The 56,282-nt window shown below is 71.7% G+C and carries 50 protein-coding genes and 1 riboswitch (1 of these 51 running past the window's edge); of the genes, 23 read left to right on the top strand and 27 right to left on the bottom strand.

What is annotated here, in order from left to right; all coding sequences use genetic code 11:
* Both ACIRBY_RS10155 and ACIRBY_RS10150 read left to right on the top strand, forming a co-directional pair.
* Positions 1–48: the 3' portion of a rhomboid family intramembrane serine protease gene (locus ACIRBY_RS10155; protein WP_403898744.1), read on the top strand. The gene continues 687 nt to the left of window position 1, outside the view; only the last 48 of its 735 coding nucleotides appear in the window; its start codon lies beyond the left edge, outside the window; the stop codon is at positions 46–48.
* Positions 45–326 (top strand): Lrp/AsnC family transcriptional regulator, encoded by a 282-nt coding sequence (locus tag ACIRBY_RS10150; RefSeq protein ID WP_007263678.1) that lies wholly within the window; start codon positions 45–47, stop codon positions 324–326. The genes ACIRBY_RS10155 and ACIRBY_RS10150 overlap by 4 nt, the downstream gene beginning before the upstream one ends.
* Positions 327–372: 46 nt before the next feature.
* Here the strand turns inward: ACIRBY_RS10150 and ACIRBY_RS10145 are convergent, their stop codons facing one another.
* From ACIRBY_RS10145 to ACIRBY_RS10120, 6 genes are all read right to left on the bottom strand, one after another.
* Positions 373–1,767 carry an aminotransferase class V-fold PLP-dependent enzyme gene (locus ACIRBY_RS10145; RefSeq protein ID WP_403898740.1) on the bottom strand — a complete coding sequence of 465 codons (1,395 nt, stop codon included), beginning with the start codon at positions 1,765–1,767 and terminating at the stop codon, positions 373–375.
* Positions 1,768–1,998: 231 nt separating this feature from the next.
* Positions 1,999–2,115: riboswitch (SAM riboswitch) on the bottom strand.
* A gap of 89 nt (positions 2,116–2,204) precedes the next feature.
* A complete protein-coding gene (gene trpD / locus ACIRBY_RS10140; RefSeq protein WP_042813637.1) occupies positions 2,205–3,269 on the bottom strand; it encodes an anthranilate phosphoribosyltransferase in 1,065 nt (354 codons plus the stop codon).
* Between the two features lie 169 nt (positions 3,270–3,438).
* On the bottom strand, positions 3,439–5,064 hold the full coding sequence (locus tag ACIRBY_RS10135) for a cytochrome bc complex cytochrome b subunit (protein WP_403898736.1): 1,626 nt from the start codon (positions 5,062–5,064) through the stop codon (positions 3,439–3,441).
* Entirely contained in the window at positions 5,061–6,119 is a 1,059-nt protein-coding gene (locus tag ACIRBY_RS10130) for a Rieske 2Fe-2S domain-containing protein (protein ID WP_403898733.1), read from the bottom strand. The genes ACIRBY_RS10135 and ACIRBY_RS10130 overlap by 4 nt, the downstream gene beginning before the upstream one ends.
* On the bottom strand, positions 6,116–6,925 hold the full coding sequence (locus ACIRBY_RS10125; protein ID WP_403898730.1) for a c-type cytochrome: 810 nt from the start codon (positions 6,923–6,925) through the stop codon (positions 6,116–6,118). The genes ACIRBY_RS10130 and ACIRBY_RS10125 overlap by 4 nt, the downstream gene beginning before the upstream one ends.
* A gap of 75 nt (positions 6,926–7,000) precedes the next feature.
* On the bottom strand, positions 7,001–7,621 hold the full coding sequence (locus ACIRBY_RS10120; RefSeq protein WP_366452687.1) for a heme-copper oxidase subunit III: 621 nt from the start codon (positions 7,619–7,621) through the stop codon (positions 7,001–7,003).
* A 200-nt stretch (positions 7,622–7,821) separates the two neighbouring features.
* Between ACIRBY_RS10120 and ACIRBY_RS10115 the strand changes: the two genes are divergently transcribed.
* Positions 7,822–8,223, top strand: a complete 402-nt coding sequence (locus ACIRBY_RS10115) for a hypothetical protein (protein WP_385523674.1) — start codon at positions 7,822–7,824, stop codon at positions 8,221–8,223.
* Positions 8,224–8,313: 90 nt separating this feature from the next.
* On the opposite strand, the gene ACIRBY_RS10110 is transcribed toward ACIRBY_RS10115, so the two are convergent.
* The 4 genes from ACIRBY_RS10110 to coxB all read right to left on the bottom strand — a co-directional run bounded on the left by ACIRBY_RS10110 (position 8,314) and on the right by coxB (position 12,769).
* Positions 8,314–9,561, bottom strand: coding sequence for an Ig-like domain-containing protein (locus tag ACIRBY_RS10110; protein WP_403898726.1), 1,248 nt, complete (start codon positions 9,559–9,561; stop codon positions 8,314–8,316).
* A 117-nt stretch (positions 9,562–9,678) separates the two neighbouring features.
* The gene (locus ACIRBY_RS10105) at positions 9,679–10,077 is read right to left on the bottom strand and encodes a cytochrome c oxidase subunit 4 (RefSeq protein WP_344153779.1); all 399 of its coding nucleotides are present in this window, start codon (positions 10,075–10,077) and stop codon (positions 9,679–9,681) included.
* Positions 10,074–11,801: a cytochrome c oxidase subunit I gene (gene ctaD / locus ACIRBY_RS10100; protein ID WP_366452690.1), complete on the bottom strand. Its 1,728-nt coding sequence runs from the start codon at positions 11,799–11,801 to the stop codon at positions 10,074–10,076. The genes ACIRBY_RS10105 and ctaD overlap by 4 nt, the downstream gene beginning before the upstream one ends.
* Positions 11,798–12,769, bottom strand: a complete 972-nt coding sequence (coxB, locus tag ACIRBY_RS10095) for a cytochrome c oxidase subunit II (protein ID WP_366452691.1) — start codon at positions 12,767–12,769, stop codon at positions 11,798–11,800. Before coxB ends, ctaD begins: the two co-directional genes overlap by 4 nt.
* Positions 12,770–13,128: 359 nt before the next feature.
* Here coxB and ACIRBY_RS10090 point away from each other — a divergent pair, with 359 nt between their 5' ends.
* Positions 13,129–14,511, top strand: a complete 1,383-nt coding sequence (locus tag ACIRBY_RS10090; RefSeq protein WP_403898721.1) for a cysteine desulfurase/sulfurtransferase TusA family protein — start codon at positions 13,129–13,131, stop codon at positions 14,509–14,511.
* A gap of 67 nt (positions 14,512–14,578) precedes the next feature.
* Here ACIRBY_RS10090 and ACIRBY_RS10085 read toward each other — a convergent pair whose 3' ends face one another.
* A complete protein-coding gene (locus ACIRBY_RS10085; RefSeq protein WP_390685659.1) occupies positions 14,579–15,556 on the bottom strand; it encodes a carbohydrate kinase family protein in 978 nt (325 codons plus the stop codon).
* A 131-nt stretch (positions 15,557–15,687) separates the two neighbouring features.
* On the opposite strand from ACIRBY_RS10085, the gene ACIRBY_RS10080 reads away from it, so the two are divergent.
* The gene (locus tag ACIRBY_RS10080) at positions 15,688–15,903 is read left to right on the top strand and encodes a hypothetical protein (protein WP_403898718.1); all 216 of its coding nucleotides are present in this window, start codon (positions 15,688–15,690) and stop codon (positions 15,901–15,903) included.
* Between the two features lie 99 nt (positions 15,904–16,002).
* Positions 16,003–17,472 carry a hypothetical protein gene (locus tag ACIRBY_RS10075; RefSeq protein WP_403898715.1) on the top strand — a complete coding sequence of 490 codons (1,470 nt, stop codon included), beginning with the start codon at positions 16,003–16,005 and terminating at the stop codon, positions 17,470–17,472.
* A gap of 125 nt (positions 17,473–17,597) precedes the next feature.
* Here ACIRBY_RS10075 and ACIRBY_RS10070 read toward each other — a convergent pair whose 3' ends face one another.
* The gene (locus ACIRBY_RS10070; protein WP_030029080.1) at positions 17,598–17,954 is read right to left on the bottom strand and encodes an iron-sulfur cluster assembly accessory protein; all 357 of its coding nucleotides are present in this window, start codon (positions 17,952–17,954) and stop codon (positions 17,598–17,600) included.
* 335 nt (positions 17,955–18,289) lie between these two features.
* Here ACIRBY_RS10070 and nadA point away from each other — a divergent pair, with 335 nt between their 5' ends.
* Positions 18,290–19,477: a quinolinate synthase NadA gene (gene nadA / locus ACIRBY_RS10065; protein ID WP_403898711.1), complete on the top strand. Its 1,188-nt coding sequence runs from the start codon at positions 18,290–18,292 to the stop codon at positions 19,475–19,477.
* A gap of 62 nt (positions 19,478–19,539) precedes the next feature.
* Here nadA and ACIRBY_RS10060 read toward each other — a convergent pair whose 3' ends face one another.
* From ACIRBY_RS10060 to ACIRBY_RS10050, 3 genes are all read right to left on the bottom strand, one after another.
* The gene (locus ACIRBY_RS10060; RefSeq protein WP_403898708.1) at positions 19,540–22,656 is read right to left on the bottom strand and encodes an efflux RND transporter permease subunit; all 3,117 of its coding nucleotides are present in this window, start codon (positions 22,654–22,656) and stop codon (positions 19,540–19,542) included.
* 158 nt (positions 22,657–22,814) lie between these two features.
* A complete protein-coding gene (locus ACIRBY_RS10055; RefSeq protein WP_403898705.1) occupies positions 22,815–23,537 on the bottom strand; it encodes a response regulator in 723 nt (240 codons plus the stop codon).
* A 33-nt stretch (positions 23,538–23,570) separates the two neighbouring features.
* A complete protein-coding gene (locus ACIRBY_RS10050; RefSeq protein ID WP_403898702.1) occupies positions 23,571–24,392 on the bottom strand; it encodes an adenosylcobinamide-GDP ribazoletransferase in 822 nt (273 codons plus the stop codon).
* 70 nt (positions 24,393–24,462) lie between these two features.
* Between ACIRBY_RS10050 and ACIRBY_RS10045 the strand changes: the two genes are divergently transcribed.
* Positions 24,463–25,272: a hypothetical protein gene (locus tag ACIRBY_RS10045; protein WP_403898700.1), complete on the top strand. Its 810-nt coding sequence runs from the start codon at positions 24,463–24,465 to the stop codon at positions 25,270–25,272.
* Positions 25,273–25,347: 75 nt separating this feature from the next.
* On the opposite strand, the gene ACIRBY_RS10040 is transcribed toward ACIRBY_RS10045, so the two are convergent.
* Entirely contained in the window at positions 25,348–25,626 is a 279-nt protein-coding gene (locus ACIRBY_RS10040) for a hypothetical protein (RefSeq protein ID WP_403898698.1), read from the bottom strand.
* A 47-nt stretch (positions 25,627–25,673) separates the two neighbouring features.
* A complete protein-coding gene (locus ACIRBY_RS10035) occupies positions 25,674–26,468 on the bottom strand; it encodes a PspA/IM30 family protein (protein WP_403898695.1) in 795 nt (264 codons plus the stop codon).
* A gap of 261 nt (positions 26,469–26,729) precedes the next feature.
* On the opposite strand from ACIRBY_RS10035, the gene ACIRBY_RS10030 reads away from it, so the two are divergent.
* Positions 26,730–27,329, top strand: coding sequence for a DUF3043 domain-containing protein (locus tag ACIRBY_RS10030; protein WP_403898693.1), 600 nt, complete (start codon positions 26,730–26,732; stop codon positions 27,327–27,329).
* Positions 27,330–27,391: 62 nt separating this feature from the next.
* On the top strand, positions 27,392–28,150 hold the full coding sequence (locus ACIRBY_RS10025) for a class I SAM-dependent methyltransferase (protein WP_403899568.1): 759 nt from the start codon (positions 27,392–27,394) through the stop codon (positions 28,148–28,150).
* Positions 28,151–28,196: 46 nt separating this feature from the next.
* On the opposite strand, the gene ACIRBY_RS10020 is transcribed toward ACIRBY_RS10025, so the two are convergent.
* Entirely contained in the window at positions 28,197–28,406 is a 210-nt protein-coding gene (locus tag ACIRBY_RS10020; RefSeq protein WP_366452704.1) for a hypothetical protein, read from the bottom strand.
* Between the two features lie 93 nt (positions 28,407–28,499).
* On the opposite strand from ACIRBY_RS10020, the gene ACIRBY_RS10015 reads away from it, so the two are divergent.
* The 5 genes from ACIRBY_RS10015 to ACIRBY_RS09995 all read left to right on the top strand — a co-directional run bounded on the left by ACIRBY_RS10015 (position 28,500) and on the right by ACIRBY_RS09995 (position 34,808).
* On the top strand, positions 28,500–29,714 hold the full coding sequence (locus tag ACIRBY_RS10015) for a bifunctional adenosylcobinamide kinase/adenosylcobinamide-phosphate guanylyltransferase (protein ID WP_403898691.1): 1,215 nt from the start codon (positions 28,500–28,502) through the stop codon (positions 29,712–29,714).
* Positions 29,715–29,768: 54 nt separating this feature from the next.
* Complete coding sequence (gene cobT / locus ACIRBY_RS10010; RefSeq protein WP_403898689.1) at positions 29,769–30,848, top strand: nicotinate-nucleotide--dimethylbenzimidazole phosphoribosyltransferase; 1,080 nt, start codon at positions 29,769–29,771, stop codon at positions 30,846–30,848.
* Positions 30,849–30,929: 81 nt separating this feature from the next.
* Complete coding sequence (locus ACIRBY_RS10005) at positions 30,930–32,816, top strand: phosphatidylglycerol lysyltransferase domain-containing protein (RefSeq protein WP_403898687.1); 1,887 nt, start codon at positions 30,930–30,932, stop codon at positions 32,814–32,816.
* Positions 32,813–33,547 carry a hypothetical protein gene (locus ACIRBY_RS10000; protein ID WP_403898685.1) on the top strand — a complete coding sequence of 245 codons (735 nt, stop codon included), beginning with the start codon at positions 32,813–32,815 and terminating at the stop codon, positions 33,545–33,547. Before ACIRBY_RS10005 ends, ACIRBY_RS10000 begins: the two co-directional genes overlap by 4 nt.
* 85 nt (positions 33,548–33,632) lie before the next feature.
* Complete coding sequence (locus ACIRBY_RS09995; RefSeq protein WP_403899565.1) at positions 33,633–34,808, top strand: sensor histidine kinase; 1,176 nt, start codon at positions 33,633–33,635, stop codon at positions 34,806–34,808.
* Between the two features lie 50 nt (positions 34,809–34,858).
* Here the strand turns inward: ACIRBY_RS09995 and ACIRBY_RS09990 are convergent, their stop codons facing one another.
* The 6 genes from ACIRBY_RS09990 to ACIRBY_RS09965 form a co-directional block, all read right to left on the bottom strand.
* On the bottom strand, positions 34,859–35,284 hold the full coding sequence (locus ACIRBY_RS09990) for a hypothetical protein (protein WP_403898682.1): 426 nt from the start codon (positions 35,282–35,284) through the stop codon (positions 34,859–34,861).
* An 87-nt stretch (positions 35,285–35,371) separates the two neighbouring features.
* On the bottom strand, positions 35,372–36,184 hold the full coding sequence (locus tag ACIRBY_RS09985) for an endo alpha-1,4 polygalactosaminidase (RefSeq protein ID WP_403898680.1): 813 nt from the start codon (positions 36,182–36,184) through the stop codon (positions 35,372–35,374).
* Positions 36,181–36,861, bottom strand: coding sequence for a spherulation-specific family 4 protein (locus tag ACIRBY_RS09980; RefSeq protein ID WP_403898677.1), 681 nt, complete (start codon positions 36,859–36,861; stop codon positions 36,181–36,183). Before ACIRBY_RS09980 ends, ACIRBY_RS09985 begins: the two co-directional genes overlap by 4 nt.
* Positions 36,858–38,483: a hypothetical protein gene (locus tag ACIRBY_RS09975; protein WP_403898674.1), complete on the bottom strand. Its 1,626-nt coding sequence runs from the start codon at positions 38,481–38,483 to the stop codon at positions 36,858–36,860. The genes ACIRBY_RS09980 and ACIRBY_RS09975 overlap by 4 nt, the downstream gene beginning before the upstream one ends.
* Positions 38,480–40,021 carry a GT4 family glycosyltransferase PelF gene (pelF, locus tag ACIRBY_RS09970; RefSeq protein WP_403898671.1) on the bottom strand — a complete coding sequence of 514 codons (1,542 nt, stop codon included), beginning with the start codon at positions 40,019–40,021 and terminating at the stop codon, positions 38,480–38,482. The genes ACIRBY_RS09975 and pelF overlap by 4 nt, the downstream gene beginning before the upstream one ends.
* A gap of 111 nt (positions 40,022–40,132) precedes the next feature.
* Positions 40,133–42,160: a hypothetical protein gene (locus ACIRBY_RS09965; RefSeq protein ID WP_403898669.1), complete on the bottom strand. Its 2,028-nt coding sequence runs from the start codon at positions 42,158–42,160 to the stop codon at positions 40,133–40,135.
* 357 nt (positions 42,161–42,517) lie between these two features.
* Here ACIRBY_RS09965 and ACIRBY_RS09960 point away from each other — a divergent pair, with 357 nt between their 5' ends.
* The 6 genes from ACIRBY_RS09960 to ACIRBY_RS09935 all read left to right on the top strand — a co-directional run bounded on the left by ACIRBY_RS09960 (position 42,518) and on the right by ACIRBY_RS09935 (position 52,021).
* On the top strand, positions 42,518–44,047 hold the full coding sequence (locus ACIRBY_RS09960; RefSeq protein ID WP_403898666.1) for a leucyl aminopeptidase: 1,530 nt from the start codon (positions 42,518–42,520) through the stop codon (positions 44,045–44,047).
* A 339-nt stretch (positions 44,048–44,386) separates the two neighbouring features.
* A complete protein-coding gene (gene lpdA, locus ACIRBY_RS09955) occupies positions 44,387–45,775 on the top strand; it encodes a dihydrolipoyl dehydrogenase (protein WP_045950452.1) in 1,389 nt (462 codons plus the stop codon).
* A gap of 57 nt (positions 45,776–45,832) precedes the next feature.
* Positions 45,833–47,608, top strand: coding sequence for a 2-oxoglutarate dehydrogenase, E2 component, dihydrolipoamide succinyltransferase (sucB, locus tag ACIRBY_RS09950; protein ID WP_403898663.1), 1,776 nt, complete (start codon positions 45,833–45,835; stop codon positions 47,606–47,608).
* Between the two features lie 188 nt (positions 47,609–47,796).
* On the top strand, positions 47,797–48,423 hold the full coding sequence (locus ACIRBY_RS09945) for a GntR family transcriptional regulator (protein WP_045951851.1): 627 nt from the start codon (positions 47,797–47,799) through the stop codon (positions 48,421–48,423).
* 270 nt (positions 48,424–48,693) lie between these two features.
* On the top strand, positions 48,694–51,375 hold the full coding sequence (gene aceE / locus ACIRBY_RS09940) for a pyruvate dehydrogenase (acetyl-transferring), homodimeric type (RefSeq protein WP_403898660.1): 2,682 nt from the start codon (positions 48,694–48,696) through the stop codon (positions 51,373–51,375).
* 127 nt (positions 51,376–51,502) lie between these two features.
* The gene (locus tag ACIRBY_RS09935; RefSeq protein WP_403899562.1) at positions 51,503–52,021 is read left to right on the top strand and encodes a DUF4240 domain-containing protein; all 519 of its coding nucleotides are present in this window, start codon (positions 51,503–51,505) and stop codon (positions 52,019–52,021) included.
* Positions 52,022–52,084: 63 nt separating this feature from the next.
* Here the strand turns inward: ACIRBY_RS09935 and ACIRBY_RS09930 are convergent, their stop codons facing one another.
* Positions 52,085–52,855 carry an SDR family NAD(P)-dependent oxidoreductase gene (locus ACIRBY_RS09930; RefSeq protein ID WP_403898657.1) on the bottom strand — a complete coding sequence of 257 codons (771 nt, stop codon included), beginning with the start codon at positions 52,853–52,855 and terminating at the stop codon, positions 52,085–52,087.
* An 87-nt stretch (positions 52,856–52,942) separates the two neighbouring features.
* On the opposite strand from ACIRBY_RS09930, the gene ACIRBY_RS09925 reads away from it, so the two are divergent.
* A complete protein-coding gene (locus ACIRBY_RS09925) occupies positions 52,943–53,596 on the top strand; it encodes a TetR family transcriptional regulator (protein ID WP_403898654.1) in 654 nt (217 codons plus the stop codon).
* Between the two features lie 45 nt (positions 53,597–53,641).
* Here the strand turns inward: ACIRBY_RS09925 and ACIRBY_RS09920 are convergent, their stop codons facing one another.
* Both ACIRBY_RS09920 and glnA read right to left on the bottom strand, forming a co-directional pair.
* Positions 53,642–53,902 carry a hypothetical protein gene (locus tag ACIRBY_RS09920; RefSeq protein ID WP_403898651.1) on the bottom strand — a complete coding sequence of 87 codons (261 nt, stop codon included), beginning with the start codon at positions 53,900–53,902 and terminating at the stop codon, positions 53,642–53,644.
* Positions 53,903–54,076: 174 nt separating this feature from the next.
* Positions 54,077–55,486, bottom strand: a complete 1,410-nt coding sequence (gene glnA, locus ACIRBY_RS09915) for a type I glutamate--ammonia ligase (protein ID WP_366452721.1) — start codon at positions 55,484–55,486, stop codon at positions 54,077–54,079.
* A 186-nt stretch (positions 55,487–55,672) separates the two neighbouring features.
* Between glnA and ACIRBY_RS09910 the strand changes: the two genes are divergently transcribed.
* Positions 55,673–56,140, top strand: a complete 468-nt coding sequence (locus ACIRBY_RS09910; RefSeq protein WP_403898649.1) for an RDD family protein — start codon at positions 55,673–55,675, stop codon at positions 56,138–56,140.
* Positions 56,141–56,282: the final 142 nt, after the last annotated feature.

Genomic DNA, 56,282 nt, shown 5'->3' with positions numbered 1-56,282 from the left:
AGAGTGAGGCGACCAGTGACTGCCGGCGAGGGAGACAGCCAACCGTGATCACCGCGATCGTGCTCATCAAGACCAGCGTGGACCGGATCCCCGAGATCGCCGAGTCCATCGCCCAGCTGGACAGCGTCAGCGAGGTCTACTCCGTCACCGGTACGTACGACCTGATCGCGCTGGTCCGCGTGGCCCGCCACGAGAACCTGGCGGACATCATCCCCGGCCGGATCTCCAAGATCCCCGGCGTCGAGGCCACCGACACCCACGTCGCGTTCCGCACGTACTCCCAGCACGACCTGGAAGCCGCCTTCGCCATCGGGCTCGACGCGTAGCACCGGCGGGGCTGCCCGTCAGCCCCGCGGGCGGCCGTCGCCCCGCCTACACGGCGGGAACGCAGCGGCCGTCCTCCGTGCGGTACTGCCACTTCGCGCCGGAGGTCACCAGCTCCTTGACCGCCCGCACGAAGCGGTCGACGTGCTCGTCCGGGGTCCCCGCGCCGAAGCTCACCCGGATCGCGTTCAGCGAACGCTCGCCCGGCGCCGCCTCCGGCGCCCCGCACTCGCCCGGCTCCTGCGGCTCGCCGCCCAGCAGCGTCCGCACCAGCGGGTGGGCGCAGAACAGCCCGTCCCGGACCCCGATCCCGTACTCCGCGGACAGCGCCGCCGCGAAGTGCGAGCTGTTCCAGCCGTCGACCACGAACGAGATGACGCCGACGCGCGGGGCGTCGTCCCCGAACAGGGACAGCACCCGCACCGCCGGGACCCCGGCCAGCCCCTCGCGGACCTTCGCGATGAGGTGCCGCTCACGGGCGACGAGGTCCTCGAACCCGGCCTCCTCCAGCGCGCGGCAGGCGGAGGCGATGGAGTAGACGCCGATCACGTTCGGGGAGCCGGCCTCGTGCCGGGCGGCGGTGGTGTGCCACTCGACGTCGACGCCGCCGTCCTCGCGGCGGGCCACCGTACGGGAGGCGCCGCCGCCGGCCAGGTACGGCTCGGCCTCCCGGAGCCAGTCCGCGCGGCCCGCGAGGACGCCCGAGCCGAAGGGCGCGTACAGCTTGTGCCCGGAGAAGGCCACCCAGTCCACGTCCAGCTCCCGCACCGAGACCGGGTGGTGGGGCGCCAGCTGGGCGGCGTCCAGCACGATCCGCGCGCCGTGGGCGTGCGCGGCGGCGGCCAGCTCCCTGACCGGCCACAGCTCGCCGGTGACGTTGGACGCACCGGTCACGCAGACCAGCGCCGGGCCGTAGGGGTCGCGGTCGGCGAGCGCCCGCTCCAGGGTCGCGACGGCCTCGCCCGGGGTGCGCGGGGCGTCGAGGTAGGTGACCTGCGCGTCGCACCAGGGCAGCAGCGAGGCGTGGTGCTCGGTCTCGAAGACGAAGACCTGGCAGTCGGCCGGGAGGACGGCGGCCAGCAGGTTCAGGGAGTCGGTGGTGGACCGGGTGAAGACCACCTGGTCGGCGGGGCGGCAGTCGAGGAACGCGGCGACGGTGGCCCGGCTCTGCTCGAAGAGGTCGGTGGACAGCTGCGAGAGGTACCCCGCGCCGCGGTGGACGCTGCCGTAGTAGGGGGCGTACGCGGCGACGTCGTCCCAGACCCGCTGGAGCGCGGGGGCGCTCGCCGCGTAGTCCAGGGCCGCGTAGGTGACCTCGCCGCCGGTGACGAGCGGGACGGTGACGTCCCGGCCGAGCACGGGCAGCGGCTCGGCACAGGCGGGGCCCTCGGCGGTGGCGGCGGCAACGGCGGCGGCGGTGGCGGTGTTCAGGGACGCGGACATGGCGGTATCTCCCGGCAGGCAGGGCTGAATGGCTTCGGTGTGCCCGTACGCGGGTACGGCGGCGCGCGGTGGCGGCAGCGGCCGTAGGGGGTACGGGAAGGACCTCGGACCGGTCGGGGGTACGCGGAAGGGACCCTGGTCCGAGGGATGAAGAAGGGGCGGAGTCGCCCTATCGCATTCGCTTGCTCACGGAAAACGCTCCTCGAGAGACCAGGACCCCTGGTGTCGAGGGATCCGCGCTTGCCGTAGACCTCGCTGCCTACGACCTGGTCATCACCCGGGGCACCCCGCCACGGAAGGAGGGTTGCCGGACAGCGAGCCGGGGCCTTGACGCTGTCACTCGTGACCTTGGGGAGCATCCTGCCACAGGGACCCCCGAACGCAAGACCCCGGTCCACGATGTGGACCGGGGTCGTGGCCGGAAGCACCCGGCCGGGTCAGGCGTTGCTGGCCGCCACCCACCGCTCCAGGGCGGCCCGGGCGGCGCCCGAGTCGATGGACTCGGCCGCGCGGGCGATGCCCGCCGACAGCTGCTCCTCCAGCGAGCCCGTACCCGGGTCCACGGCCACCAGGGCCGACGCCGAGTTCAGCAGGACGGCGTCGCGCACCGGGCCGGTCTCCCCCGCCAGCAGGCGGCGGGCCACGTCGGCGTTGTACGACGGGTCGCCGCCGCGCAGGGCGGAGATGTCGATGGTCGCGATGCCCACGTCGCGCGGGTCGAAGGCGTGCTCGGTGATCCGGCCCTCGCGGACCCACCACACCCGGGAGGTCCCGGTGGTGGTCAGCTCGTCCAGGCCGTCGTCGCCGCGGAAGACGAGGGCCGAGGTGTTCCGCTCGGCGAGCACGCCCGCCATGATCGGGGCCAGCCGGGGGTCGGCGACGCCCACGGCCTGCGCCGTGACCCGGGCGGGGTTGGTGAGCGGGCCGAGGCCGTTGAACGCCGTGCGCACCCCGAGGTCGCGGCGGGCGGAGGCCGCGTACCGCAGGGCGGGGTGGAAGACCACCGCGGCGCAGAAGGTGATGCCGGCCTCCTCGGCGACCTGCGCCACCCGCTCCGGGGTCAGGCGCAGGTTGACGCCGAGCTTCTCCAGCACGTCGGAGGAGCCGCTGGCGGAGGACGCGGCCCGGTTGCCGTGCTTGACCACCTTCGCGCCCGCGCCGGCCGCCACGATGGCGGACATGGTCGAGATGTTGACGGTCTTGGCGCCGTCGCCGCCGGTGCCGACGATGTCGACGGTCCGCCCGGGCACCTCGATCAGGTTGGCGTGGGCGTACATCGTGCGGACCAGCCCCGTGTACTCCTGCACGGTCTCGCCCTTGGCCCGCAGGGCCACCGCGAAGCCCGCGATCTGCGCGTCGGTGGCCTCGCCGCGCATGATCCGCTCCATCGCCCAGGCGGTGTCGTCGGTGGCGAGGTCGCGGCCGCAGAGCAGCGCCTCCAGGATGCCCGGCCAGCTGCGGGCCGCCACGCTGTCGCCGCCTGCCGGGGTCGCAACGTTCATGGTCAGCTCCTGCTGCTCGTCGGGGATCGCACGTCGGATGGGAAGGATCTCAGCCTATCCAGCCCCGGAGACGGCAAAGAGCCCCCGTCCAGACACTGGACGGGGGCTCCTGCCGTGGCGACACCAGGATCGGCCCGGGGGCCGGTCCCTCAAGCGGTCGTGCCGGAGATCAGTGGTGGCCGTGGCCGGACTGGATCTCCTTGTACTCCTCGGCGGTGGGCTTCGAGATCTGGTTGCCCTCCGCGTAGAGGCCCTTGCTGAGCTTCGCGCGCAGCTTCTCGGTGCGGGTCACCTTGCGCTCGACACCGTTCTCGTCGACCGTCGGGCCGAGCTCGATCGGCTTGTACTGCTCGTGCGAGGTGAGCGTGTGCAGCTTGCCCTGCGGGAGCGGCTCGTGGACCTCGATGAACTCACCGTGCGGCAGGCGCTTGATGATGCCGGTCTCGCGACCGTGCAGCACCTTGTCGTGGTCCCGGCGCTGGAGGCCGAGGCAGATCCGCTTGGTGGCGATGAAGGCCAGGACCGGGACGACGAAGAAGCCGATCCGGACGAACCAGGTGATCGAGTTGATCGACAGGTGGAAGTACTGGGCGAACATGTCGTTGCCGCCGCCGATGAGGAGCACGATGTACTCCGCGATCCAGGCGACACCGAAGGCCGTACGGGTCGGGACGTTGCGCGGGCGGTCCAGGATGTGGTGCTCGCGCTTGTCGCCGGTGATCCAGGACTCGATGAACGGCCAGACGGCGATCGCGCCGAGGACCAGCGGGAAGAGCAGCAGCGGGATGAACACGCCCAGGACGAGCGTGTGGCCCCACAGGTTGATCTCCCAGCCGGGCATGGCACGGATCAGGCCTTCCGGCATACCCATGTACCAGTCGGGCTGCGCACCGGTGGACACGTGGTCCGGGCGGTACGGGCCGAGCGCCCAGATCGGGTTGATCGAGGCGAGGGCCGCGATGGCCGCGATGACACCGAAGACCAGGAAGAAGAAGCCTCCGGCCTTGGCCATGTAGACCGGCAGCAGCGGCATGCCGACGACGTTGTTGTTCGTCTTGCCGGGACCCGCGAACTGGGTGTGCTTGTGGTAGAAGACCAGGATCAGGTGGGCCACCAGCAGGCCCATCATGATGCCGGGCAGCAGCAGGATGTGGATCGAGTAGAACCGCGCGACGAAGTCGCCGCCGGGGAACTCGCCGCCGAAGAGGAAGAACGACAGGTACGTGCCGACGATCGGCACGGACAGGATCGCGCCCTCCATGAAGCGGACACCGGTGCCCGAGAGCAGGTCGTCCGGCAGGGAGTAACCGGTGAAGCCGGTGAACATGCCGAGGACCAGCAGCAGGAAGCCGAAGATCCAGTTGATCTCGCGCGGCTTGCGGAACGCGCCGGTGAAGAAGACGCGCATCATGTGCACGACCATGCCGGCGACGAAGATCAGCGCGGACCAGTGGTGGATCTGCCGGATGAGCAGACCGCCGCGGACGTCGAAGCTGATGTCCAGCGTCGAGGCGAAGGCCTCGGACATCTGGACGCCCTGCATCGGCACGTACGAGCCGTGGTACACGACCTCGTTCATGCTCGGGTGGAAGAACAGCGTCAGGTACACACCCGTGAGGATGATGATGACGAAGCTGTAGAGGCAGATCTCACCCAGCATGAAGGACCAGTGGTCCGGGAAGATCTTGCGCATGTTCGCCTTGGCGAGGCTGTAGATGCCCAGGCGGCCGTCCGCCCAGTCGGCTACGCGCTCGCCGCGCGGCGCTTTGCGCTCGGTGGTGGTGGCAGTGCTCATCCGCGCTCCCAGAATGCAGGACCGACGGGCTCTTCGAAGTCGCCGAGCGCTTCGAGGAAGCCTTCGTCATTCACGCCGATCCGCAGCTGCGGAAGCGCGTGACCGGCCGGGCCGAAGATGACACGGGCGCCGTCGGAGAGGTCGAAGGTGGACTGGTGGCACGGGCAGAGCACGTGGTGCGTCTGCTGCTCGTACAGGCTGATCGGGCAGCCGACGTGGGTGCAGATCTTCGAGTAGGCCACGATGCCCTCGTGGGACCACTCCAGCTCCTGCTTGTCCTTGATGTCCTCCGGCTTGATCCGGACGAGCATCAGGGCGGCCTTGGCGATCTGGACCTGGAAGTCGTGCTGCTCCTCCTCCAGGCCCTCCGGCATGGCGAAGGTGAGGGAGCCGACCAGGACGTCCTCGGGGCGCAGCGGCTCCATGGTGTTCTGGTTGATGATCAGCTTGCCCTTGGCCCAGACGGTCTTGCGCAGCTTCTTCTCGGGCAGCGGGCCCAGGTCGCGCAGCAGCATCACGCCGGAGAGCGGCACCAGGGCCAGCGCGCCGAGCATGGTGTTGCGGATGAGCGGACGGCGCGCGATGCCGGACTCGTTCGCACCGTCGGCGAAGTCCTGCATGACCTTCGCCTTGACGTCGGCCGGCGCCGCGATCTCGTGGCGGTCGTCGGCGACCTCGACGTCGGACATCAGGGTGCGGGCCCAGTGGACCGCGCCCGCGCCGATGCAGAACAGGGCCGTGCCCAGGGTCAGGCCCAGGGCGAAGTTCAGCCCGCTCACCTTCCCGATGGGGAAGATGTAGACGATCTTGTCGACCGGGATGGACACGTACGAGGCGATGAAGCCGATGGTGGCCAGCATCGACAGCGTGAACAGCATCGCCACCGTGCGCTCGGACCGCCGGGCGGCCCGCTCGTCGATGTCCTGGATGCGCGGCTTGTGGACCGGGAGGCCGGGGTCGGCGAACGGGTCGTCCGCGACCGCTACGGCACCGTGGTGCGCGTCGCCCTGCTCGGTGGGCAGGTGCTTGTCTTCGGGAATGTCTTGGCTACTCATGACTTCTTGGCCTTAGCGGTGTGGGCCGCGACCCAGACGGCGACAGCGATCAGCGCACCCAGACCGAAGATCCAGCCGAACAGACCCTCGGAGACGGGGCCGAGGCCGCCGAGCTTCAGGCCGCCAGGGCTGACCGACTTCTCGCCGTTCACGGTCTGGAGGTACGCGATGATGTCCTTCTTCTGCTTCTCCGGCATCGTGCTGTCGGGGAAGGAGGGCATGTTCTGCGGGCCGGTGAGCATGGCCTCGTAGATGTGCTTCGGCTCCACGCCCTCGAGGTTCGGGGCGTACTTGCCGTTCGTCAGCGCGCCGCCCTCACCGGTGAAGTTGTGGCACTGCGCGCAGTTGTTGCGGAACAGCTCGCCACCGGCCGCGACATCGGCACCGGCCGGGTCGTACTGCTTCTCGGTCGGCGTGATGGGGCCGGCACCGAGGGAGGCGACGTACGCCGCCAGCTGGTCGATCTGGGCCTGGCTGTAGATGTTCCGCTTCTTCGGCACCTGGGCGCCGGGCTGCTGGGCGGGCATGCGGCCCGTGCTCACCTGGAAGTCGACGGCCGCGGAGCCGACGCCGACCAGGCTGGGGCCGTCAGAGGAACCCTGACCGCCGGTTCCGTGGCAGCTTGCGCATCCCACGGCGTAGAGCTTCTTGCCCTCCTCGATGGCGAGGGACTGGGCGGTTTCATCGGCCTGCGCCTTGCCAGCGGGCGCGAAGGCGGCGTACAGCCCCCCCGTGACCGCCAGCGCGAAGAGTAGAACGACGACCGCCGCCAGCGGATGGCGTCGTCGTGCGGAGAGCTTTTTCACGGATTACCCCGGTGTCAGGATCTTCTGCGTCGGTGTTTCTGGATGGTGTACCGGGCGGGACCCGGCGACGTTTCGCTACTTGATCAGGTAGATCGTGGCGAAGAGGCCGATCCAGACGACATCGACGAAGTGCCAGTAGTAGGACACGACGATGGCCGACGTGGCCTGTTCGTGGGTGAACCTCTTGGCCGCGTACGTCCGGCCGAGGACCAGCAGGAAGGCGATGAGACCGCCCGTCACGTGCAGACCGTGGAAGCCGGTGGTCAGGTAGAACACCGTGCCGTACGGGTTGGACGAGAGGCTCAGGCCCTCGTGCTTGACCAGCTCGGTGTACTCGAACACCTGGCCGCCAATGAAGATCGCACCCATGACGAACGTGATGATGAACCACGTCCGGAGCTTCTTCACGTCACCGCGCTCGGCGGCGAACACGCCGAGCTGGCAGGTGAGGGAGGAGAGCACCAGGATCGTGGTGTTCGTCGCCGAGAAGGGCAGGTTCAAGGCCGAGGCCTGTTCTGCCCAGTACTCGGCGCCCATCACGGATCGCAGGGTGAAGTACATCGCGAAGAGGGCCGCGAAGAACATCAGCTCGGAACTCAACCAGATGATGGTTCCGACGCTGACGAGGTTCGGCCGGTTGACCGTCGGGTGCGCGTGCCCGGTATCTACTGTCGTTGCTGTCGCCACGACCGACATTATGTCGGTCGCTTATCCCGCCCTCACCCCGGGGGGTGCCGTTCGGAGTGTCAGGGGGGTGTGCAAGGCCCGAACGGCCCATCAGATCACCCCCGCCGGGCCGCTCCCGCCGGCCCGGCGGAACCGATGTTGACACGGGGTCGGACGGAGTAGCATCCCGCGCATCATCAGCGTGATTCACGGACACGTGGAGGAACGAAATGCGGGCGACTGCGCGGGTTCTGCTCTACAGCGACGACGCGGGCACCCGGGAGCAGGTGCGGCTGGCGGCCGGGCGCAGGCCTGCCGCCGACCTGCCGCCGGTCGAGTTCCTGGAATGTGCCACGCTTCCGGCCGTTCTCAAGGAACTGGACGCCGGAGGCATCGACGCCTGCGTCCTGGACGGCGAGGCGGTCCCGGCCGGGGGCATGGGCGTGTGCCGGCAGATCAAGGACGAGATCTTCCGGTGCCCCCCGGTGCTGCTCCTGATGGGGCGGCCCCAGGACGCCTGGCTCGCCACCTGGAGCCGGGCCGACGCGGCCGTCACCCTCCCGGTGGACCCGGTGGAGTTCCCCGAGGCTCTTGCGGGGGTGCTGCGCTCCCGGCTGTCCCTGGACGCCTGAGGGGCCCGCGGGCCCCGGAGGTACGACGAGGGCCCGCGGACGGCCCTGTGGCCGTCCGCGGGCCCTCGCGGGCTCCGCGGGGGCGTCCGCTCAGACGGCGGGGCGCAGGCGGGCCTGGTCCATGGGGCTGCGGCCCTCCTGGGTGCCCTTGAGGAGGTAGCTGCCCTCGCGCCACTCCTTCCAGTCCAGGTTCCAGTCGCCGTAGCCGTTGCCGAAGGGCTCCATGTCGTCGCCGATGCTGTTGATCACCCGGACGATGTCGCCCTCGGTGATGTTCTCGTAGAACCAGGCGGCGTTGCCCGTGCTCATGCCGGTGCAGCCGTGGCTGACGTTCTCGTAGCCCTGGGAGCCGACCGACCAGGGCGCGGCGTGCACGTACTCGCCGCTCCAGGTGACGCGGGTGGCGTAGTAGACGGGCAGGTTGTAGTACTCGCTGCCGCCGATGCCGACGGTGTCCCCGCGCATCTGGACGAAGTACTGCTTGCCCAGTACCACCTTGACCCCGTTGCGGGTGGAGAAGCCCGGCTTCCCGGTGGTCACCGGAATGGTGTTGATCACTTCTCCGTTGCGCTCGAACGTGAGGGTGTGCGCGGCGGCGTCGGTGGTGACCTCCACCCGGTCGCCGATCTCCAGCTTGAGGGGCTTGGAGGCGGATCCGTGGAGGTCGTCCTCGATCTTGACGCCCTCCAGGTTGCTCCGTACGGAGACCCAGGAGTGCGCGGGCCAGTAGTCCTTCGGGCGGAAGTGCAGGTTCTTGTCGTCCACCCAGTGCCAGGCGCCCTCGACGGGCTCCGGGGTGTCGATGACCAGGCCCCGTTCGACGAGGGCGCGGGCGGCCTTGTCCTTGACCGGTTCGCTGAGTTCGGCCGTGATGGGCTGCCCGACCCCGTATTTGCCCTCGTCCGGGCCGAATTCGACCTTGAGGACCTTCTTGGCCGGAGTGGTGTCGAAGGTCAGCGTGCGCAGCCCTGGGGCGCCGCGCTGGTCCTCCGTGCTCACCGCGACGGTGTAGCGGACGCCGGCGGCCAGGGGGGAGGTGCTGTGCCAGCGGTCCCCCTTGGCGGAGAGCTCGCCCGCCAGCCGGCGCCCGTGGGTGTCCACGGCGGTCACGTCGGTGATGCGGGACTCCGTGCCCTTGACGGTGACCTCGAGGGGCTTGTCGGGGTCGCCGGCGCGGCCGCCGGGCGGCTGGTTGAAGGCGACCTGCCGGCCCGCGTCGTACGGGCGGGCTGACAGCGGGTTGTCTGCGGACCCCCCGCATGCGGTGGCGCCGGCACCGAGGGACGCGACCAGCAGGGAGCAGCTGAGTGCGGTCCGAAGACGCGGTGAGTGGTTCATGCGCTCAACGCTATGAACATATGACTATTACGTCGCGCGGGGTGACTGCAAACGAGGGGCCCGGACTCCTCCGAAAAGGTGTCCGGGCCCCTCAGGTCCTACTGGTGGCGCCAGCGCCTACTGGTTCTGGTTCTCACCGCGGTAGTACTCGTACACCCAGCCCCACAGGCCGATCAGGATGATCGGGGCCGAGAAGTACATGAGCCACCAGCCGAAGATGACGCCCATGAACGCGAGCGCGCCGCCGATGCCCAGCGAGAGCGGCTGCCAGCTGTGCGGGGCGAAGAACCCCAGCTCGCCCGCCTCGTCGGCGACGTCGGCCTCCAGGTTGTCCTGGGCCATCTCGTCCACGCGCCGGGCCGTGAAGGCCAGGTAGTAGCCGATCATGGCGCTCAGGCCGAAGGCCAGCGCGAGAGCGGTGGTTCCGACCGGCTCCTTCGACCAGACGCCGTAGACGACGGTCATGATCAGGATGAAGACGGAGAGCCAGAGGAACATCTTGCCCTGGATCTTCACTTGCCGGCCTCCTTGCCACCGGTGACGGCCTTCGCCGGGGCGTGGTCCTCGAGGTGGTCGAGGGCCGCGATCTCCGGGTGGTGCAGGTCGAACGCCGGCGATTCACTGCGGATGCGCGGCAGGGTGAGGAAGTTGTGGCGCGGCGGCGGGCAGGAGGTCGCCCACTCGAGCGAACGGCCGTAGCCCCACGGGTCGTCGACCTCGATCTTCTTGCCGTACTTGGCGGTCTTCCAGACGTTGTACATGAACGGCAGGAAGGAGAGGCCGAGGACGAAGGAGCTGATCGTCGAGATCGTGTTCAGCGTGGTGAAGCCGTCGGCGGCGAGGTAGTCCGCGTAGCGACGCGGCATGCCCTCGGCGCCCAGCCAGTGCTGCACCAGGAAGGTGCCGTGGAAGCCGATGAACAGCGTCCAGAAGGTGATCTTGCCCAGGCGCTCGTCCAGCATCTTGCCCGTGAACTTCGGCCACCAGAAGTGGAAGCCGGCGAACATCGCGAACACCACGGTGCCGAAGACGACGTAGTGGAAGTGCGCGACGACGAAGTACGAGTCGGAGACGTGGAAGTCCATCGGGGGCGAGGCCAGGATGACGCCGGTCAGACCACCGAAGGTGAAGGTGACCAGGAAGCCGATCGTCCAGAGCATCGGGGTCTCGAAGGACAGCGAGCCCTTCCACATGGTGCCGATCCAGTTGAAGAACTTCACACCGGTCGGGACCGCGATCAGGAAGGTCATGAAGGAGAAGAACGGCAGCAGCACACCGCCGGTGACGTACATGTGGTGCGCCCACACGGTCACCGAGAGGCCGGCGATCGCGATCGTCGCGGCGATCAGACCGATGTAGCCGAACATCGGCTTGCGGGAGAAGACCGGGATGATCTCGGAGACGATGCCGAAGAACGGTAGCGCGATGATGTACACCTCTGGGTGTCCGAAGAACCAGAAGAGGTGTTGCCACAGCAAGGCGCCGCCGTTGGACGCGTCGAAGACGTGTGCACCGAACTTGCGGTCGGCCTCCAGCGCGAAGAGCGCGGCGGCCAGGACCGGGAAGGCGAGCAGGACCAGGACACCGGTCAGCAGCACGTTCCAGGTGAAGATCGGCATGCGGAACATCGTCATGCCCGGAGCGCGCATGCAGATGATCGTGGTGATGAAGTTGACCGAGCCGAGGATCGTACCGAAGCCGGAGAAGGCCAGACCCATGATCCACATGTCGGCGCCGATGCCCGGGGAGCGGACGGCGTCGGACAGCGGGGAGTAGGCGAACCAGCCGAAGTCGGCCGCACCCGAGGGGGTGACGAAGCCGGCCACCGCGATGGTCGAGCCGAAGAGGTACAGCCAGTACGCGAACATGTTCAGCCGCGGGAACGCCACGTCGGGCGCGCCGATCTGCAGCGGCATGATCCAGTTGGCGAAACCGGCGAACAGCGGGGTCGCGAACATCAGCAGCATGATCGTGCCATGCATGGTGAACGCCTGGTTGAACTGCTCGTTCGACATGATCTGCGTACCCGGCCGGGCCAGCTCGGCGCGCATGAAGAGCGCCAGGATGCCGCCGATCAGGAAGAACACGAACGACGTGACCAGGTACATCGTGCCGATGGTCTTGTGGTCGGTGGTGGTGAGCCACTTCACGACCACGTTGCCCGGCTGCTTGCGCCGCACCGGCAGCTCGTTTTCATACGAGTCGGCGGCGGCACCCTGGGATTCGTTGAGGATGCTCACAGTTTGTTCACTTCCGCATTCCGGGCGGGGTCAGTCTGCTTGATGCCGGCCGGCAGGAAGCCGGTCTGCCCCTTCTCCGCGAGCTGCTTCAGGTGCGCCTTGTACTCCGCCGGGGAGACGACCTTCACGTTGAACAGCATGCGGGAGTGGTCGACACCGCAGAGCTCGGCACACTTGCCCATGAAGGTGCCTTCCTGGTTCGGGGTGACCTCGAAGACATTGGTGTGACCGGGGATGACGTCCTGCTTGAACAGGAAGGGCACCACCCAGAAGGAGTGGATGACGTCGTTCGACGACAGGATGAAGCGGACCTTCTCACCCTTGGGCAGGTAGAGGGTCGGCCCCGGGTTGTTCGTGTCCGCGTTCCGGTCGCCGGGGACGCCCTTCTCGTAGACGCCCTCGGCGCCCGCGGGGAAGTCCTTGGTGAAACGGTCCGGGAGGGAGGCGAGCTCCTTCGGAACCACACCCGCCTTCGGGGTCGCGGCGTCGCCGTCGACGTTCTCGACGTAGTTGAAGCCCCAGCTCCACTGGAAGCCGATCACGTTGATCGTGTGCGCCGGCTTGGAGAGGGTGAGCAGCTTCGACTCATCACGCGCGGTGAAGTAGAACAGCACCGAGACGATGATGAGCGGGACCACGGTGTACAGGGCCTCGATGGGCATGTTGTACCGGGTCTGCGCGGGGACCTCGATCTTCGTCCGGCTACGCCGGTGGAAGATGACGCTCCACAGGATCAGGCCCCACACCAGGATGCCCGTGACCAGAGCGGCTGCCCACGACCCCTGCCACAGGGACAGGATGCGAGGCGCCTCCTCCGTGACCGGATAGGGCATTCCGAGGCGGGGGAAGTCTTGCCAGTTGTACGAGCAACCAGTGGCGGTCGCCAGGACCACGCCCGCAGTCAGCGCCTGCAGCAGCTTCCGCCGCATCGGGCGCCGCGGCGAGCGGTCGGAGCCGTAGGGACTCACGTAGCGCCTTCCCGAGAGTCTCGGCCCGCGCGGCCGGCCGCGGCCGTGTTCGGGTCGGTCGCCGGCCCTGACGCAGGCAGGGGTTTGGATGTTTATGCGGACCAAACCCTACTGGACGCTATTTGAGGCCGCGCGGGGAGGGTGCCCAACGCGCCGCTACTGCCCCCGAAGGGATGGATCCGCCGTACGGGGGACGGGCCGTTCGGCCCTGAATGGCGGGCTCCGGACGGCATCTGACGCCCCCTGAACCCGTCGCGACCTGGCGCGTTGCGCACGCCCGGCCTCCGGGCCGGCCTCCCGGCCCGCCGCCCGCCCCCTCCACGGCCCGGCCCCCTCGGCCCCTGCCTTACGGTGGCCGGATGCCGTACTTCGACACCGCGTCCGCCGCCCCGCTGCACCCCGTGGCCCGGCAGGCGCTGCAGGCCGCACTGGACGAGGGCTGGGCCGATCCGGCCCGCCTCTACCGGGAGGGGCGGCGGGCCCGACTGCTGCTGGACGCCGCGCGCGAGGCCGCGGCCGAGGCGGTGGGTTGTCGCGCCGACGAGCTCGTGTTCACTCCTTCGGGGACGCACGCGGTTCACGCGGGCGTCGCGGGGGCGCTGGCGGGGCGCCGGCGGGTCGGCGGCCATCTGGTCGTCTCGGCCGTCGAGCACAGCTCCGTGCTGCACGCCGCCGAGGCGCACGCGGCGGCCGGGGGGACGGTGACCGAGGTTGCGGTGGACCGGCTCGGCGCGGTGGCGCCCGCCGGGTACGCGTCCGCCCTGACCTCCACCACCGCTCTGGCCTGCCTCCAGTCGGCCAACCACGAGGTGGGCACGGTCCAGCCGGTGGCCGAGGTGGCCGAGGTCTGCGCGGCGGCGGGGGTGCCGCTGCTGGTCGACGCGGCGCAGTCGCTGGGCTGGGGCCCGGTGGAGGGCGCCTGGTCGGTGCTGGCCGCCAGCGCCCACAAGTGGGGCGGTCCGCCCGGGGTCGGCCTGCTGGCCGTCCGCAAGGGGGTCCGCTTCGCCCCCCAAGGCCCCGCGGACGAACGGGAGTCGGGCCGCTCCCCCGGCTTCACGAACCTTCCCGCCGTCGTGGCGGCGGCGGCCTCCCTGCGGGCGGTACGGGCCGAGGCGGACGCGGAGGCGGCGCGGCTGCGGGTGCTGGTGGACCGGATCCGGCGGCGGGTGGCCCGGCTGGTGCCGGACGTGGAGGTGGTCGGCCACGCCGACCGGCGCCTGCCGCACCTGGTGACGTTCTCCTGCCTGTACGTCGACGGCGAGACCCTGCTGCACGAGCTGGACCGCGCGGGCTGGTCGGTCTCCTCGGGCTCCTCCTGCACCAGCTCCACGCTGACCCCCAGTCACGTGCTGCGGGCGATGGGCGTGCTGTCGGAGGGGAACGTACGGGTCTCGCTGCCGCGGGGCACGACGGCGGAGGAGGTCAACGGCTTCCTGGAGGTGCTCCCGCGGGCGGTGGCCGGGGTCCGGGAGGAGCTGGGCGTGGCGGAGCCGGCCCCGTCCGCCTCCCCGGTGGCGGACGCGGTGGAGGTCGACGCCCTCGGTCTGCGCTGCCCGCAGCCGGTGATCGAGCTGGCCCGGGCGATCGGGACGGTGCCGGTCGGCGGGACGGTGACGGTCCTGTCGGACGACGAGGTGGCCCGGCTGGACATCCCTGCGTGGTGCGCGATGCGGGGCCACGCCTACCTGGGCGAGACCCCGCACGGCGCCGCCGCGGCCTACCGGGTCCGCCGGTCGGTGTGACGCCGGCGGGGCCGTGCGCGGCCCCGCCGGCGCCGAGGTGCGACGGGCGCGCGGCGCCCGTACGCGGCTACGCCTCCAGGTGGGCGCGGACCTCGGCGGCGGCCGTCTCGCCGTACGCCTTGGTGAAGCGCTCCATGAAGTGGGCGCGGGCCAGCGTGTACTCCTGGGTGCCCAGGGTCTCGATCACGAGGGTGGCCAGCATGCAGCCCAGCTGCGCGGCCCGCTCCAGGCCGACGCCCCAGCCGAGGCCCGTCAGGAACCCGGCCCGGAACGCGTCGCCGACACCGGTGGGGTCGACCTTCGCCGTCTCCTCGGGGCAGCCGACCAGGATCGGCTCCTCGCCGGCCCGCTCGATCCGCACGCCCCGCGCGCCCAGGGTGGTGACCCGGGTGCCGACCTTGGCGAGGATCTCCTCGTCCGTCCAGCCGGACTTCGTCTCGATGAGGCCCTTCTCGTACTCGTTCGAGAAGAGGTAGGTCGCGCCGTCCATCAGGGTGCGGATGTTCTCGCCGTCCATGCGGGCGATCTGCTGCGAGAAGTCCGCGGCGAAGGGGATCGCGCGCGTACGGCACTCCTCGGTGTGGCGGAGCATCGCCTCGGGGTCGTCGGCGCCGATGAGGACCAGGTCCAGACCGCCCACCCGGTCGGCGACGGCCTTCAGCTCGATCTGGCGGGCCTCGCTCATGGCGCCGGTGTAGAAGGAGCCGATCTGGTTGTGGTCGGCGTCGGTGGTGCAGACGAAGCGCGCGGTGTGCAGCACCTCGGAGATCCGCACGGAGGCCGTGTCCACCCCGTGCCGGTCCAGCCAGGCGCGGTACTCGTCGAAGTCCGAGCCGGCCGCGCCGACGAGGATCGGGCGGGTGCCGAGCTGGCCCATGCCGAAGCAGATGTTCGGGCCGACACCGCCCCGCCGCACGTCGAGGTTGTCGACGAGGAAGGAGAGGGAGACCGTGTGGAGCTGGTCGGCGACGAACTGGTCGGCGAAGCGGCCCGGGAAGGTCATGAGGTGGTCGGTGGCGATGGAGCCGGTGACTGCGATGCGCACGGCGTGGATGCTCCTGCGGATGACGGCGGGTGACATTCAAAGCTACCCGGTCCCCGGCGCTTGGCCGAACGGCTGAAACTACCCCGTAGTAGGACTTCCTTCGCCCGATGCGGCGTGCCTACCGTGCCTCCATGACCTCTACCGATGGTTTCGGTTACACGGAGTACACCGCCGGGGCGCGCCCCGGCTTCGCGCGGCTGCTGGGTGACTGCGCCCGGATGGCCCCGCACTGGGCGGTTCCGCCCGAACCCCTGCCCGTACCGGTGGCTCCCTCCCAGATCCACGGGGTCAGCGTCCCGCCGGCCTCCGCCCGGCTGATCGCCTCCACGGCGGAGTACGGGGAGTAGGGGACGCGGGGGGAAGGACCCGGAAGACGGGGGAACCGGTTGCGCGGTCCGCGCGTCACACCCGCATCACGTACGGCGGGACACGCGAAGGAGCGAGCGGTGACCAGCGAAGAACCCGACACATCACGCGCCACACGACGGCGGCCGGCCTGGGCCATCGGCTCCATCGCGGCCGCCGTCCTGCTGGCGGGCGGCGGCACCGCCTACTGGGCGTCGACGGCGTACGGCGACGCCACGGGCGGCGGCGGCCGTACGGGGGACACCGCGGCCGTCGCCCCGCGCACCGCCGCGACGCCCCCCGGGCCCGGCATCGCCCCCGGCGAGCCGGATCCGAACGGCGGCGGGGTGACCTACCGGGCGGACGGCCCGCTCCCCCAGGCCCCGGCCTCCGCACCCTCCTTCACCGCCTCGGGCGAGGTCGGCTCCGAGGAGGTGGCCCGGCTCGCGCAGGCCCTCGGGATCTCCGGCGCGCCCCGCCCCAGCGGTGAGCAGTGGCTGGCCGGCGAGTCCGCCGACGGCGCCGGGCCCCGGCTGACCGTCACCCGCAAGGCCCCCGGCACCTGGAGCTTCTCCCGCTTCCAGGCGGGCGGCTCGGGTGCGGGCGACGACTGCGTGCGCGGCAAGGACACCTGCGGTCCGGCCACGCTCCCCCAGGAGGGCTCCGGTGGGGCGAAGCCGGCCGCGCCGCAGGGCTCCGGCACCGGGAAGCCGGTCTCCGAGGAGGCCGCCAAGGCGGCCGCGGCCCCGGTGCTCGCGGGCGCCGGGCAGGGCGACGCGAAGGTGGACGCCCGGCTGGCGACTGGCTCGGTGCGGGTGGTGGTGGCCGACCCGGTGGTGGGCGGCCTGCCCACGCAGGGCTGGTCCAGCCGGATCACCGTGGGGGCGGACGGCCAGGTGGTGGCGGGCAGCGGCGAACTGAAGGCCCCGGTCCGCGCGGGCGAGCAGCAGGTGATCGGGGCCGCGGAGGCGCTGGACCGCCTCAACGCGGCGGGCCGGGGCGGTGGCGGCAGCGGCCCGGGGCCGAGCGGCTGCGCGACCTCGGTGCCGCTGACCCCGGACACCACGACGGGCGCCACGGACACCCTGCCGTGCAACCCGGAGCCGCGCCCGGTCAAGCCGCCGCGGACGGAGACCGTGAAGGGGGCCGTGCTGGGGCTGGTCGCGGGGACGGTCGACGGCGGGCGGGGTCTCGTGCCGGCCTGGCTGTTCGAGGTGGCGGGTACGGACGGGAAGCCGGGCCGCACGGTGGTCCAGCCCGCGGGCGCGGACGGGGGCGCCACGACGGCGCCCGTGCCCCCGCAGGGCCGGACCGTGCCCGGGTTCTCGTACGCACAGGCCGACCGGACGCTGACCGTGAACTTCTGGGGCGGGGTGTGCAGCACCTACGCGCTGGAGGCGCGGGAGGAGGCCGGCACGGTGCTGGTGAAGATCACGGACACCCCGAACAAGCCCGGCCAGGCCTGCATCATGATCGCGAAGGAGATGTCCGTCACGGCGCCGCTCCAGCAGCCGCTGGGCGACCGCAAGGTGGTCGACGCGACGACGGGCAAGCCCCTTCCCCGCCAGTAGGCGCCGACGGGAGCCCGGGCGGGAGACGAAGCCCGGGCGGGAGACGAAGGACACGAAGGCGAGGGCCCGGGCGCCGGTCGGATTCGACCGGGGCCCGGGCCCTCGTCGTGCGCGTTCAGCCGGGTTTAGCTGAAGGAGTCGCCGCAGGCGCAGGAGCCGGTGGCGTTCGGGTTGTCGATCGTGAAGCCCTGCTTCTCGATGGTGTCGACGAAGTCGATGGAGGCGCCGCCCAGGTAGGGGGCGCTCATGCGGTCGGTGACGACCTTGACGCCGTCGAAGTCCTTGACGACGTCGCCGTCGAGGGAGCGCTCGTCGAAGAAGAGCTGGTAGCGCAGGCCGGAGCAGCCGCCGGGCTGGACGGCGACGCGCAGCGCCAGGTCATCGCGGCCTTCCTGCTCCAGCAGGGTGCGGACCTTCTCGGCGGCGGCGTCGGACAGGAGGATGCCGTCGCTCACAGTGGTCTTGTCGTCCTGTACGGACATCTGCATTCACTCCCGAAGTGGGCGGCTCCCCGCCGGTGGCTGGGGAAACGTCGGACTCTTGCCGTCGGTGGCAACCAGCGGGACCGCGGTTTCATTCCGGGTCCGGCGCCTTGTTTCAGTTATTCATGCTCGCACACCCGCGGGGAACGGTGGACCCCCTGCGGAGGGCTGCTGGAGTGCGCCGCTCCGGAGCGGGCGAATGCGTCACATCGACATTATCGCCATCGTCAAAGTGACGTGAAGCGGCTATGATAGATAGCGTCATATAGACGAGAAGTCGAAATGACGCCTTCGGAAGCCCTCTTCGGAAGGCACCTAGTCGCAGAACAGAAAGGGTGCGTGTCGTGACCACCGCCCAGCCCTTGGACGTCCAGCCGACGCCCCTTGCCCTGCTGCTGCTCGGCCGCGAGTCCGACCCCAAGAGCGAGCGCGGCGTGGAGTGCCCCGGCGACCTGCCCTCGCCCTCGGACCCGGACCTGGTGGCCCGTGCCCGCGCGGCCAAGGAGAAGCTCGGGGACAAGGTCTTCATCCTCGGGCACCACTACCAGCGTGACGAGGTCATCGAGTTCGCCGACGTCACCGGCGACTCCTTCAAGCTGGCCCGCGACGCGGCCGCCAAGCCGGAGGCCGAGTACATCGTCTTCTGCGGCGTCCACTTCATGGCCGAGTCCGCGGACATCCTGACCTCCGACGCCCAGAAGGTCGTCCTGCCCGACCTCGCCGCCGGCTGCTCGATGGCCGACATGGCCACCGCCGAGCAGGTCGCCGAGTGCTGGGACGTGCTCACCGAGGCCGGGATCGCCGGCGCCACCGTGCCCGTCTCGTACATGAACTCCTCCGCCGACATCAAGGCCTTCACCGGCAAGCACGGCGGCACGATCTGTACCTCGTCCAACGCGAAGAAGGCCCTGGACTGGGCCTTCGAGCAGGGCGAGAAGGTGCTCTTCCTGCCCGACCAGCACCTGGGCCGCAACACCGCCGTCCGCGACATGGGCATGTCCCTGGACGACTGCGTGGTCTACAACCCGCACAAGCCGAACGGCGGGCTCACCGCCGAGGAGCTGCGCGGCGCGAAGATGATCCTGTGGCGCGGCCACTGCTCGGTCCACGGCCGGTTCAGCCTGGACTCGGTCAACGACGTGCGCGAGCGGATCCCGGGCGTCAACGTGCTGGTGCACCCGGAGTGCAAGCACGAGGTCGTCGCGGCCGCGGACTACGTCGGCTCGACGGAGTACATCATCAAGGCACTGGAGGCGGCCCCGGCCGGCTCCAAGTGGGCCATCGGCACCGAGCTGAACCTCGTGAAGCGGCTGGCGAACCGTTTCGCCGCCGAGGACAAGGAAGTCGTCTTCCTCGACAAGACGGTCTGCTTCTGCTCGACGATGAACCGCATCGACCTCCCCCACCTGGTGTGGACCCTGGAGTCCCTGGCCGAGGGCAACCTCGTCAACCAGATCCGGGTCGACAAGGAGACCGAGGGCTTCGCCAAGCTCGCGCTGGAGCGCATGCTCGCCCTCCCGTAGGCGGCGCGCACGCGCACGAAGGGGCGCCCCCGGCCGGGGGCGCCCCTTCGGCGTTCACGGGATCAGACCGTCACCCGGTCCTCCTCCCGGGACGGGACCACGGCCGGCTCCTCCCCGCGCTTGGCGGCGCGGCGCGCGCGGCGGCGCTCCTTGCGCAGCTCGATCGCCGTGTAGAGGGTCGGGACCAGCAGCAGGGTCAGCAGGGTGGAGCTGATCAGGCCGCCGATCACCACCACCGCGAGCGGCTGCGAGATGAACCCGCCCTCGCCGGTGACGCCCAGCGCCATCGGGAGCAGCGCGAAGATCGTCGCGAGGGCCGTCATCAGGATCGGGCGCAGGCGGTGGCGGCCGCCCTCGACGACCGCCTCGACCACGCCCAGGCCCTGGGCCCGGTACTGGTTGACCAGGTCGATCAGGACGATGGCGTTGGTGACCACGATGCCGATGAGCATCAGCATGCCGATCATCGCCGGAACGCCCATCGGCGTACCGGTGGCGATGAGCAGGCCCAGCGCGCCGGTGGCCGCGAAGGGGATCGAGACCAGCAGGATCAGCGGCTGGACCAGCGAGCGGAACGTCGCGACGAGCAGCATGAAGACGATCGCGACGGCCGCGAGCATGGCCAGGCCCAGTGAGCCGAAGGCGTCGTCCTGGTCCTGGGAGACGCCGCCCACGGAGGCCGTGGCCCCGGCGGGCAGGTCCAGGGCCTTGAGCTTGGTCTGGAGCGCGGCGCTGACCGCGCCGGTGTTGTCGCCGACCGGCTTGGCGGTGATGGTGGCGGCGCGGGCGCCGTCGATCCGGGTCATCGCGACCGGGCCGGGGACCTCCTTGACCTCGGCGATGTCGCCCAGCCTGGCGGGGCCGACGGGCAGGGCCTGGAGCTCGGCGAGGGTGGTGGCCGGGTGGGCGGAGCGGATGACGACGTCCCGCTCGGTGTTGTCCAGTACGGCCTTGCCCACCGGGTTGCCGCGCACGGCCTGGGCGACGAGCGCGCCCAGCGCGGCCTGGTTCAGGCCCGCCTCGGCGGTCTTCGGGGTGGCGGTGACCGAGATCCGGGGGACGGACTGGGCGAGGTCGCTCTGGACGTCGGTGACGTCCTTGAGCGTGGCCACCTCGGCACGGACCTGCTCGGCGGCCTTGGCGAGGACGGCGCCGTCGCCGGCCTTGACGACCACGCTCAGGTTCTGGCCGCCGAAGCCGCCGCCCGCCGAGATGGACGTGTCGCCGATGCCCTGGAGCTTGCCGAGGGCGTCCTGGATGCGCTGCTTGACGGCCTCGGAGCGGCCGGCGTCGTCCAGGGTGACCTGGTAGGAGGCCTGGTTGGAGCCGGTCCCGCCGCCGAAGGCCGCGAGGAAGCCGGAGGAGCCGACGGTGACCTGGTAGTCCTTGACGCCGTCGACGGAGGCCAGGGCCTGCTCCACCTTGCGGCTCGCCTCGTCGGAGGCGGCCAGCGAGGTGCCGGCGGGCAGCTCCTGCTTGACCGTCAGGACGTCCTGCTCGCCCTGGTCGAAGAAGTTGGTCTTCAGCAGCGGGGTCATCCCGAAGGTGGCGACCAGCACGACGACCGCGAGGGCGATGCTGGTCAGGCGGCGCCGGGTGGCGAAGCCCAGGACCCGTACGTACAGGCGCTGGAGGCGGCTCCTCGCCTCCTTCTCCTCCGCTTCGCGGCGCGCCCGCTCGGGGTCCTGCGAGGTCCCCTTGGGGGCGCGCAGGAACCAGTACGACAGGACCGGGACCACCGTCAGGGACACCAGCAGCGAGGCCAGCAGGGCGGCGGTGACGGTGAGCGAGAAGGAGCCGAAGAGCTCGCCGACCATGCCGCCGACGAGGCCGATCGGCAGGAAGACGGCGACGGTGGTGAGCGTCGACGAGGTGACCGCTCCGGCCACCTCCTTGACGGCGGCGGTGATCGCGGCCTCGCGCTCCTCGCCGTAGCCGAGGTGGCGCTTGATGTTCTCCAGCACCACGATCGAGTCGTCGACGACGCGGCCGATGGCGATGGTGAGCGCGCCCAGCGTCAGCATGTTGAGGGACAGGTCGCGGGTCCACAGCACGATCAGGGCGAGGACCACGGACAGCGGGATGGACACCGCGGTGACCAGCGTCGAGCGGATCGAGGCCAGGAAGACCAGGATCACGATCACCGCGAAGACCAGGCCGAGGAGGCCCTCGGTGGTGAGGCCGGAGATGGAGCGGGCCACGGCCGGGCCCTGGTCGCTGACGACGGTCAGCGCGGCGCCGGAGCCGAGCTGGGAGCGCAGCTCCGGGAGCTTGTCCTTGACGGCGTCGGAGATGGCGACGGCGCTGCCGTCCTTGTCCATCGTGAGGACCACGGCGAGGCTGGGCTTGCCGTCGGTGCGGGTGATCGAGTCGGCCCTGGCCGGCTCCTGCTTGACGGCGGCCACGTCGCCGAGGCGGACGACCTGCTTGCCGGGGCCCGCGGTCAGCCGGAGGTCCTCCAGCTGGGCGAGGGAGGTGTAGCCGGAGCCGACGCGGACGGTGCGGCTCTTGCCCTGCTCGTCGAAGGAGCCGGCGGGGACGGCCGCGCCGCCCGCCTTGAGGCCCTCGGCGAGGGCGGCGCCGTCGAGGCCGGCGGCGGCGAGCTTCGCGTTGTCGGGGGTGACGGTGACCTGGAGGTCGCGGACGCCCTCCACGCTGACCCGGCCGACGCCGTCGAGGTCCTCCAGGACGGGGACGACGGAGCGGTTCAGCTGGTCGGCGAGGGCCTGCTGGTCCTTGTCGGAGGTGACGGCGAGGACGACGGTCGGGATGTCGTCGGTGGAGCCGGCCACCACCTGCGGGTCCACCTCGGCGGGCAGCCGGACGCGGGCCCGGTTGACGGCCTGCTGGACGTCGGCGACGAGCTGCTTGGTGCCCTCGTCGCCGTAGTCGAAGGTGGCGCGGATGAGGGCGTTGCCCTCGCTGGCGGTGGAGGTGATGCCGGTGATGCCGTCGACGCCCTTGAGGGTGTTCTCGATCGGCTCGATGACCTGCTTCTCGACCACGTCGGGCGAGGCGCCCTGGTACGGCGCGAGCACGGAGACCATCGGCAGTTCGATGGACGGCAGCAGCTGCTGCTTGAGCTGCGGGATGGCTATGGCTCCGAAGAGCAGCGCGACGATCGACACGAGGCCGATCAGGGCTCTCTGGGCCAGGCTGAAACGGGACAGCCAGGACATGGGCGTGGGATCTCTCTGCAGTGACGAACGCGAAGGGTCCTCCAGCCTCCCCCACGCCGGGGAGCCGCAGCGTCGCCCCCAGGTCCCGTCCTTATGCGCCGCATACCGCGCCCGCAGTACTCCGCCCTACTGCGGGGCCCCGTCCCGCGCCGGGCGGGTCAGTCGGTGCGCGGGCGGACGAGGCCCGATTCGTAGGCGACGACCACCAGTTGGGCCCGGTCCCGGGCGCCGAGCTTGGCCATGGCCCGGTTGACGTGGGTCTTCACGGTCAGCGGGCTGACCTCCAGGCGGGCGGCGATGCCGTCGTTGGAGAGGCCCGCGGCCACCAGGACGAGCACCTCGCGCTCGCGTCCGGTCAGCGCGGCGAGCCGCTCGGCGTGGGCCGAGCCCGCGGCGGGGGCGTCGGCGCGGGCGCCCTGGGCGAGGAAGCTGGCGATCAGCCCCTTGGTGGCGGCCGGGGAGAGCAGCGCCTCGCCGGCGGCCGCGACGCGGATGGCGTTGAGGAGCTCGTCGGGTTCGGCGCCCTTGCCGAGGAAGCCGGAGGCCCCGGCGCGCAGGGCCTGGACGACGTACTCGTCGACCTCGAAGGTGGTGAGCATGACGACCCGGACCCCGGAGAGCTCGGGGTCCTCGCTGATCATGCGGGTGGCGGCGAGGCCGTCGGTGCCGGGCATGCGGATGTCCATCAGCACGACGTCCGCCCGCGACTCGCGGGCGAGGGCGTAGGCCTGGGCCCCGTCGGAGGCCTCCCCGACGACCCGCATGTCGGGCTCGGAGTCGACCAGCACCTTGAACGCGCTGCGCAGCAGCGCCTGGTCGTCGGCCAGCAGCACCTTGATGGGGGCGGCCCCGCCCCGTTCCTGAGCCCGGTTCTCGTCCACGCCCCGAGGGTACGCGGGCGGCGGGGCGCGGGATCAGCCCAGGGCGAGAACGACGAGGACGGCCGTGGCCGCCACCTCGCAGACGGCGCCGAAGACGTCGCCGGTGACCCCGTCGAAGCGGTGCACGCAGCGGCGCAGCAGGAGTTCGGCGGCGAGCAGCCCGGCCAGGACGGCCGCCGCGTGCCGGGCGGCGGCGGCCGGCCCCGCCGGGAGGGCGGCCAGGGCGGCGGCCGCCAGGACCAGGACGGCCACCCCGGCGGCCGCGCGGCGCGGGACCACGCCGGCGACGGCGGCGCCGAGCCCCTCGGGGCGGGCGGCGGGGACGCCCCGGCGGGAGGCCAGGGTCATGGCGAGCCGGGCGGTGACGGCGGCGGTCACGGCGGCGAGGGCGCCGCGTCCCCAGCCGTCGGCGTACGCGTCGGCGAGTGCGGCGACCTGGATCAGGAGGACGAACAGCAGGGAGACGACGCCGAAGGGGCCGATGTCGGACTGCTTCATGATCCGCAGGGCGTCCTCGGCGGGTTTGGCGCTGCCGAGCCCGTCGGCGGTGTCGGCCAGGCCGTCCAGGTGGAGGCCGCGGGTCAGGGCCGCCGGGACGGCGACGGTGACGGCCGCGGCGAGCAGGGGGCCGCCGCCGAGGAGCAGCAGGAGCGTGCCGGGTACGGTGGCGAGCAGGCCGACGGCGAGGCCGGCGAGCGGGGCGCAGGCCATGCCGGTGCGGGCGGCGGGCCGGTCCCAGCGGGTGATGCGCGCGGGCAGGACGGTCAGCGTGCCGAAGGCGAAGCGGATCCCGTCGGCCAGCGGGGCGCGCTCCGAGGGCGGGAGCGGCGGTCGATCATCGGTCGAATCTGTCATCGGCGCGAACGCTACCCGCTTACGGTGAGCGGTAAATTGCCCATTACGTGTCAAATCGGGAGCGGGTGTCGTGGGTCACTGGTGGGAGCGCAACATCGTCGAGCCGGGCAAGCTCCCGCTGCTGCTCGCGCTGTTGTCGTTCGTGCTGTCGTTCCTGGTGACACGGGTGATCACCCGGCTGATCCGGGCCGGCCGCGGACCCTTCAAGAACATCACCCCGGGCGGTCTGCACGTCCACCACGTGGTCCCCGGCGTGGTCCTGGTGATCATCGGCGGGTTCGGGGCGGTGGGCAGCGGCGGGCACAGTTTCGGCGCGGGCCTGTCGGCCGTGCTCTTCGGGCTGGGCGCGGGGCTGGTGCTGGACGAGTTCGCGCTGATCCTGCACCTCGACGACGTCTACTGGAGCGAGCAGGGGCGCAAGAGCGTGGAGGTCGTCGTCCTGACGGCCGCGGTGGTCGCGCTCGTCCTGGGCGGCTTCCTGCCGTTCGGGGTCAACGAGCTGTCCCCCGGGGAGCGGCACAGCCGCGGGATCGTCGTCATGAACACCGCCACCAACTTCTTCCTGGCGCTGATCGCCCTGTGGAAGGGCAAACCCCGTACGGCGGTCTTCGGGACGGTCATCCCCTTCGTCGCGCTGATCGGCGCGGTCCGGCTGGCGCGGCCGGGGTCGCCGTACGCGAAGCGGTTCTACGCCAACCGGCCGCGCGCCCGCGCCAGGGCGGGGCTGCGGGCCTTCCACCACGACCGGCGCTGGGCCCGGCCGCGCCGCCGGTTCGAGAACTTCATCAGCGGGCTGTCGGATCCGGACCGGGAGCGGGACCGCCCCCGCGGCCGCGGGAAGGGCGGCGGCGGGGCCGGTCCGGGGCACGGCTGCGGATGACGCGCGGGGGTCCGCCCCCGGCGCCGGGGGCGGACCCCCGCGGTATCGCCGTCGGTGCCCGGTGCGCGGGCATGGTCAGCCCGGGATCAGGCCGCCGTCGCCGAGCATCTCCCGGACCTCCGCGAGCGTCGCGTCCGGGGCGGGCAGGATCAGCTCGGAGGGTTCCAGCGCGTCGTCGGGCAGCGGGGTGCCCAGCCGCCGCACCTCGTCGAGAAGGGCGACCAGCGTGCGCCGGAAGCCCGCCTCGTCGCCGGACTCCATCTCCGCGAGGAGTTCGTCGTCCAGCCTGTCGAGCCCGGTGAAGTGGCTGTCGGCCACCTTCACCTGGCCCTCCCCCATGATGCGGACAATCATGACGGGCCCCTGTCCTCCTGCTAGACGAAGTACTGCTGCCGGAAGTCCTACTGCTTGTCGAACCGGTGCTGGGTCGGGTGCGGCTGGGCGGTGCCCGGGGCGCCGCCCTCGATGGCCTGCTGCTGCGCGGACGGGCCGCCGGCCAGCTCCGCCTTCATCCGCTGGAGCTCCAGCTCGACGTCGGTCCCGCCGGAGAGGCGGTCGAGCTCGGCCTGGATGTCGTCCTTGGAGCCGAGGCCGCTCTGGTCGTCGAGGGCCCCGGAGGCCAGCAGCTCGTCGATCGCGCCGGCCCGGGCCTGGAGCTGGGCGGTCTTGTCCTCGGCCCGCTGGATGGCCAGCCCGACGTCGCTCATCTCCTCGGAGATGCCGGAGAAGGACTCCGCGATCCGGGTCTGGGCCTGGGCGGCCGTGTAGGTGGCCTTGATGGTCTCCTTCTTCGTGCGGAAGGCGTCCACCTTGGCCTGGAGGCGCTGGGCGGCCAGCGTCAGCTTCTCCTCCTCGCCCTGGAGGGTCTGGTGCTGCACCTCCAGGTCGCTGACCTGCTGCTGGAGCGAGGACCGGCGGGACAGGGCCTCGCGGGCCAGGTCCTCGCGGCCCAGGGCGAGGGCCTTGCGGCCCTGGTCCTCCAGCTTGGCGGACTGGGTCTGGAGCTGGTTGAGCTGCAGCTCCAGGCGCTTGCGGGAGGTCGCCACGTCGGCGACGCCGCGGCGCACCTTCTGCAGCAGCTCCAGCTGCTTCTGGTACGAGTAGTCGAGGGTCTCGCGCGGGTCCTCGGCCCGGTCAAGGGCCTTGTTCGCCTTCGCGCGGAAGATCATCCCCATACGCTTCATGACACCGCTCATGGGCTTCGCGCGCCCCCTTCTAGACGGACTGTGCTCCAGGTCACCGACAGGACCCACAGTACGGGCCCTGCTTCCATTACCGCACTGTTCGAGTACGGATGCGCTCCTCCTCCAGGACGAGTACCCCGGCGCCGTATCAGGCGCAAGGAGTAGGTGATCCCCGAGGACCTCAGGAGCCTCGTACCGGGAAGACGCCCGCCGTTGCCGGATCGTTCCCCGCCGAGGTGGGCCGCCCGCCGTCGACCACGTAGGGTTGTGTCTGTGTTTGGTAGCCGCTCCTCCAAGGAAGAGAAGGACGCCGCCACCGAAAAGGTGAGCGCCGACCTCTCGCAGCCCCGTGACCCGCAGGCCCCCAAGGGCCGTCCGACGCCGAAGCGCGCTGTCGCCCAGTCGCAGCGCAGGGCCGTCGTGGCCTCGACCGGCAACCGCAAGGAGGACGCCCGGCGGGCCCGCGAGCGCCGCCGCGAGGAGATGGCCCGGCAGCGCGAAGCGCTGGCCAACGGCGACGAGCGCTACCTGCCCGTCCGGGACAAGGGCCCCGTCCGCCGGTTCGTGCGCGACTTCGTGGACTCCCGCTTCTCGGTCGCCGAGCTGTTCCTGCCGCTGGCCGTGATCATCCTGGTCCTCACCATGATCCGGGTCCCGTCGATCCAGAACATCGCGCTGCTGCTGTGGCTCGGCGTGATCGTCCTGATCGTCCTGGACTCCATCGGCCTGGTCTTCCGGCTGCGCAAGGCGCTCAACGAGCGCTTCCCGAACGAGCCCCGCCGCGGCGCCATCGCCTACGGCCTGATGCGCACCCTCCAGATGCGCCGCCTGCGTCTGCCCAAGCCGCAGGTCAAGCGCGGGGAACGGCCCTGACCGGAGCGACGCCCGGATCATCTGGGGCGTCGAAGGGGGAGGGTTTCGCGGGGGGAGCCCGGCTGTGGCTCGAAGGACTGGGCGGACTGCGCAACGCCGTCCGCCAGGAGCTCGTCGGCCGGCAGGTCGAGGAGCAGATCACGCACCGCTTCCCGGTCGGGCAGCGGCTGCGCGTCCTCGACGTCGGCATGGGCCAGGGCACCCAGGCACTGCGCCTCGCCCGCGCCGGCCACATGGTCACCGGGCTGGAACAGGACGCCGCCATGCTCGCGGTCGCCCACGCGGCGCTGGCCGCCGAGCCGGCGGGGATCCGCGACCGGGTCGAGCTGATCGAGGGCGACGGCCGGGAGACGGGCGCCCACTTCGGGCCCGGCAGCTTCGACGTCGTGCTGTGCCACGGCGTACTGATGTACGTCTCCGAGCCGGACGCCATGCTCGCCGGACTGGCCCGGATGCTCGCACCGGGCGGACTGCTGTCCCTGCTCGTGCGCAACGGGGACGCGCTCGCCCTGCGCCCGGGGATGTCCGGGGACTGGTCGGGGGCGCTGGACGCCTTCGACACCGTCGACTACACGAACCGGCTGGGCCTGGAGGTGCGCGCCGACCGGCTCGCCGACCTGACGGCCACCCTGTCGGGCATCGGCGCGCCGCTGCACACCTGGTACGGGGTGCGGGTCTTCACCGACGGCACCGAGGCCGCCGCGGAGCTCCCGCCGGAGGAGGAGCTGGAGCGGCTCCTCGCCGCCGAGGAACGCGCCGGGCGCACCGACCCGTACCGGTCCGTGGCGGCGCTGCTGCACCTGTGCGGGGTGCGGGGCTGAGACGAACGCGAACCCCCGGGGGGCAGACCCCGGGGGTTCCGTGCGCTCAGGCCTCCGCGGCCGCGCTGAGGCTCATCCGGTAGATCTCGGTCGCGTCCTCGAACAGGGTCACCCGTTCCGCGCCGCCGTCCAGGAGCTCCTTCCAGACCTCGCCGATCCAGGACTCCGCGTCCCCCTGCGTGGTGAACTCCTCCGGTTCCACCGCCGGGCTGGTCTCGCTGCCGTCGGCCGCCTCGAACCGCCACGTCCACGCCATGTCCGCCTCCGTTGCTCGTCCGCCACTCGTCATGAGTGTGCCCGCAGCGTAACCGGGCGCGCACCAGTACCGGCGAAGCGAGAGGATCTCCGTGTGGAACTCACTCTCCTCGGCACCGGCACCCCCGAGGGACTGCCCCGCCCCGGCTGTCCCTGCTCCGTCTGCGCCGTCTCCGTGGGCACCCGGTCGCGCGGCGCGACCTCCGTCCTCGTCGACGGCGCACTGCTCCTCGACCTCACCCCCGGGGCGGTGCTCGCCGGGGCCCGCGCCGGGCACTCGCTGGCCGGCGTACGGCAGGTGCTGCTGACCCACCCGCACGACGGGCCGGCCGTCGAGCTGCCGCCCGGCCTGCCCACCGCCGTACGCGTCCCGGACGGGCGCGAACTCTCGGTGATCAGCGGACACCGGGTGCGGGCCGTGGCTCTGGACGCGCCGGGCACCGGGTACGAGGTCACCGGGCCCGACGGCACCCGGCTGCTGTACCTGCCGCCCGGCGGGGCACCCGCCGGCACCGGCGGGATCCCCGCGCGGCACCCGTACGACGTGGTCCTCGCCGACGTCCTCGGCCGGCCGGAGACCCTGGCCCGGCTGCGCTCCACCGGCGCCGTCGGCCCCGCCACCGACGTGATCGCCGTCCACCTCGACCACGACACCCCGCCCGGCCGGGAGCTGGAGCGCCGCTGCGCCGCCGCCGGGGCCCGCGCCCTACCCGACGGCACCACCGTGACGGCCGGCGAGTACCACGCGGTACCCGACGTGCCCCTGCGCACCCTGGTGCTGGGCGGGGCCCGCTCGGGCAAGTCCGTCGAGGCGGAACGCCGCCTGGAGGCCTTCCCCGAGGTGACCTACGTCGCCACCGGCGGCACCCGCGACGGCGACGCGGACTGGGCCCAGCGCGTCGGCCTCCACCGCGAGCGCCGCCCCTCCGGCTGGCGGACGGCCGAGACCTGCGACCTGGTGCCGCTGCTGGAGCTGCCCGGGGCGCCCCTGCTGATCGACTGCCTCGCCCTGTGGCTCACCGACGCCATGGACCGGGCCGGCGCCTGGGACGACGCCGTCTGGGCCGCCGACGGGCAGAAGCGGCTGCGCGAACGGACCGCGGAGCTGGTCGCGGCGGTGCGCGCGACCCGCCGCACCGTGGTGCTGGTGAGCAACGAGGTGGGCTCCGGGGTGGTCCCCGCGACCTCGTCCGGGCGGCGGTTCCGCGACGAGCTGGGGCGCCTCAACAACGCCGTGGCGGGCGAGTGCGAACACGTCCTGCTGGTCGTCGCGGGGCAGGCCCTCGTACTCAAGGAGCAGCCGTCGTGACGGATCGACAGCCGCCCCCGGAGGAGGGGTCCGGACGGCTGTAATCTCTGGCAGATGACCACGCTGAATCTCGACGACTTCTCCGATCTGATCGAACGCCCCGACGGGGGCGTCCGACGTGACGCCGAGGAGCGTCGTGGGCGGCTGGCCGTACCGCCCGGCGCCCTGGGCCGGCTCGACGAGCTCGCCGAATGGCTGGCCGCCGCGCAGGGCCGGGTACCGGTCAGGCCGATCGAGCGGCCGCGGGTCGTCCTGTTCGCCGCCGACCACGGCATCGCCGCCGGCGGCGTGTCCGCCCGGCCCGCGGGCAGCGCCCACGAACTGGTGCGCGCGGTGCTCGACGGGGCCAGCCCGGTCTCGATCCTGGCCGAGCGCTTCGGCGCGGGCGTCCGCGTCGTCGACGCGGGCCTCGACTGCGACCCCGGGCTGCTGCCCGAGGACGTGGTCCGCCACCGCGTACGGCGCGGCAGCGGACGCATCGACGTCGAGGACGCCCTCACCGCCGAGGAGGCCGAGGCCGCGCTGAAGCTCGGCATCCGCATCGCCGACGAGGAAGCCGACTCCGGGACCGACCTGGTCGTCCTCGGCGACCTCAGCGTGGGCGGCACCACCGTCGCCGCCACCCTGGTCGCCGCCCTGTGCGGCACCGACGCCTCCGTGGTCACCGGCCGCGGCGGCCTGCCCATCGACGACCTGGCCTGGATGCGCAAGTGCGCCGCCATCCGCGACTCGCTGCGCCGCGCCCGCCCGGTGCTCGGCGACCAGACGGCGCTGCTGGCGGCGGTCGGCGGTGCGGACGTCGCCGCCATCACCGGCTTCCTGCTCCAGTGCGCGGTGCGCCGCACCCCGGTCATCCTCGACGGGGTCGTCTCCGCGGCCTGCGGTCTGGTGGCCCAGCGGGCCGCCTTCCGCGCCCCGGACTGGTGGCTGGCGGGACAGAGCAGCGGGGAGCCGGGCCAGGCGAAGGCACTGGACCGGATGGCACTCAACCCCGTGCTCGACCACGGCGTCACAGTGGGGGAGGGAACCGGAGCCCTGCTGGCGCTCCCCCTGGTCCAGGCCGCCGCCGCGCTCGCCGCGGAACTCCCGGAGAAGGAAGCCGGAGAGAAGCCGACGGACCAGAAGACGGACTGAAAGTACCGGGCACCACGGGCCTGACCAGTCCGCAGTGCTCGTACGGCCTGCGGACCGGTGACGCCCATATCATCGCGTCTCATGGGAGAGGTCCGCTTGACCAGCGTAGAAACCGACCGGAACAGCCTCGATCAGGCTTCCGGCAAGGGTTCCAACAACAAGAAGGAGCAGGGAGGGGAAGCAGCCGCGAAGCCGGAGACCCGCAGGGGCAGCCCGCGCTCGCGGCGCAGCGCCGCCTTCGCGGTCTGGTACCTCCGGGCCGTCACCTTCGTCAACTTCCTCAGTGCGGTGTGGCTCTCGCTCGGGCAGGACCTGCGCCGGCACAACACCGCCGACTTCTACACCCCGTACCTGCTGACGGCCGGCTTCGCCTCCGGCCTGTTCTCGCTGCTGCTCGCGGTCACCATGGGCCGGCGCAAGCGGGCCGCGTGGATCCTGAACCTGGTGGTCAGCGGCATGCTGCTGCTGGCGTTCGCGGTCGCCGCCTTCGCCCCGTGCACCGGCGGCGAGTTCAGCCTGTGCTACCCCGAGTTCCGCGACCACGCGCAGAACTGGGTCTCCCTCGTCCTGACCGCGGCGTTCGTCGGCGCCCTGCTGGTGGGCCGCCACGAGTTCTACGCCAAGGGCGACCGCTCCAACCCCAGGCTGGCCACCGCCGTCGCCGCCGTCGGCCTGCTCCTCACCTCGCTGGTCGCCGCGCTGCTCGTCGGCGCCACCAACACCGACCCGGACCGGGCCGACGCCACGTTCCTGGCCCGCTGGCGGTACGGCGTGATGCGGCTGATCACCCTGGCCCCCGACGACAAGGCGTACAACGCGATCACCACCCCCGCCTGGGTGGACGTGTTCATCAACGTCATGTCGATGCTGCTGCTGCTCGCCGTGCTCTTCGCCGCCTTCCGCTCGCGCCGCGCCGTCGACCCGCTCACCCCCGAGGACGAGGAGCGGCTGCGGGCCCTGCTCGCCAAGCAGGGCGACCGCGACTCGCTCGGCTACTTCGCGCTGCGCCGCGAGAAGTCCGTCATCTGGTCCCCCACCGGCAAGGCCGCCGTCACCTACCGCGTCGTCGGCGGGGTCTCGCTGGCCTCCGGCGACCCCATCGGCGACCCCGAGGCCTGGCCGGGCGCCATCGAGCCCTGGCTGGCCGAGGCCCGCGAGCACGGCTGGGTGCCGGCCGTGATGGGCGCCTCCGAGGAGGCCGGACAGATCTACGCCCGGCACGGGCTGGACGCCCTGGAGCTGGGCGACGAGGCCATCGTCGAGACCGACGAGTTCACGCTGGAGGGCCGCGCCATGCGCACCGTCCGGCAGGCCTACAACCGCGTCAAGCGGGCCGGCTACACCGTCCGCATCCGCCGGCACGCCGACATCCCGGCCGAGGAGATGACCGTCCTGCTCCAGCGCGCCGACGACTGGCGCGACGGCGCGACCGAGCGCGGCTTCTCCATGGCCCTGGGCCGCCTGGGCGATCCGGGCGACGGCCAGTGCGTGATGCTGGAGTGCACCGACGGCAACGGCGACCTGCGCGCCGTGCTGTCCTTCGTTCCCTGGGGCCCCAAGGGCCTGTCGCTGGACCTGATGCGCCGTGACCGGGACTCCGAGAACGGCCTGATGGAATTCATGGTCATCGAACTCCTGGAGCGCTCGAAGGAGATCGGCGTCACACAGGTCTCACTGAACTTCGCGATGTTCCGCTCCGTCTTCGAGCGGGGGTCCAAGCTCGGCGCGGGTCCGGTGCTGCGCATGTGGCGCTCGCTGCTGAGCTTCTTCTCCCGCTGGTGGCAGATCGAGTCCCTCTACCGGGCCAACGCCAAATACCGCCCGATCTGGGAGCCGCGGTTCATGCTCTTCGAGAAGAGTTCCGACCTGCTGCGCATCGGCATCGCGGCGGGCCGGGCCGAGGGCTTCCTGGAGGCGCCCGGCCTGCCGAAGTGGCTGCACCGCAGACATCTGGAGACGATTCGTTGACGTCGTGGACGACGGCCTCACCGCGGCGGTTCGCCCGCCGCGAGTGGGGCCCCCTGTTCTGGACCCTCAGGGACGCACTCGTCCACGACAAGTGGCGGGCCGCCCCGATGACCATCGGCGCGGTCTGCCTCACCTCGGTCTTCCAGATCGTGCAGAACACGCACTGGGGCTTCCAGCCCGTCCAGAACCTCGGGTCCGTCAAGGCCGTCGACCCCCTGTGGCTCGCGCTGCTGCGCACGCCGCTGTCCCTCTTCGTCCCCGCCCTCGACCTGCCGGTGTGGGGGGCGCTCGCGCAGATCCTGCTGGTCTTCGGGATCGCCGAGATCTGCATCGGCTGGTGGCGCACCCTGCTGATCGGCTACGTCGCCACCCTCGCCGGCACCACCTACGCCCGCATCGGGCTCTCGCTGGGACCCGACCACCCCTTCGGGCTGCCGGTCACCGACCGCGTCGTCAACGACACCGGCCCCTCGGCCGCCGTGGTGGGCCTGGCCATCTACGTCTGCTGGCGCTACCGCGCCTACTTCACCGGCACCCTCGTGATCCTCGTGATGATCGGGGAGGTCCTCGTCAAGGACAACCTCGCCGGCAAGGAGCACCTGGCGGCGATCGCCGCCGTCATGGCCGTGTGCGTGGCCCGCGCCAAGTGGGGGCCGCCCCGCTCCCGCGCCCCGCTGGGCCACCGCGCCCCGCCCGCCCCTCCCCCGTCCCGCACCCCCGGGCCGGCCTGAGCCCTGCCGGAGGCGTGCGAGCCCGTACCGTATCCGGGTGACCACAGACCTCGGACCCGGGCCCTTCCCCACCGGGCGGCAGTGGATGCGGGCCCACCCGCTCGCCACCGACGCCGTGCTGGCGCTCGGGGCACTGGTCGCCATGGTCCTCGGCTCCTTCGTCGACCCGCACGGCCCGCTCGGCCCCACCTTCCGCACCCGCGCCCCCGAACCGGTCTCCCTGGTGCTGATGGTGCTCGGCGCGGCCGCCCTCGTCTTCCGGCGCCGCCGGCCGCGCAGCGTGCTCGCCGTCACCTGCGCGCTGACGCTCGTGGAGCTGGCCACCGGCGAGCCGCGGGCACCCGTCGCGATGAGCGCCGTGATCGCCCTGTACACCGTGGCCTCGCGCACCGACCGCCCCACCACCTGGCGCACCGGCCTGCTGACGATGGCGGGCCTGACCGGGGTGGCGATGCTGGCCGGGCCGCTGCCCTGGTACGCGCAGGAGAACATCGGCATCTTCGCCTGGACCGGGATGGCCGCGGCCGCGGGGGACGCGGTGCGCAGCCGCAGGGCCTTCGTCGACGCCATCCGGGAACGGGCGGAACGCGCCGAGCGCACCCGCGAGGAGGAGGCCCGGAGGCGGGTCGCCGAGGAGCGGCTGCGCATCGCCCGGGACCTGCACGACGTGGTGGCCCACCACATCGCCCTGGTCAACGTGCAGGCGGGCGTGGCCGCGCACGTCATGGACAAGCGGCCCGACCAGGCCAAGGAGGCCCTGGCCCACGTACGGGACGCGAGCCGCTCGGCGCTGAACGAGCTGCGCGCCACGGTCGGGCTGCTGCGGCAGTCCGGTGACCCGGAGGCGCCGACGGAGCCGGCGCCGGGGCTGGCCGTCCTGGACGAACTGCTGGACACCTTCCGACACGCCGGCCTGCCGGTGGAGGCCGCGGTCCAGCTGGGAACGGGCACGGACCCGCTGCCGGCCGCCGTGGACCTGGCGGCGTACCGGGTGGTCCAGGAGGCGCTGACCAACGTCCGCAAGCACGCGGGCCCGGGGGCCCGGGCCCAGGTCAGCGTGGTCCGGGTGGGCGCCTCGGTGGAGGTGACCGTACTGGACGACGGCGGCGACTCGGCGGACTCCTCCCCCGCCCAGGGCGACCCGGGCGGCGGCCACGGCCTCCTCGGCATGCGCGAACGCGCGGGCGCCCTCGGCGGCTCCTGCTTCACGGGTCCCCGCTACGGGGGCGGCTACCGGGTCCACGCCATCCTGCCGGTGTGAGGGGCGGGGCGGCGGGACCCGGGCGGGGCGGTGTCGGAAGCCGACCCCGGTCAGCAGCAGTTGGGGAAGTCCCAGGCCCACCAGCCCTGCCCGAGGGCGGGGCGCACCTTGCCCACGAGGGCGCCGTTGCTGTTGCGGAGGTAGATGCCGGTGCGGAAGTTGCCCTGGGACTGCTCGTCCGTCACGTTGATGGAGCTCGCGGCGCGGGCCTTGCCGAGGGGGTCGGGCATGCCCAGGGACACCCAGCCGGTCCACTGCTTGTTGATGGTCCAGCGCGTCCACACCGCATAGTCGGTGCCGACCAGGAACTGTTCCTTCTCCCCACCCGGGAGCGCGTGGTCCTTCACCCCGTAGTCACATATGTAGAGGCCGCCGCCCCCGGCGTTGCAGCTGGCCGCCGCCTGGGCCGGTGCGACGGCCACGGCCATTCCCGCGATGGTGGCGACGGCGACGACGGCAGCCTTGATCTTCTTCAACCTGAGCACCCTGTCCTCTCGGTGTGATCCGCTCAAGCCGGGCCCTTGGGACCGGCTATGACATGCCGTCAGCTTACTTGTCGGTACTCAGCACGGCTTGCGCCATGCGCCCAGTTCGTACTTCTTCTGCATCGAGCTCAGCTTCAGCTCCTTCGACCGTGCGCAGAAGCGGTTCGTGGAGAGTTCGTACTCCACGTGGAAGACGGCCTTGTCCGCCTTGATGAAGGGGGTGAGGGTGTCGCACTCCTCGTACTGGGCGCACTGCTCGTTGACGGCGAAGTCGAACTCGCCCACCAGGTGCGGGATCTGGTCGAGGTCGTTCTTCAGGCCGACCGCCATCCCGCGGTCGTGTGCCAGGCGGGCGATCAGGCGGTTGTAGGCCAGCTGGTGGTCGGCGGTCAGGGGGAAGCCGGTCTTGTTCTGGTAGCCGTCCATGTTGTCGGGCTCCACCGCGTCGAAGCCCTTGTCCCGGCACATGTCGAAGCGCTTGGCCATCAGCGGTTCCAGGGCGGCCGTCTGGCGGATGTCCAGCCACCGCTCGCCCTTCCAGCCGTTGCCCTCCCCCAGCAGCGACTTCGGGAAGGCGTCGGCGTCGGTGCGGAAGTCCTCCCAGGCGCCGGTGGAGACGTAGCAGATGGTCCGCCGCCCGGCCTTCTTCAGCCCCGCTACCTGCTCCTTCGTCGTGTTGAACCCGTCCACGTCGTACACCGGCACCTTCACCGAGGTGTCCAGCCTCCCCGAGAGCTGCCACTGCCAGGGCGTCCCCGGCCGGGGCTGCCAGCGCTCCCCCGGTGCCGGGGCCGGCGCGAGGTCGGGGGTCTCGCCGTCGTCGTCCGGCCCGGCCGTGCAGGCGGTGAGCAGCAGCAGGCCGGCCGTCAGCAGGGTGGCGGAGCGCTTCATCCGGTGGTCTCCAGGGCGTACGGGAGGGTCCCCCAGGGGTGTACGCCGCCGCCCGGGACGGCGCAGTGCACGCCGGCCCCCCGTTCGGCGGCCAGTTCGGCGGCCGGGGCGTGCGGCGGGACGGCGTACACGAGGTGGCAGAACCGTTCGGCGGGGTGGTCGGCGGTCCAGGGGGGCGGGGTGGCGGCGCCGTCGCGGTAGGCGTCCCAGGGGCCCTCGAAGGTGACGAGGAGGTCGGCGAGCCCGGCGTACCCGGGGTGCGGGTGGACGCCGTGGTTCAGGACGAGCGTACGGGCCCCGGCGGCGCGGGCGGCGACGGCGAGCCGGCCGTAGTGGGGCAGCAGTTCGGGGCCCGAGGCGGCCTGGTCGAGGAAGGCCCCGTCGGCCGCGTACCAGTCGCGGTGGCGCAGCAGGTCCTGGACGACCTCGGCGTGGGGGCGGCGCCCGTAGTCGGTGTCGGTGTAGCCGAGGACGGGGACGCCGGCGTCCCGCAGCCGGACGGCGACGGCGGCGAACCGTTCGTCGGGGGCGCTGCCGGGCCCGCTGTCGGGGTTGAGCACGACCGAGTGCAGCCGGTCGGCGGAGGCGATGAGGCGCTCCCACGCCTCGGGCCGGTCGGCGGGGTGCTCGTAGAGCGGGACCAGCAGCATGCCGTCGTCCTCGGAACGCGGGGTCATCGGTGGGCCGTCGCACGGCCGAGGAGCAGGCAGACCAGGACGGACAGCACGGCCGCGGCGGCGCCGGCCACCACGAGCTGGACCAGCCGGGACTGCTGCGCCCCGGCGAGCAGGGCCAGGCTCTGGGCGGCGGCCGCGGCGGCGCAGACCGCGGCGGCGGGCCGGACGGCGCCGAAGGACTGCAGGAGCAGCCCGGTCCACATCACGGCGCCGAGCAGCAGCAGGGTGGCGGCGCGGTCCCAGGTCAGGCCCGGGGCGTGCGGCCACAGCAGGGTTCCGGCGGTGCCCAGCAGGAGCAGGACCGTCAGGTACACGGCCAGGCACCGGGTCAGGGTGGAGAGCATCCGCCGCCGGAACGCCCGGGGCGAGCGGGCGGCGCGCAGCCCGGCGAGGCTGCCGCTGCGGAAGCGGTGCAGGAGCCATTCGGCGGGCCCCATGCTGAGGGTGAGGGCCACCGCCGAGGGGGCCGCGACGGCCTCGGCGGGGCCGCCGGTGAGGACCTCACCCAGGGCGGCGTACAGCACCAGCAGGCCGGTCCCGAGCCCGAACACCCCGTAGGGCACGGAGTCCCGGATGCGGGGGCCGCGCCGGGCGCGGTCCTCCTCGGCGCCGCGCAGCATCCGCCAGCGCACCGTGCCCCCTCCGCCGGAGTGGAGGCGCGCCCGGCCGGTGGCGCCTCCCGGCGCCGGCCGGCGGATCCTGCGCACGGCGGCCCGGGCCCCCTCGGCCAGCGGCAGCTCCCGCAGGGCGAGGGTGCAGGCGGCGGCCAGGGACACCAGCAGCAGGGTCACCCGTACGGGCACGGGCGGGTCGGTGAACAGGGCGAGCGTCGATCCGGCGGCCATCGGGCCGAGGGCGGCCAGCAGCAGCCGCTCCCGTCCGAGGACCAGCAGGACGGTCGCGGCCCCCACGTACAGGGCCTGTCCGGCGGCGAAGGCGTACGAGAACGGGGGCCCGCCGGGGACGGCGAACGCGGCGGCGGTGCCCAGGAGCGCCCCGGCGGGAGCGCCGACGAGCAGGGTCCGCCCGGCGGAGGCGCGGTCGCCGAGGCCGAGCCAGGTGTAGGCGCGGTGGGACAGGGTCTGGTCCCAGACCCAGCCGATGAGGGCGCCGGCGAGCAGGGTCAGGGTGCCGGCGGGCAGTCCGAGCCGGTCGGGCGGGCCCTCCAGCAGGGGTGCGCCCAGCAGGTAGGCGAGGCCGGGCAGGGCGAAGATCAGGCCGCGCAGCAGGCAGGCGGTGAGGGAGACCTTCCAGGGGTCGGGGAGGGCGTCGGGTTCGGGGAAGGAGCGGGGGACGCGGTCGTAGAGCTCCTCGGCGAGGGCGAAGGAGTCGGGGCGGCCGTAGGTGAGGCGGATGTACTCGTCGGTCATGCCGTCGGATTCGAGGACGGCGGCGATCTCGTCGGGGTGGACGGCGGCGGCGACGAACGCGTCGAGCCGCCGGGCGAGTTCGTCCATGGGGTCGGCGGCGGCCTCCCCCTCCCCCGGCCCGGGGCCGCCGGGCCGGGGGAGGACGGGCAGGGTGTCGGTGGCGGCCGCGGCGGGGTACGGCCGGGCGGTGCGGCCGGTGCGGGTCCGGGGGCCTTCCGGCCCGGGCGGTTTGAGCCAGAGGGATCCGCTCATCCCACGCTCCCGTCGGCCGCGAGTTCCCGGTACCAGGGGTCGGCGAGGCGCCGGGTCCACTCGTCGCCGGGGCGGACGGGCGGGGCGGGCTGTCCGGCGAGCTCGCGGTAGATGTGGCGGAAGCCGTCCACGGACTGGTGGAGGGTGAACTTCTCGACGACCCGTTTGCGGGACATCCGGCCCAGTTCGGCGCGGCGTTCGTCGTCGCGGAGCAGGGCGAGGGTGGCGCGGGCCATGGTCTCGGGCTCGCGGGGCGGGACGACCAGGCCGGTGTCGGCGACGGCCTCGCGGACGCCGCCGACGTCGGTGGAGACGGTGGTGCGGCCGCAGGACATGGCCTCGATGATGCTGAAGGGGAAGCCCTCGCTGATGCTGGAGAGCATGACGACGCTGCCGGCGGCGTAGGCCCGGTGGACCTCCCTGATCGGGCCCTCCCAGCTGATGCCGTCGCCGACGCCGAGTTCGGCCGCGAGCTTCTCCAGGCGCAGCCTGTACTCCTCGCAGCCGGCCGGGACCGGGCCGAAGAGGCGCAGGCGCAGGGCGGGGAGTTCGCCGCGCATGAACGCGTAGGCGCGGATGAGGGTTTCGAGGTCCTTGATCGGGTCGATGCGGCCGCACCAGGTGAGGGTGGGCACGTCGGGTTCGGGCCCGGCCTCGGGGAAGACGTGCGGGTCGACGCCGTTGTAGACGGTGCGGATGCGTTCGGCTTCGGCGCCCCCGCGCTCCTCCCAGCGGCGGTTGTACTGGTTGCAGGGGGTGATCAGGTCGGCCTGCCGGTAGCCCTCGGAGTTGAGCTCCCGGTAGAAGCCGAGGACGAGGGCCTTGACGGGCCAGCGCTGGGCGGCTGTGCGGTAGCCGAGGTAGCGCTCCCGCAGGTAGATGCCGTGCTCGGTGAGGAGGAAGGGCACCCCGTCGAGCGTTTTGGCGGCGAGGGCCGGGAGGGTGGCGAGGCCGCTGCTGACGGCGTGGGCGACGCTGTCGGGCGGGATCCGCACGGACAGCGGGCGCAGGGCGTGTTCCAGCAGGTCGGTGGCGGTGAGCGCGTCGTGGATGGTGGGCCCGGCGGCGGCGGTGGCCAGGCCGGGGCGGGTCCAGACGGCCATCAGCAGGCGCAGCGCGGGTTCGGAGCGCAGGGCCGGGGCGAGGCGGCCGGCCCGGGCGAGGCGGGCGAGTTCGCGGAGGGCTTCGGAGAAGCCGCCGCGGTGGGGGCCGTCGCCGGCCGTGGCCGGCGGAGGGCCGAGCAGGGAGAGCAGGAAGGCCTCGTAGACCTCGGTGAAGCGGCGGTGGGCCCTGCCGCGCAGGGCGGTGCGGCGGGTCGTCCGGGGCGGTGGGCCCCACAGCGGGACGGCGGTGTGCCGGTAGACGTTGCGCGGCAGCTGCCAGGTGACCGGCTCGCGTCCTGAGCCGGTGAGGGCTATGACGTTGAAGTCGACCTCCGGCATTCCGCGTACCAGCTGGTCGCACCAGGTGCTGACGCCCCCGTGGACGTGCGGGTAGGTGCCTTCGGTGAGCATGGTGACATGACGCCCATGGCTCATGTGCTGAGTCCCCCCAGGACTGAAAAGGGGCCGGCGCCCGCGGTGGGGCGGAGCGCCGGCACTGGGTACTACCGGGTGGAGCGGGCGACGACGGGGCGCGGGGCCCCGCGGTCAGAGGAGCCGGAGGGTGACCGCCGACTGGAGCAGGTCGGGGGCCGTCCAGGCGGAGCGGGTGCCGGCGTAGGCGGTGCCGAAGTCGGCGGTGCCGAGCAGGAGCTGCTTCTTCGTCCCGTTGGGTGCGGTGATCGGGGCGACGATGCCGGAGGGCGCCTTGACGGTGACGTCCTTGCCGATGCGGTAGGCGGTGACCTGGTTCGCGGCGATCGCCTTGTTCCAGGCGGCGCGGCGCTGGAGCTCGACGCCGGTGGCCTTCATGCTCTGGTTGACGATCGGCGCGCTGGGCGCGTAGAGGGAGCGGTAGGTGTCGAGGACCTGGTTGAGCACGGGGTACAGGGTCCGGTCCTCGGCGAGGTTGGACTGGTGGACGTAGTGCGGCTTCGGGTCGTTGGCGAGGACGTGGCGCAGAGCGGTCTTCGCCTCGGTCGGGACGATGTAGTCGAGGTAGCCGGTGTTGACGTCCAGCGGGGCGGGCAGGCAGGTGGAGGTCGCCGGGTTGTCCTCGCAGAGGCCGCTGCCGCCGTCGGCGCGACTGGTGTAGATCCAGTTGTACTCGTCGGCCATCTCCGCGTTGGTGCCCGTGTTGTAGTACACGTTCATCGGGTAGCGGGGGACGGTCAGGGCGGCGCCGACCGCCCGCTGGTCGGGTTCGCGGGAGTTGTCGCTCCCGGCCCACTTGACCCCGTTGTCGGCGAGGGCGCCGGCCAGGTTGGGGTTGTCCTGGGGCTGCTGCGGGAGGGTCTTGAGGCCGGAGTGCTCGCCGGTGACGAGTTCGGAGCGGTCGGTGGTGAGGCCCTTGGAGGCGGCCCAGTTGTTGTTGTCGCGGATCTGCGCCGAGATGTCGGCCCGGCTCATCCAGTTGGTCTGGCCCTGGGCGTTCTTCGTGCAGGTCCAGGGGCTGACGCTGACGTCCTGGGTGCAGCCGAGGAAGAGGTGGGTGTAGGTGTGGTTCATCCAGCGGTACTTGGCCTTGTCGGCCAGGAGCTGGGTGGTCAGGGCGTCGGTGCCGCCGTTCTCGGTCTTCCACTCCTCGCCGGCGCCCGCGTTGAAGAGCAGGTCCAGCTTGAAGTCCTTGGAGGTCTGCCACTGCGCGAGGTACTGGGCGTCGGCGGCGGTCATGCGGACCGTCGACTCCTTGCCCTCGCCGCCCGCGCAGGCGTAGTCGCCGGGCGTGCAGTTCAGGCCCTTGTCCCAGCGGGCGTCCGGGGCGAAGACGTCGTCGACGTGGACGGCGAAGTAGTTGCGCTCCTGGCCGAGGTGCACGCCCTGGGTGAGCCATTCGACGATGCCCCGGGCCAGCAGCCGGAACTGCTGCTGGTACTGGTTGTAGCCGAAGGTGACGACGAGTTCGCTGCGGCCGTCGTGGGCGTACTCGCCGACGAGGGAGCCGCGTCCGGAGCCCACGGGGGCGTCGACGTAGCTGGTGTAGCCGGCCATCGGCTTGGCGATGAACCCGTAGCTCTCCGGAATCAGGGGAGAGTTGTCCTCGAAGGCCACTTGACCGCCGAGGTAGCCGAAGGGGCCCGCCTTGCCGGCGTCGGTGACGGCGGCCTGCGTGCCGTCGAGGGTGCCGGTGTAGCCGCCGTTGTCCGTGTACTCCAGGCCGACTTCGGGGTGCGCCCAGGTGTAGGCGTCCACCTGGCGGATCCCGTACGTGGTCTCGTACGTGGTGAGTGCGGCCATCTCGGCGGAGCCGGTGCCGAAGGGGTTCTCGTTCGGCAGGACCACGCCCTGGTACTTGGCGCGCGGCCGGCCGTTGACGGTGTCGCTGAGGAAGGCGGCGTCGATCTTCGGGCGGCTCGCGCTGCCCAGGTCGACCCGCGTGTACGGGACTCCGGTGTCGCGGAGTTCCGCGGTGATCGCCCCGACCGAGCTGCCGCCGTCGTCGACGACCAGCACCTTCAGGTCGATGCGCGGTGCCACGGTCGCCGCGTGGGCGGTCGTGGCGGGTACGGCTACCGAGATCAGCGCCGCTGCGCCCATGGCCGCGGCAGCCCTGTTCATCCGGTTCTTGTTGACCATTTCGGCCTTTCCCCCCGCAGGCGTCCCTCGTCGCGGCCGATGGCGGACGGCCGGGCCGGGGAGGCTCTGTGGAAATCATGCAAAAGGACCCCGCGTCCCCTTGCGAGAGTGGCTCGAGTCTCTCGGACCTCGTCAGGTCTCATCGGCAAACCTGGAGCAGAGTCCACAGATGGGTGAACCTGATGGCGCTTTGGTCGAACAAGTTGACAAACCTTCGAGTGACGTACGGATGACGGGCTGCGCGTAGGCTCGTTTCCGGCGGCCGTCGGGCCCGAATACGATCGCTGCGGAGCGGCCGGCGACCCCGACGCGACAGAAGCGCCCATATAACACAAACGGAAGCGAGACTTCACCACCGTGACTGCTCTGACTCTCAGCACTGCCGGCGCGGCGACGCTGCGCGCCGACGCCCTCGTGGTCGGCGTGGCGAAGGGCCCGAAGGGGCTCGTCGTGGCCGCCGGCGCGGAGGCCGTGGACACGGCGTTCGACGGAAAGCTCGCCGCCGTACTGGACGCGCTCGGCGCCTCCGGCGCCGAAGGCGAGACCACCAAGCTGCCCTCCCCGGCCGGCCTCAAGGCCCCGGTCGTGCTGGCGGTCGGCCTGGGCCCCGCGCCCGAGCAGGACGAGTCCTTCGACGAGGAGGCCCTGCGCCGCGCCGCCGGCTCCGCCGCCCGCGCGCTGCACGGCTCCAAGAAGGCCGCCTTCGCGCTCCCCCTGGAGGACGCCTCCGCCGTCACCGCGGTGGCCGAGGGCGCGCTGCTGGGCGCGTACGCCTTCACCACCTACCAGGGCGGCGAGAAGAAGGCCGCCAAGAACGGCGGCCCCAAGCAGCCGCTGGCCGAGGTGGCCCTGCTCGGCGCCAAGCCGCGCGACAAGGAGCACAAGGCGGCCGCCGAGCGCGCCGTCGTCGTCGCCGCCGAGGTCAACGTCGCCCGCGACCTGATCAACACCCCGCCGAACGACCTCACCCCGGCCGCCTTCGCCGCGATCGCCGCGGCCACCGCCAAGGAGCTCGGCCTCAAGGCCCAGGTCCTGGACGAGAAGGCGCTGGTCAAGGGCGGCTACGGCGGCATCATGGGCGTCGGCAAGGGCTCCGAGAACCCGCCGCGCCTGGTGAAGATCGCCTACACCCACCCCGAGGCGGAGAAGCACCTCGCCTTCGTCGGCAAGGGCATCACGTACGACTCGGGCGGCATCTCCCTGAAGCCGGCCGGTCACAACGAGACCATGAAGTGCGACATGTCCGGGGCGGCCGCCGTGTTCTCGGCCGTCGTCGCCGCCGCCAAGCTGGGCCTGAAGGTCAACGTCACCGGCTGGCTCGCCCTCGCCGAGAACATGCCGTCCGGCTCCGCCACCCGTCCCGGTGACGTCCTGCGCATGTACAGCGGCAAGACCGTCGAGGTCCTGAACACGGACGCCGAGGGCCGCCTGGTCCTGGGCGACGCCCTGACCAAGGCCTCCGAGGAGAACCCGGACGCGATCGTCGACGTGGCCACCCTGACCGGCGCGATGGTGCTGGCGCTGGGCGACCGCACCTTCGGCATCATGGCCAACGACGACGCCTTCCGCACGTCGATCCACGAGATCGCCGAGGAGGTCGGCGAGTCCTCCTGGCCGATGCCGCTCCCCGAGGACCTGCGCAAGACCATGGACTCCCCGACCGCCGACATCGCCAACATGGGCGTGCGGATGGGCGGCGGCCTGGTGGCCGGCCTCTTCCTCCAGGAGTTCGTCGGCGAGGGCATCACCTGGGCCCACCTCGACATCGCGGGCCCGGCCTTCCACGAGGGCGCCCCGTACGGCTACACCCCCAAGGGCGGCACCGGCTCCGCCGTCCGCACCCTGGTGCGCCTGGCCGAGCGCACCGCCACCGGCGACCTGGGCTGACCCGCCCCGCCACCGCCGTCGCGGAGCACGTCCCACCTGGTGGGACGTGCTCCGCGACGCGCTGCGCGCCCCGGGACCGGGACCTCGGCCCCGGGGCGTGTTCGCTCTGGAAGAAATCTTGAGGATCAGTAGGTTTCTACGCCCGGGTAACCCGGACTTCGGGCGGAACGACGGTCCACACCCGGGGCCCGGCGTCCCGCGTTCCCCCGACAAATGCGAAGATGGGTTCTCGGCAGGACAGGGCCCCCACCACAGGGCCGAAGAAACAAGCGGCCGATTACCAGCCGCCGCCCGGTCACAGAGGACCGGTGCCCGGCGCACATGCATGGAGGACGTGACGTGGCGAACGACGCCAGCACCGTTTTCGACCTAGTGATCCTCGGCGGTGGCAGTGGCGGCTACGCCGCGGCGCTCCGCGCATCGCAGCTGGGTCTCGACGTTGCGCTGATCGAGAAGAACAAGCTCGGCGGCACCTGCCTGCACAACGGCTGCATCCCCACGAAGGCTCTGCTGCACGCCGGTGAGGTCGCCGACCAGGCGCGCGAAGCCGGACAGTTCGGTGTCAAGGCCTCCTTCGAGGGCATCGACATCGCCGGTGTGCACAAGTACAAGGACGAGGTCATCGCCGGCCTGTACAAGGGTCTGCAGGGCCTGGTCGCCTCCCGCAAGGTGACCTACATCGAGGGTGAGGGCCGCCTCTCCTCCCCGACCTCCGTCGACGTCAACGGCCAGCGCATCCAGGGCCGCCACGTCCTGCTGGCGACCGGCTCCGTGCCGAAGTCGCTGCCCGGCCTGGACATCGACGGCAACCGCATCATCTCCTCGGACCACGCGCTGGTCCTGGACCGCGTGCCGCAGTCCGCGATCATCCTGGGCGGCGGCGTCATCGGCGTCGAGTTCGCCTCGGCGTGGAAGTCCTTCGGCACCGACGTCACCGTCATCGAGGGCCTCAAGCACCTCGTCCCGGTCGAGGACGAGAACAGCTCCAAGATCCTGGAGCGCGCCTTCCGCAAGCGCGGCATCAAGTTCAACCTCGGCACCTTCTTCCAGAAGGCCGAGTACACGGAGTCCGGCGTCCGCGTCACCCTCGCCGACGGCAAGACCTTCGAGGCCGAGGTGCTGCTGGTCGCCATCGGCCGCGGCCCGGTCTCGCAGGGCCTGGGCTACGAGGAGCAGGGCGTCGCGATGGACCGCGGCTACGTCCTGGTCGACGAGTACATGCGCACCAACGTGCCGACCATCTCCGCCGTCGGCGACCTCGTCCCGACCCTCCAGCTCGCGCACGTCGGCTTCGCCGAGGGCATCCTGGTGGCGGAGCGGCTGGCCGGTCTGAAGACCGTCCCGATCGACTACGACGGCGTCCCGCGCGTCACGTACTGCCACCCCGAGGTCGCCTCCGTCGGCATCACCGAGGCCAAGGCCAAGGAGATCTACGGCGCGGACAAGGTCGTGGCCCTGAAGTACAACCTGGCGGGCAACGGCAAGAGCAAGATCCTGAAGACCGCGGGCGAGATCAAGCTCGTCCAGGTCAAGGACGGTGCCGTGGTCGGCGTCCACATGGTCGGTGACCGGATGGGCGAGCAGGTCGGCGAAGCCCAGCTGATCTACAACTGGGAGGCCCTGCCGGCCGAGGTCGCGCAGCTCATCCACGCGCACCCGACCCAGAACGAGGCGCTCGGCGAGGCCCACCTGGCCCTGGCCGGCAAGCCCCTTCACGCACACGACTAATCCACAGTCACGGGCGCGACGACCACTTCCGCACTTTCGTTAGGAGCAACAGAAACCATGCCGGTTTCCGTAACCCTTCCGGCGCTCGGTGAGAGCGTCACCGAGGGCACTGTCACCCGTTGGCTGAAGGCCGAGGGCGAGCGCGTCGAGGCCGACGAGCCGCTGCTCGAGGTCTCGACCGACAAGGTCGACACCGAGATCCCCTCCCCCGTCTCCGGCATCCTCGCGTCCATCAAGGTCGCCGAGGACGAGACGGTCGAGGTCGGCGCCGAGCTGGCCATCATCGACGACGGCTCGGGCGCCGCTGCCCCGGCCGCCGCCCCGGCCGCCGAGCCCGCCGCCGCCCCGGCGCCGGTCGCCGAGGCCCCGGCCGCCCCCGCACCGGCCGAGACCCCGGCCGCCCCGGCCCCCGCCGCCGCCGCTCCGGCCGCGTCCGGCACCGATGTCGTGCTCCCCGCCCTGGGCGAGTCCGTCACCGAGGGCACCGTCACCCGCTGGCTGAAGGAGGTCGGCGAGTCCGTCGAGGCCGACGAGCCGCTGCTCGAGGTCTCCACGGACAAGGTCGACACCGAGATCCCCGCCCCGGTTTCCGGCACCCTGCTGGAGATCCTGGTCGCCGAGGACGAGACCGCCGAGGTCGGCGCGCGTCTGGCCGTCATCGGTGTCGCCGGTGCCGCTCCGGCCGCCGCCCCGGCCGCCGCCGCTCCGGCTCCGGCCGCTCCGGCCGCCCCGGTCGCCGCCCCGGCCCCGGTCGCCCCCGCGGCTCCGGTCGCCGCTCCGGCCCCGGTCGCCCCGGCCGCCCCGGTCGCCGCCCCGGCCCCGGTCGCCCCCGCGGCTCCGGCCCCGGTGGCCGCTCCGGCTCCGGTCGCCGCTCCGGTCGCCCCCGCCGCCCCGGTCTCGGCCGGTGACGAGGGCGCCTACGTGACCCCGCTGGTGCGCAAGCTCGCCTCGGAGTCCGGCGTCGACCTGGCCTCGGTCACGGGCACCGGTGTCGGTGGCCGTATCCGCAAGCAGGACGTCCTGGCCGCCGCCGAGGCCGCCAAGGCCGCCGCCGCCCCGGCCCCGGCCGCTGCCGCCCCGGCCGCCGCCAAGGCCCCGGCCGCGGTGTCCGAGCTGCGCGGTCAGACGGTCAAGATGACCCGCATGCGCAAGGTCATCGGCGACAACATGATGAAGGCCCTGCACTCGCAGGCGCAGCTCAGCTCCGTGGTCGAGGTGGACATCACCAAGATCATGAAGCTGCGCGAGAAGGCCAAGGCCGGCTTCCTCGCCCGCGAGGGCGTCAAGCTGTCCCCGATGCCGTTCTTCGTCAAGGCCGCTGCCCAGGCGCTGAAGGCCCACGCGGTCGTCAACGCCCGGATCAACGACGACGAGGGCACCATCACCTACTTCGACTCGGAGAACATCGGCATCGCCGTGGACTCCGAGAAGGGCCTGATGACCCCGGTCATCAAGGGTGCCGGTGACCTCAACCTGGCGGGCATCTCCAAGGCGACCGCCGACCTGGCCGCCAAGGTCCGCGGCAACAAGATCACCCCGGACGAGCTGTCCGGCGCGACCTTCACCATCAGCAACACCGGCTCGCGCGGTGCGCTGTTCGACACGGTGATCGTTCCGCCGAACCAGGTCGCGATCCTGGGCATCGGTGCCACGGTCAAGCGCCCGGTGGTCATCGAGACCGAAGAGGGCACCGTCATCGGCGTCCGCGACATGACGTACCTGACCCTGTCCTACGACCACCGCCTGGTGGACGGCGCGGACGCGGCCCGGTACCTCACCGCCGTCAAGGCGATCCTCGAGGCCGGCGAGTTCGAGGTCGAGCTCGGCCTGTAAGGCCAGAGCGCGCAGGGATCTGCCGCTTGCGGCGCCCCCGCCCGGATTCGTCCGGGCGGGGGCGCCGTCGTTGTAACGAGCCTCACCCTGCGTCCCTGACCACGAACGCATCGGAGCAGGCCACAGCGGCCTTATTGTCTAGGCATCAGGCCCCGCGTGTCCGCACACACAGGAGTTGAACCCCGATGATCACCCCACCCGTCGTGCACTCGCTGCGCGAGCAGATCCGCGAGCACATCGTGGAGGGGATCGTCAGCGGCCGCTGGAAGCCCGGCGAGCGGATCGTCGAGCGGCGCATCGCGGTCGAGCTGGAGGTCAGCCAGACGCCCGTGCGGGAGGCCCTGCGCGAGCTGGAGACGCTGCGGCTGATCGAGTCGGCGCCGAACAAGGGCGTGCGCGTACGGAACCTCTCCGCGGCCGACCTGGAGGAGATCTACCCGGTCCGGGCCGGCCTGGAGCAGATCGCGGCCGAGCTGGCCGCGCCGCGGCTGGCGGCCGACTGCTCGGCGCTGGAGCCGCACGTGGCGGCCCTCTGGGAGGCCGACCGAGTCCAGGACGGCACCGCGCAGGTGCGGCACACGGTGGGCTTCCACCGGGAGCTGGTGCGGGCCGCCGGGAACAGCGTGCTGCTGCACACCTGGGAGAGCCTGGGCATCGAGGTCTTCACCGCCCTGTCGATCCGGTGGCTGGGAACCGTCCAGAAGTCGTACGCCGAGGAGCACGAGGCCCTCGTCGCGGCCTTCCGCAGCCAGGACCCGGACATCGGGGTGCTGGTGAAGCGGCACGTCCTGGGCTGCGCCCCACGGAGCGCCTGACCCGCTTCTGACCTGCGGTTTTGAGCGATCCTCCAGGGGGTCGCGGGCACTTTGGCGTGTACTGATGAAACCGGCACGGCGTGCCTGTGTTCATGGCACCCGGTGCCGACTTTCGCCGTAGCGTCGAATATTCGTCACTTTTATTTGATCGATCATCGATCAGGGATTTACAGTCACTGCGGACCCCCACCCGGGTCCATCGGCCCTGTCCTGCCCGTCAGGGTTTTCTTCACCACCTCCTCTCCTTTGTCCGGAAGGCGGCGCACACCGATGTCCGACCCCGTAGGAAAGCTTCCGAGCGAGCTCGACCAGCTCCCGGACCGCGACACCGAAGAGACCGCCGAATGGGCGGCCTCCCTCGACGCCGTCGCCAAGGCCGCCGGTACGCGCCGCGCCGAATACCTGCTCCGCCGCACGCTCCAGCACGCCGAGGCCGCCGGCCTGGCGCTGCCGAAGCTGCTGGAGACGGACTACGTCAACACCATCCCCACCTCCGCCGAACCCGAGTTCCCGGGTGACGAGGAGATGGAAGCCAAGATCACCGCCTGGAACCGCTGGAACGCGGCCGCCATGGTGACCCGCGGCTCCAAGTACGGCGTCGGCGGCCACATCGCCACCTTCGCCTCGGCGGCCTGGCTCTACGAGACCGGCTTCCAGCACTTCTTCCGCGGGAAGGAGGCCGACGGATCGGGCGACCAGCTCTACATCCAGGGCCACGCCTCCCCCGGCATCTACGCCCGCGCCTTCCTCGACGGGCGCGTCTCCGAGCAGCAGCTCGACAACTTCCGCCAGGAGTCCGGCGGCAACGGCCTGCCGTCCTACCCGCACCCGCGGCGCCTGCCGTGGCTGTGGGAGTTCCCCACGGTCTCCATGGGCCTCGGCCCGCTCTCCGCGATCTATCAGGCGCGCTTCAACCGCTACCTGCAGAACCGGAACATCAAGGACACCTCCAACTCCCACGTCTGGGCCTTCCTCGGCGACGGCGAGATGGACGAGCCCGAGTCGACCGCCGCCCTGGCCCTGGCCTCCCGCGAGCAGCTCGACAACCTGACGTTCGTCATCAACTGCAACCTGCAGCGCCTCGACGGCCCGGTCCGCGCGAACTTCCGCGTGGTCCAGGAGCTGGAGGCCCAGTTCCGCGGTGCCGGCTGGAACGTCATCAAGACCCTGTGGGGCTCCGCCTGGGACGAGCTGTTCCAGCTCGACACCACGGGCGCCCTGGTACGCCGCATCCGCGAGGTGCCGGACGCGCAGTTCCAGACGTACGCGACCCGCGACGTGGCCTACATCCGCCAGCACTTCTTCGGCGCCAACGCCGAGCTCGTGCAGCTGGCCGGGGTGCTGTCCGACGCGAAGATCGCCGAGTGCTTCCACACCTCGCGCGGCGGCCACGAGCCCCGCAAGGTGTACGCCGCGTACAAGGCCGCCCTGGCGCACAAGGGCGCGCCGACGGTCATCCTGGCGCAGACCGTCAAGGGCCACACGCTGGGTGCCGGGTTCGAGTCGAAGAACGCGAACCACCAGATGAAGAAGCTGACGATCGACGAGTTCAAGGACATGCGCGACCTCCTTGGCCTCCCGATCCCGGACAGCGCCTTCGCCGACGGCAAGGTCCCGTACGGCCACCCGGGCGCGAACAGCCCCGAGGTGCAGTACCTGCACGAGCGCCGCGCGGCCCTCGGCGGCCCCGCCCCGGCCCGCAAGGTCCACCACGTGGCCCTGCCGGCTCCGGCCGAGCGCTCCTTCGCCCCGCTCATCAAGGGCTCCGGCAAGCAGGAGATGGCCACCACCATGGCCTTCGTCCGCCTCGTCAAGGACCTGATGCGGGACAAGGAGACCGGCAAGCGCTGGGTGCCGATCGTCCCCGACGAGGCCCGTACCTTCGGCATGGAGTCCCTCTTCCCGTCGGCCGGCATCTACTCGCCGCTGGGCCAGACGTACGAGCCGGTCGACCGCGACCAGCTGATGTACTACAAGGAGGCCAAGGACGGCCAGATCCTCAACGAGGGGATCACCGAGGCCGGCGCCATGGCCGACTTCATCGCCGCCTGCACGTCGTACGCGACGCACGGCGAGCCGATGATCCCGTTCTACATCTTCTACTCGATGTTCGGCTGGCAGCGCACCGCCGACCAGATGTGGCAGCTCGCCGACCAGCTCGGCAAGGGCTTCATCGTCGGCGCGACCGCCGGCCGCACCACCCTGACCGGTGAGGGCCTCCAGCACGCGGACGGCCACTCGCACCTGATCGCGTCCACGAACCCGGCGTCGCTCAACTACGACCCGGCGTTCGCGTACGAGATCGCGGTGATCGTCAAGGACGGTCTGCGCCGGATGTACGGCGAGCAGCCCGAGGACGTCTTCTACTACCTGACGGTCTACAACGAGCCGAAGGTCCAGCCGGCCATGCCCGAGGGCGTGGAGGAGGGCATCCTCAAGGGCCTGTACCGCTTCAACACGGCCGCCGCCCTGGAGGCCGCCCCGGCCGCCGACGCCCCGAAGATCCAGCTCATGGCCTCGGGTACGGCGATCCACTGGGTCCTGGAGGCGCAGCGGCTGCTGGCCGCCGACTGGAACGTGGCCGCCGACGTGTGGTCCGCCACCTCGTGGGGCGAGCTGCGCCGCGACGCGCTGGAGTGCGACGAGGCCCTGCTGCGCGGCGAGGAGCGCACCCCGTACGTCACCCGCGTACTGGAGGGCGCCCCGGGCCCGGTCCTGGCCGTCTCCGACTGGATGCGCCAGGTTCCGGACCAGATCAGCCAGTGGGTCCCGCAGGACTACACCTCGCTGGGCACGGACGGCTTCGGCCTCTCCGACACCCGCGAGGGCGCCCGCCGCCACTTCGGCGTCGACGCCCAGTCCATCGTGGTGGCCGCCCTGGCCCAGCTCGCCCGCCGCGGCGAGGTCCCGGCGTCCGCCGTCAAGGAGGCCCGGGAGCGCTACGGCCTCTGAGCCGCCGGCGACCGGAACGCGCACCGCACCGAAGGCCGGTGCCCGACCCCCGCGGGGGTCGGGCACCGGCCTTTGGCCGTATGAGCGGTGGCGGTGCGGGGGTGGAGCCGTGATGCTGGATCGCGTGATGGACGAGACGGAGTTCTGGGAGATCGTCGACCGTACCCGCGAGGCCGCCGAGGGCGACCCCGAGGAGCATGCCGAGCTGCTCGTGGAACGGCTGGCCCAGCTGGATCCCGACTCCGTGCTGGACTTCGCCCGGCACTTCGAGTCCCGGTACAACCGCGCGTACACCTGGGACCTGTGGGGGGCGGCGTGGGTGCTGCTCGGCGGCGCGAGCGACGACGCGTTCGACTACTTCCGGTGCTGGCTCATCGGGCAGGGCCGGGAGGTCTTCGAGGGCGGGGTGCACGACCCGGACCAGCTGGCGGAGCTCCTGGGCGAGTTCGACGAGGAGATCGACGGGGACGGCGAGGAGCTGGGGTACGCGGCCGACGAGGCGTACGAGCAGCTGACCGGGGCGGTGGCGCCCGACCTGGGGATCCCCCTCCAGGCGGAGGAGCCGGAGGGCGCCCCGCTGGACTTCGAGAACGAAGCCGTGCTCGCGGAGCGCTTCCCCCGGCTCTGGGACCGCTTCGGGGGCTGAGCCCCGGCCGGGTCCGGAGCCCGGGCCGCCCCGTCCGGCGGGCCGGGCGGTCCTGGGGGCGGCCTAGTAGTGGGTGCCGCCGTCGATGCGGATCTCGGTGCCCGTGATGAAGGCGCCGTCCTCGGAGCCGAGCATCGCGACGACGCCGGCGACGGTCTGCGGGCCGGCGAAGCCCTGGCCGAGGGCCGGGGCCAGCTTGGCGAAGAGGGACCAGTCGGTGTCCTCGGGCAGGCCGGGGCCGTTGCCGGTGGTCATGCCGCTCTCGATGGAGCCGGGGGCGACGGAGACGAAGCGCAGGCCCTGCTTGCTGTACTCGGCGGCCAGGGCGTGGGTCATCGACTGGATGCCGCCCTTGCTGGCCGCGTAGGCGGACATGTAGGGGTGCGCGAAGCTCGCCGAGGTGGAGCTGAAGTTCACGACGACCGGCTGGTCGCCCGCCAGCAGCGCGGGGAGGGACTCGCGGATCATCAGGAAGGTGCCGGTCAGGTTGACCGCGATGACCTTGTTCCAGAAGTCGAGCGTGGTCTGGTGGGTGTGCGCGGAGCGCAGGATGCCCGCCGCGTTGACCAGCACGTCGATGCCGCCGAGGGCGTCCACGGCGGCGGCGACGCCCTCCTTGACCGAGCTCTCGTCGGATATGTCCAGCACGGCGGTGGTGAGCCGGCCGGCGTGGCCGTCGGCCGCGGCCCGCTCGGCGGTGGCCTTGAGGCCGGTTTCGTTGACGTCCACGGTGTGGACGCGGCCGCCCTCGGAGAGAATGCGGTGCACGGTGGCCTGGCCGATGCCGGAGCCGCCGCCGGTGATGAGGACGCGACGTCCTTCGTAACGGTTCATGAGGTGAAGCGTACCGAGAAGATGACACGTTTTGCCAGACTGGCATCAAATGCATCCATCTGATCCGACTGGCGGTACGCTTCACCCGTGAGATCTCCCCGTCCGTACTCCCCCCAGAGCGGCTCCGGAGCCCAGTCGCTGACGGAGCGCCGCAAGGCCGCCACCCAGCTCGACATCGCCCGCGCCGCCTGCGAGCTCTTCGCCGCGCACGGCCCCGACGGGACCACCGCCGAGGACATCGCCCACCGGGCGGGGGTCGCACTGCGCACCTTCTACCGCTACTTCCGCAACAAGCAGGAAGCCGTGGCCCCGCTGCTCGCCGGCGGGGGCGACGCCTGGCGCGCGCTGCTCGCCGAGGAGGACCCCGCCACTCCGCTGGCGCAGGCCCTGGAACGGGCCGTGACCCGCGCCCTGAGCGACTCCAAGGCCGTCGAGGAGGGCTTGGAGGTCACCCGCGGCCTGCTGCGCGCGGCCGCCACGGACGAGGCCCTGCGGGCCGTCTGGTACCGGGTGAACCAGGAGTCCGAGGAGCGGCTGGTCCCCATCGTGGCCCGACTGGCGGGCCCGGAGGCGCAGGAGCTGTCCGTACGCCTGGTGTCCGCGGCCGCCACCGACGCGATCCGCGTCGCGCTGGAGCTGTGGTCCGCCGGCGACGCCCCGGTCTCCGGGCCCGGCTCCCCGGCCGACCTCGCGGTGCGCTGCCTGCGCGAGCTGACCGGCGCGATGCCCCTGCTCCGCTGAGCGCGGGGCAGGGGCACCGGAAGGAGTCCGGACGGGCGGGACGGGTCAGCGCCAGCCTCCCCAGTCGCCGTCCCAGTTGGCGTTGTCCCAGCGGCTCCAGTCGTTATTGCCCCAGTTGCCATGGTGCCGCCAGTGGCCGCTGTTGCCGCAGTCGTCGTCATCGTCCCAGTTGTTGGCCCAGCGGGAGTGGCCGGAACGGTTCCAGTTCCCGTCGTGGTCGTGGGCGGACGCGCTGCTCAGGGGCAGCAGGGCCAGGGTGATCCCCGCGGCGCCGGCGACTGCGGCACCGATGATCCTACGGCGCATCTTCATGCACCTCCGAACATGTATCGCTTATCGGGCTTATCGGGCCTTTAGGTCCCAATCAACCGTTACTCCGGTCGGGCGACCTGTCAAAAGCAGAAGGCCCCCCGCCCCTCTCCGAAGAGAGCGGCGGGGGGCCTCCCAGCAGGCACGATCCCGGCTTCGCGGGCCGACTTTTTACAGGTCGAAGTAGAGCTCGAACTCGTGCGGGTGCGGACGCTGGGCGATCGGGGCGATCTCGTGCGTGCGCTTGTAGTCGATCCAGGTCTCGATCAGGTCGGGGGTGAAGACACCGCCGGCCAGGAGGTACTCGTGGTCCTCCTCCAGGGCCTTGAGGACGTCCTCGAGGCTGGTCGGGACCTGCGGAACGTTCGCGTGCTCGTCCGGGGAGAGCTCGTAGAGGTCCTTGTCGATCGGCTCCATCGGCTCGATCTTGTTCTTGATGCCGTCGAGGCCCGCGAGGAGCAGCGCCGCGAAGGCGAGGTACGGGTTCGAGGACGGGTCCGGCGCGCGGAACTCGACGCGCTTGGCCTTCGGGTTCGAGCCCGTGATCGGGATGCGCATGGCGGCGGAGCGGTTGCGCTGCGAGTACACCATGTTGACCGGCGCCTCGAAGCCCGGCACCAGGCGGTGGTACGAGTTCACCGTCGGGTTGGTGAAGGCGAGCAGCGACGGGGCGTGCTTGAGGATGCCGCCGATGTAGTAGCGGGCGGTGTCCGACAGGCCCGCGTAGCCGGCCTCGTCGTAGAAGAGCGGCTCGCCGCCGGCCCACAGGGACTGGTGGACGTGCATGCCCGAGCCGTTGTCACCGAAGATCGGCTTCGGCATGAAGGTCGCGGTCTTGCCGTTGCGCCAGGCGACGTTCTTCACGATGTACTTGAAGAGCATCAGGTCGTCGGCCGCGGCCAGCAGCGTGTTGAACTTGTAGTTGATCTCGGCCTGGCCGCCGGTGCCGACCTCGTGGTGCTGGCGCTCGACCTGGAGGCCCTGGGCGTCCAGCTCCAGGGAGATCTCGGCGCGCAGGTCGGCGAAGTGGTCGACCGGGGCGACCGGGAAGTAACCGCCCTTGTAGCGGACCTTGTAGCCGCGGTTGTTCTCCTCGGAACCGGTGTTCCAGGCGCCGGCCTCGGAGTCGATGTGGTAGAAGCCCTCGTTCGCGGAGGTCGCGAAGCGCACGCTGTCGAACACGTAGAACTCGGCCTCGGGGCCGAAGAACGCGGTGTCGGCGATGCCGGTGGAGGCGAGGTAGGCCTCGGCCTTCTTCGCGATGTTGCGCGGGTCGCGGCTGTAGGCCTCACCCGTGATCGGGTCGTGGATGAAGAAGTTGATGTTGAGCGTCTTGTCCTTGCGGAACGGGTCCAGACGCGCGGTCGTGATGTCGGCGCGCAGCGCCATGTCCGACTCGTGGATCGCCTGGAAGCCGCGGATCGAGGAACCGTCGAAGGCCAGCTCCTCCGCCGGGTCGAACGCTCGCGCCGGAATGGTGAAGTGCTGCATCACACCAGGCAGGTCGCAGAAGCGGACGTCGACGAACTTGACGTCGTTCTCCTCGATGTACTGCTTCACTTCGTCGGCGTTCTTGAACATCCAACTCCTCCTACTCCCGGTCCCCGGGGCAGGGACGGGCTTTATAGCTCGTGGCGCGTCAGTGCGGTGCCGCACGCTGACCCGACCATAAGCAGACGGGATTTCCCAAGCATGACCCATTTGTTTCGCACAAGTTAACCAGGGTCCCGTCCAGGTCCCGTCGAAGCGCACCGGTACCGTGGTGGAGTGGACAACAGGCAAGCAATCGGTTCCTGGCTCTCCGGCCCCCGCGCGGCCGCCGAGGACATGGGCGTCGACTTCGGTTATCCGGGCCAGCAGCTCGGCCTGCCTCAGTCGGGGCCCGGCTCCGTGGCCCGTTTCGGGCGCCGGCTCGGCGCCGTGGCCATCGACTGGATCGGCTGCCAGCTGATCGCATACGGGCTCATCACCCATGGCGACCTGACCTCGGCGGGCAACTGGACGCTGGGGCTCTTCGTGGCCCTGGCGATCCTGACCGTGGGCACCGTGGGATTCACCCCTGGCAAGCGGATGCTCGGCCTCCGGGTGATCGGGCAGAACGGCGGCCGCCTCGGCCTCCCCCGCGTGGTGCTCCGTACGGTGCTGCTGGCCCTGGTCATCCCGGCGCTGGTCTGGGACCGGGACGGCCGCGGACTGCACGACCGGCTCTCCGGAGCGGTCCAGGTCCGGATCTGAGGCCGCCCCCGCCGGGGACGGCGCAGGAGAACGGAAGAGGAGCGCCCCACCCGGCCGGCGGCGCGGGGGGCGCTCCTCGTGTTTTTGGTTATAGTGCCGGTGAGCGGGGGGCCGGGGCCCGCCTGCCGCCGGCGGGGCGCGG

The sequence above is a fragment of the Streptomyces sp. NPDC096136 genome, assembly GCF_044763325.1.
GTDB lineage: Bacteria > Actinomycetota > Actinomycetes > Streptomycetales > Streptomycetaceae > Streptomyces.
Note: the sequence above shows the minus strand (reverse complement) of the source record. Positions and strands in the feature narration are given on the sequence as shown.

Bases quoted from the DNA above. Each gene is read 5' to 3' on its own strand.
- ACIRBY_RS10145 (WP_403898740.1), bottom strand. From the start codon at position 1,767: ATGTCCGCGTCCCTGAACACCGCCACCGCCGCCGCCGTTGCCGCCGCC.
- trpD (WP_042813637.1), bottom strand. From the start codon at position 3,269: ATGAACGTTGCGACCCCGGCAGGCGGCGACAGCGTGGCGGCCCGCAGC.
- ACIRBY_RS10135 (WP_403898736.1), bottom strand. From the start codon at position 5,064: ATGAGCACTGCCACCACCACCGAGCGCAAAGCGCCGCGCGGCGAGCGC.
- ACIRBY_RS10130 (WP_403898733.1), bottom strand. From the start codon at position 6,119: ATGAGTAGCCAAGACATTCCCGAAGACAAGCACCTGCCCACCGAGCAG.
- ACIRBY_RS10120 (WP_366452687.1), bottom strand. From the start codon at position 7,621: ATGTCGGTCGTGGCGACAGCAACGACAGTAGATACCGGGCACGCGCAC.
- ACIRBY_RS10115 (WP_385523674.1), top strand. From the start codon at position 7,822: ATGCGGGCGACTGCGCGGGTTCTGCTCTACAGCGACGACGCGGGCACC.
- ACIRBY_RS10110 (WP_403898726.1), bottom strand. From the start codon at position 9,561: ATGAACCACTCACCGCGTCTTCGGACCGCACTCAGCTGCTCCCTGCTG.
- ACIRBY_RS10090 (WP_403898721.1), top strand. From the start codon at position 13,129: ATGCCGTACTTCGACACCGCGTCCGCCGCCCCGCTGCACCCCGTGGCC.
- ACIRBY_RS10080 (WP_403898718.1), top strand. From the start codon at position 15,688: ATGACCTCTACCGATGGTTTCGGTTACACGGAGTACACCGCCGGGGCG.
- ACIRBY_RS10070 (WP_030029080.1), bottom strand. From the start codon at position 17,954: ATGTCCGTACAGGACGACAAGACCACTGTGAGCGACGGCATCCTCCTG.
- ACIRBY_RS10060 (WP_403898708.1), bottom strand. From the start codon at position 22,656: ATGTCCTGGCTGTCCCGTTTCAGCCTGGCCCAGAGAGCCCTGATCGGC.
- ACIRBY_RS10050 (WP_403898702.1), bottom strand. From the start codon at position 24,392: ATGACAGATTCGACCGATGATCGACCGCCGCTCCCGCCCTCGGAGCGC.
- ACIRBY_RS10040 (WP_403898698.1), bottom strand. From the start codon at position 25,626: ATGATTGTCCGCATCATGGGGGAGGGCCAGGTGAAGGTGGCCGACAGC.
- ACIRBY_RS10035 (WP_403898695.1), bottom strand. From the start codon at position 26,468: ATGAGCGGTGTCATGAAGCGTATGGGGATGATCTTCCGCGCGAAGGCG.
- ACIRBY_RS10020 (WP_366452704.1), bottom strand. From the start codon at position 28,406: ATGGCGTGGACGTGGCGGTTCGAGGCGGCCGACGGCAGCGAGACCAGC.
- cobT (WP_403898689.1), top strand. From the start codon at position 29,769: ATGACCACGCTGAATCTCGACGACTTCTCCGATCTGATCGAACGCCCC.
- ACIRBY_RS10005 (WP_403898687.1), top strand. From the start codon at position 30,930: ATGGGAGAGGTCCGCTTGACCAGCGTAGAAACCGACCGGAACAGCCTC.
- ACIRBY_RS09995 (WP_403899565.1), top strand. From the start codon at position 33,633: ATGCGGGCCCACCCGCTCGCCACCGACGCCGTGCTGGCGCTCGGGGCA.
- ACIRBY_RS09985 (WP_403898680.1), bottom strand. From the start codon at position 36,184: ATGAAGCGCTCCGCCACCCTGCTGACGGCCGGCCTGCTGCTGCTCACC.
- ACIRBY_RS09980 (WP_403898677.1), bottom strand. From the start codon at position 36,861: ATGACCCCGCGTTCCGAGGACGACGGCATGCTGCTGGTCCCGCTCTAC.
- ACIRBY_RS09975 (WP_403898674.1), bottom strand. From the start codon at position 38,483: ATGAGCGGATCCCTCTGGCTCAAACCGCCCGGGCCGGAAGGCCCCCGG.
- pelF (WP_403898671.1), bottom strand. From the start codon at position 40,021: ATGAGCCATGGGCGTCATGTCACCATGCTCACCGAAGGCACCTACCCG.
- ACIRBY_RS09965 (WP_403898669.1), bottom strand. From the start codon at position 42,160: ATGGTCAACAAGAACCGGATGAACAGGGCTGCCGCGGCCATGGGCGCA.
- sucB (WP_403898663.1), top strand. From the start codon at position 45,833: ATGCCGGTTTCCGTAACCCTTCCGGCGCTCGGTGAGAGCGTCACCGAG.
- aceE (WP_403898660.1), top strand. From the start codon at position 48,694: ATGTCCGACCCCGTAGGAAAGCTTCCGAGCGAGCTCGACCAGCTCCCG.
- ACIRBY_RS09935 (WP_403899562.1), top strand. From the start codon at position 51,503: ATGGACGAGACGGAGTTCTGGGAGATCGTCGACCGTACCCGCGAGGCC.
- ACIRBY_RS09930 (WP_403898657.1), bottom strand. From the start codon at position 52,855: ATGAACCGTTACGAAGGACGTCGCGTCCTCATCACCGGCGGCGGCTCC.
- ACIRBY_RS09920 (WP_403898651.1), bottom strand. From the start codon at position 53,902: ATGCGCCGTAGGATCATCGGTGCCGCAGTCGCCGGCGCCGCGGGGATC.
- glnA (WP_366452721.1), bottom strand. From the start codon at position 55,486: ATGTTCAAGAACGCCGACGAAGTGAAGCAGTACATCGAGGAGAACGAC.